62 protein-coding genes, 2 tRNA genes, 1 other RNA gene and 1 pseudogene (2 of these 66 cut by a window edge) are annotated in these 52382 nt (G+C 72.7%); 30 read left to right on the forward strand and 36 right to left on the reverse strand.

All coding sequences use genetic code 11. The annotated features are described in order from the left end of the window. The 3 genes from BM339_RS40310 to BM339_RS40320 all read right to left on the reverse strand — a co-directional run. Nucleotides 1-346: the start of an aspartate kinase gene (locus tag BM339_RS40310; protein WP_024934438.1), read on the reverse strand. It extends 929 nt beyond the left edge of the window; 346 of the gene's 1275 nt are visible here — the first part of the coding sequence; the start codon lies at nucleotides 344-346; its stop codon lies off the left edge, out of view. A gap of 24 nt (nucleotides 347-370) precedes the next feature. Further along, a complete protein-coding gene (locus BM339_RS40315; protein ID WP_218163889.1) occupies nucleotides 371-1342 on the reverse strand; it encodes a TIGR03620 family F420-dependent LLM class oxidoreductase in 972 nt (323 codons plus the stop codon). Between the two features lie 100 nt (nucleotides 1343-1442). Further along, nucleotides 1443-1784 (reverse strand): ArsR/SmtB family transcription factor, encoded by a 342-nt coding sequence (locus tag BM339_RS40320; RefSeq protein WP_021597092.1) that lies wholly within the window; start codon nucleotides 1782-1784, stop codon nucleotides 1443-1445. A 311-nt stretch (nucleotides 1785-2095) separates the two neighbouring features. Between BM339_RS40320 and BM339_RS40325 the strand changes: the two genes are divergently transcribed. The 7 genes from BM339_RS40325 (at nucleotide 2096) to BM339_RS40355 (ending at nucleotide 8552) form a co-directional block, all read left to right on the forward strand. Then, nucleotides 2096-2761 (forward strand): response regulator transcription factor, encoded by a 666-nt coding sequence (locus tag BM339_RS40325; protein WP_021597093.1) that lies wholly within the window; start codon nucleotides 2096-2098, stop codon nucleotides 2759-2761. 225 nt (nucleotides 2762-2986) lie between these two features. Further along, nucleotides 2987-3835, forward strand: a complete 849-nt coding sequence (locus BM339_RS40330; RefSeq protein WP_083598441.1) for an ATP-grasp domain-containing protein — start codon at nucleotides 2987-2989, stop codon at nucleotides 3833-3835. Beyond that, complete coding sequence (locus tag BM339_RS40335; RefSeq protein WP_083598450.1) at nucleotides 3832-4740, forward strand: ATP-grasp domain-containing protein; 909 nt, start codon at nucleotides 3832-3834, stop codon at nucleotides 4738-4740. Before BM339_RS40330 ends, BM339_RS40335 begins: the two co-directional genes overlap by 4 nt. After that, nucleotides 4637-5887 (forward strand): mannitol dehydrogenase family protein, encoded by a 1251-nt coding sequence (locus tag BM339_RS40340; protein ID WP_177287898.1) that lies wholly within the window; start codon nucleotides 4637-4639, stop codon nucleotides 5885-5887. Before BM339_RS40335 ends, BM339_RS40340 begins: the two co-directional genes overlap by 104 nt. Next, the gene (locus BM339_RS49230; RefSeq protein WP_143118790.1) at nucleotides 5884-6687 is read left to right on the forward strand and encodes an ATP-grasp domain-containing protein; all 804 of its coding nucleotides are present in this window, start codon (nucleotides 5884-5886) and stop codon (nucleotides 6685-6687) included. Before BM339_RS40340 ends, BM339_RS49230 begins: the two co-directional genes overlap by 4 nt. Continuing rightward, the gene (locus BM339_RS40350; RefSeq protein ID WP_143118791.1) at nucleotides 6684-7955 is read left to right on the forward strand and encodes an MFS transporter; all 1272 of its coding nucleotides are present in this window, start codon (nucleotides 6684-6686) and stop codon (nucleotides 7953-7955) included. The genes BM339_RS49230 and BM339_RS40350 overlap by 4 nt, the downstream gene beginning before the upstream one ends. A gap of 309 nt (nucleotides 7956-8264) precedes the next feature. Next, entirely contained in the window at nucleotides 8265-8552 is a 288-nt protein-coding gene (locus BM339_RS40355) for a hypothetical protein (protein ID WP_021598840.1), read from the forward strand. 65 nt (nucleotides 8553-8617) lie between these two features. Here BM339_RS40355 and BM339_RS40360 read toward each other — a convergent pair whose 3' ends face one another. The 5 genes from BM339_RS40360 to ffs form a co-directional block, all read right to left on the reverse strand. Next, nucleotides 8618-9163 carry a DUF5063 domain-containing protein gene (locus tag BM339_RS40360; protein ID WP_021598841.1) on the reverse strand — a complete coding sequence of 182 codons (546 nt, stop codon included), beginning with the start codon at nucleotides 9161-9163 and terminating at the stop codon, nucleotides 8618-8620. Further along, nucleotides 9156-9755, reverse strand: coding sequence for a recombination mediator RecR (gene recR, locus BM339_RS40365; RefSeq protein ID WP_021598842.1), 600 nt, complete (start codon nucleotides 9753-9755; stop codon nucleotides 9156-9158). The genes BM339_RS40360 and recR overlap by 8 nt, the downstream gene beginning before the upstream one ends. Before the next feature lie 28 nt (nucleotides 9756-9783). Then, nucleotides 9784-10191 (reverse strand): YbaB/EbfC family nucleoid-associated protein, encoded by a 408-nt coding sequence (locus BM339_RS40370; protein WP_024934432.1) that lies wholly within the window; start codon nucleotides 10189-10191, stop codon nucleotides 9784-9786. A 147-nt stretch (nucleotides 10192-10338) separates the two neighbouring features. Next, nucleotides 10339-12642, reverse strand: coding sequence for a DNA polymerase III subunit gamma and tau (locus BM339_RS40375; RefSeq protein ID WP_075024283.1), 2304 nt, complete (start codon nucleotides 12640-12642; stop codon nucleotides 10339-10341). A 71-nt stretch (nucleotides 12643-12713) separates the two neighbouring features. Then, nucleotides 12714-12809: signal recognition particle sRNA small type (gene ffs, locus BM339_RS40380), an RNA gene on the reverse strand. 59 nt (nucleotides 12810-12868) lie between these two features. On the opposite strand from ffs, the gene BM339_RS40385 reads away from it, so the two are divergent. Then, a complete protein-coding gene (locus tag BM339_RS40385; protein ID WP_024934430.1) occupies nucleotides 12869-13213 on the forward strand; it encodes a DUF952 domain-containing protein in 345 nt (114 codons plus the stop codon). A 10-nt stretch (nucleotides 13214-13223) separates the two neighbouring features. Further along, nucleotides 13224-13311 (forward strand) — tRNA-Ser (locus BM339_RS40390). Nucleotides 13312-13398: 87 nt separating this feature from the next. Here the strand turns inward: BM339_RS40390 and BM339_RS50385 are convergent. Both BM339_RS50385 and BM339_RS40395 read right to left on the reverse strand, forming a co-directional pair. After that, nucleotides 13399-13554, reverse strand: coding sequence for a hypothetical protein (locus BM339_RS50385; protein ID WP_177287899.1), 156 nt, complete (start codon nucleotides 13552-13554; stop codon nucleotides 13399-13401). 176 nt (nucleotides 13555-13730) lie between these two features. Continuing rightward, a complete protein-coding gene (locus BM339_RS40395; protein ID WP_235206317.1) occupies nucleotides 13731-14183 on the reverse strand; it encodes an Lrp/AsnC family transcriptional regulator in 453 nt (150 codons plus the stop codon). 106 nt (nucleotides 14184-14289) lie between these two features. On the opposite strand from BM339_RS40395, the gene BM339_RS40400 reads away from it, so the two are divergent. Both BM339_RS40400 and BM339_RS40405 read left to right on the forward strand, forming a co-directional pair. After that, a complete protein-coding gene (locus BM339_RS40400; RefSeq protein WP_075024284.1) occupies nucleotides 14290-14682 on the forward strand; it encodes a cytidine/deoxycytidylate deaminase family protein in 393 nt (130 codons plus the stop codon). A gap of 158 nt (nucleotides 14683-14840) precedes the next feature. Then, complete coding sequence (locus BM339_RS40405) at nucleotides 14841-15149, forward strand: type II toxin-antitoxin system VapB family antitoxin (RefSeq protein WP_021598851.1); 309 nt, start codon at nucleotides 14841-14843, stop codon at nucleotides 15147-15149. Here the strand turns inward: BM339_RS40405 and BM339_RS40410 are convergent, their stop codons facing one another. From BM339_RS40410 to upp, 7 genes and pseudogenes are all read right to left on the reverse strand, one after another. Further along, the gene (locus tag BM339_RS40410; RefSeq protein ID WP_075024285.1) at nucleotides 15150-16415 is read right to left on the reverse strand and encodes a CynX/NimT family MFS transporter; all 1266 of its coding nucleotides are present in this window, start codon (nucleotides 16413-16415) and stop codon (nucleotides 15150-15152) included. A gap of 221 nt (nucleotides 16416-16636) precedes the next feature. Continuing rightward, nucleotides 16637-17353, reverse strand: a complete 717-nt coding sequence (locus tag BM339_RS40415) for a FadR/GntR family transcriptional regulator (RefSeq protein WP_021594666.1) — start codon at nucleotides 17351-17353, stop codon at nucleotides 16637-16639. Nucleotides 17354-17442: 89 nt separating this feature from the next. Then, nucleotides 17443-18888: a helix-turn-helix domain-containing protein gene (locus BM339_RS40420; RefSeq protein ID WP_024934427.1), complete on the reverse strand. Its 1446-nt coding sequence runs from the start codon at nucleotides 18886-18888 to the stop codon at nucleotides 17443-17445. Nucleotides 18889-19318: 430 nt separating this feature from the next. Then, a pseudogene (locus BM339_RS40425) lies at nucleotides 19319-19828 on the reverse strand (PH domain-containing protein); the annotation flags it as partial. A gap of 7 nt (nucleotides 19829-19835) precedes the next feature. Further along, nucleotides 19836-19994, reverse strand: coding sequence for a hypothetical protein (locus BM339_RS50390; RefSeq protein ID WP_162531663.1), 159 nt, complete (start codon nucleotides 19992-19994; stop codon nucleotides 19836-19838). A gap of 156 nt (nucleotides 19995-20150) precedes the next feature. Continuing rightward, nucleotides 20151-20411, reverse strand: coding sequence for a hypothetical protein (locus BM339_RS40430; protein ID WP_021594661.1), 261 nt, complete (start codon nucleotides 20409-20411; stop codon nucleotides 20151-20153). A 175-nt stretch (nucleotides 20412-20586) separates the two neighbouring features. Continuing rightward, entirely contained in the window at nucleotides 20587-21225 is a 639-nt protein-coding gene (upp, locus tag BM339_RS40435; protein ID WP_021594660.1) for a uracil phosphoribosyltransferase, read from the reverse strand. A 77-nt stretch (nucleotides 21226-21302) separates the two neighbouring features. Between upp and BM339_RS49235 the strand changes: the two genes are divergently transcribed. After that, nucleotides 21303-21695 (forward strand): hypothetical protein, encoded by a 393-nt coding sequence (locus BM339_RS49235; RefSeq protein ID WP_143118792.1) that lies wholly within the window; start codon nucleotides 21303-21305, stop codon nucleotides 21693-21695. Between the two features lie 154 nt (nucleotides 21696-21849). After that, entirely contained in the window at nucleotides 21850-22335 is a 486-nt protein-coding gene (locus tag BM339_RS40445) for a tRNA adenosine deaminase-associated protein (protein WP_021594658.1), read from the forward strand. Nucleotides 22336-22339: 4 nt separating this feature from the next. Here the strand turns inward: BM339_RS40445 and BM339_RS40450 are convergent, their stop codons facing one another. Beyond that, nucleotides 22340-23659, reverse strand: a complete 1320-nt coding sequence (locus BM339_RS40450) for an alkaline phosphatase family protein (RefSeq protein WP_075024286.1) — start codon at nucleotides 23657-23659, stop codon at nucleotides 22340-22342. Between the two features lie 184 nt (nucleotides 23660-23843). Between BM339_RS40450 and BM339_RS40455 the strand changes: the two genes are divergently transcribed. The 3 genes from BM339_RS40455 (at nucleotide 23844) to BM339_RS40465 (ending at nucleotide 24860) form a co-directional block, all read left to right on the forward strand. Then, the gene (locus tag BM339_RS40455; RefSeq protein ID WP_021594656.1) at nucleotides 23844-24281 is read left to right on the forward strand and encodes a tRNA adenosine deaminase-associated protein; all 438 of its coding nucleotides are present in this window, start codon (nucleotides 23844-23846) and stop codon (nucleotides 24279-24281) included. A 43-nt stretch (nucleotides 24282-24324) separates the two neighbouring features. Further along, nucleotides 24325-24762, forward strand: coding sequence for a tRNA adenosine(34) deaminase TadA (tadA, locus tag BM339_RS40460; protein ID WP_177287900.1), 438 nt, complete (start codon nucleotides 24325-24327; stop codon nucleotides 24760-24762). Between the two features lie 10 nt (nucleotides 24763-24772). Then, nucleotides 24773-24860: transfer RNA gene (locus BM339_RS40465), tRNA-Ser, on the forward strand. 59 nt (nucleotides 24861-24919) lie between these two features. On the opposite strand, the gene BM339_RS40470 is transcribed toward BM339_RS40465, so the two are convergent. The 5 genes from BM339_RS40470 to BM339_RS40490 form a co-directional block, all read right to left on the reverse strand. Next, nucleotides 24920-25201 (reverse strand): transcriptional regulator, encoded by a 282-nt coding sequence (locus tag BM339_RS40470; RefSeq protein WP_075024309.1) that lies wholly within the window; start codon nucleotides 25199-25201, stop codon nucleotides 24920-24922. Nucleotides 25202-25221: 20 nt separating this feature from the next. Next, nucleotides 25222-25719, reverse strand: coding sequence for a hypothetical protein (locus tag BM339_RS40475; RefSeq protein ID WP_024934425.1), 498 nt, complete (start codon nucleotides 25717-25719; stop codon nucleotides 25222-25224). A 190-nt stretch (nucleotides 25720-25909) separates the two neighbouring features. Next, complete coding sequence (locus tag BM339_RS40480) at nucleotides 25910-26785, reverse strand: DMT family transporter (RefSeq protein WP_021594652.1); 876 nt, start codon at nucleotides 26783-26785, stop codon at nucleotides 25910-25912. Next, complete coding sequence (locus tag BM339_RS40485) at nucleotides 26785-27450, reverse strand: B3/B4 domain-containing protein (RefSeq protein WP_075024288.1); 666 nt, start codon at nucleotides 27448-27450, stop codon at nucleotides 26785-26787. Before BM339_RS40485 ends, BM339_RS40480 begins: the two co-directional genes overlap by 1 nt. Nucleotides 27451-27493: 43 nt before the next feature. Next, the gene (locus BM339_RS40490) at nucleotides 27494-27934 is read right to left on the reverse strand and encodes an HIT family protein (RefSeq protein ID WP_021594650.1); all 441 of its coding nucleotides are present in this window, start codon (nucleotides 27932-27934) and stop codon (nucleotides 27494-27496) included. A 58-nt stretch (nucleotides 27935-27992) separates the two neighbouring features. Between BM339_RS40490 and BM339_RS40495 the strand changes: the two genes are divergently transcribed. Beyond that, the gene (locus tag BM339_RS40495) at nucleotides 27993-28556 is read left to right on the forward strand and encodes a helix-turn-helix domain-containing protein (RefSeq protein WP_021594649.1); all 564 of its coding nucleotides are present in this window, start codon (nucleotides 27993-27995) and stop codon (nucleotides 28554-28556) included. Here BM339_RS40495 and BM339_RS40500 read toward each other — a convergent pair. The 4 genes from BM339_RS40500 to BM339_RS40515 form a co-directional block, all read right to left on the reverse strand. Beyond that, nucleotides 28499-29641, reverse strand: a complete 1143-nt coding sequence (locus BM339_RS40500) for a hypothetical protein (protein WP_021594648.1) — start codon at nucleotides 29639-29641, stop codon at nucleotides 28499-28501. The genes BM339_RS40495 and BM339_RS40500 overlap by 58 nt on opposite strands. Before the next feature lie 189 nt (nucleotides 29642-29830). Continuing rightward, nucleotides 29831-30976 (reverse strand): DNA polymerase III subunit beta, encoded by a 1146-nt coding sequence (gene dnaN, locus BM339_RS40505; RefSeq protein WP_075024310.1) that lies wholly within the window; start codon nucleotides 30974-30976, stop codon nucleotides 29831-29833. 78 nt (nucleotides 30977-31054) lie between these two features. Continuing rightward, nucleotides 31055-31564 carry a methylated-DNA--[protein]-cysteine S-methyltransferase gene (locus tag BM339_RS40510; protein WP_021594646.1) on the reverse strand — a complete coding sequence of 170 codons (510 nt, stop codon included), beginning with the start codon at nucleotides 31562-31564 and terminating at the stop codon, nucleotides 31055-31057. 10 nt (nucleotides 31565-31574) lie between these two features. Beyond that, complete coding sequence (locus BM339_RS40515; protein WP_075024289.1) at nucleotides 31575-33047, reverse strand: AlkA N-terminal domain-containing protein; 1473 nt, start codon at nucleotides 33045-33047, stop codon at nucleotides 31575-31577. A gap of 93 nt (nucleotides 33048-33140) precedes the next feature. Between BM339_RS40515 and BM339_RS40520 the strand changes: the two genes are divergently transcribed. From BM339_RS40520 to BM339_RS40530, 3 genes are all read left to right on the forward strand, one after another. Continuing rightward, a complete protein-coding gene (locus tag BM339_RS40520; protein ID WP_075024290.1) occupies nucleotides 33141-33380 on the forward strand; it encodes a helix-turn-helix domain-containing protein in 240 nt (79 codons plus the stop codon). Nucleotides 33381-33568: 188 nt separating this feature from the next. Then, a complete protein-coding gene (locus BM339_RS40525) occupies nucleotides 33569-33931 on the forward strand; it encodes a nuclear transport factor 2 family protein (RefSeq protein ID WP_024934423.1) in 363 nt (120 codons plus the stop codon). 184 nt (nucleotides 33932-34115) lie between these two features. Then, on the forward strand, nucleotides 34116-34838 hold the full coding sequence (locus BM339_RS40530; protein ID WP_075024291.1) for a DUF4097 family beta strand repeat-containing protein: 723 nt from the start codon (nucleotides 34116-34118) through the stop codon (nucleotides 34836-34838). 19 nt (nucleotides 34839-34857) lie between these two features. Here the strand turns inward: BM339_RS40530 and BM339_RS40535 are convergent, their stop codons facing one another. Continuing rightward, the gene (locus BM339_RS40535; RefSeq protein ID WP_024934422.1) at nucleotides 34858-35229 is read right to left on the reverse strand and encodes a YrdB family protein; all 372 of its coding nucleotides are present in this window, start codon (nucleotides 35227-35229) and stop codon (nucleotides 34858-34860) included. A 17-nt stretch (nucleotides 35230-35246) separates the two neighbouring features. On the opposite strand from BM339_RS40535, the gene BM339_RS40540 reads away from it, so the two are divergent. After that, nucleotides 35247-36368 (forward strand): class I SAM-dependent methyltransferase, encoded by a 1122-nt coding sequence (locus BM339_RS40540; protein WP_256255757.1) that lies wholly within the window; start codon nucleotides 35247-35249, stop codon nucleotides 36366-36368. A gap of 7 nt (nucleotides 36369-36375) precedes the next feature. Here the strand turns inward: BM339_RS40540 and BM339_RS40545 are convergent, their stop codons facing one another. After that, nucleotides 36376-37230 carry a helix-turn-helix transcriptional regulator gene (locus BM339_RS40545; protein WP_021594639.1) on the reverse strand — a complete coding sequence of 285 codons (855 nt, stop codon included), beginning with the start codon at nucleotides 37228-37230 and terminating at the stop codon, nucleotides 36376-36378. A gap of 170 nt (nucleotides 37231-37400) precedes the next feature. Here BM339_RS40545 and BM339_RS40550 point away from each other — a divergent pair, with 170 nt between their 5' ends. The 4 genes from BM339_RS40550 to BM339_RS40565 are packed head-to-tail and all read left to right on the forward strand — an operon-like array spanning nucleotide 37401 to nucleotide 40056. Beyond that, nucleotides 37401-38177, forward strand: coding sequence for an alpha/beta fold hydrolase (locus BM339_RS40550; protein WP_021594638.1), 777 nt, complete (start codon nucleotides 37401-37403; stop codon nucleotides 38175-38177). Between the two features lie 56 nt (nucleotides 38178-38233). Further along, entirely contained in the window at nucleotides 38234-39022 is a 789-nt protein-coding gene (locus BM339_RS40555) for an SDR family NAD(P)-dependent oxidoreductase (protein ID WP_075024293.1), read from the forward strand. 46 nt (nucleotides 39023-39068) lie between these two features. After that, nucleotides 39069-39524 carry a MarR family winged helix-turn-helix transcriptional regulator gene (locus BM339_RS40560; protein ID WP_083598444.1) on the forward strand — a complete coding sequence of 152 codons (456 nt, stop codon included), beginning with the start codon at nucleotides 39069-39071 and terminating at the stop codon, nucleotides 39522-39524. A gap of 10 nt (nucleotides 39525-39534) precedes the next feature. Then, entirely contained in the window at nucleotides 39535-40056 is a 522-nt protein-coding gene (locus BM339_RS40565; RefSeq protein WP_075024294.1) for a GNAT family N-acetyltransferase, read from the forward strand. Between the two features lie 9 nt (nucleotides 40057-40065). Here the strand turns inward: BM339_RS40565 and BM339_RS40570 are convergent, their stop codons facing one another. Together BM339_RS40570 and BM339_RS40575 are read right to left on the reverse strand one after the other, a co-directional pair. Beyond that, entirely contained in the window at nucleotides 40066-40494 is a 429-nt protein-coding gene (locus tag BM339_RS40570) for an MmcQ/YjbR family DNA-binding protein (protein WP_075024295.1), read from the reverse strand. 47 nt (nucleotides 40495-40541) lie between these two features. Continuing rightward, a complete protein-coding gene (locus BM339_RS40575) occupies nucleotides 40542-41423 on the reverse strand; it encodes a sigma-70 family RNA polymerase sigma factor (RefSeq protein WP_075024296.1) in 882 nt (293 codons plus the stop codon). Nucleotides 41424-41522: 99 nt separating this feature from the next. Here BM339_RS40575 and BM339_RS40580 point away from each other — a divergent pair, with 99 nt between their 5' ends. After that, nucleotides 41523-42290: a DUF6081 family protein gene (locus BM339_RS40580; protein WP_075024312.1), complete on the forward strand. Its 768-nt coding sequence runs from the start codon at nucleotides 41523-41525 to the stop codon at nucleotides 42288-42290. Between the two features lie 40 nt (nucleotides 42291-42330). Then, nucleotides 42331-42849 carry a DinB family protein gene (locus BM339_RS40585; RefSeq protein ID WP_021594631.1) on the forward strand — a complete coding sequence of 173 codons (519 nt, stop codon included), beginning with the start codon at nucleotides 42331-42333 and terminating at the stop codon, nucleotides 42847-42849. Nucleotides 42850-42855: 6 nt separating this feature from the next. On the opposite strand, the gene BM339_RS40590 is transcribed toward BM339_RS40585, so the two are convergent. Next, nucleotides 42856-43266, reverse strand: a complete 411-nt coding sequence (locus BM339_RS40590) for a nuclear transport factor 2 family protein (RefSeq protein ID WP_024934418.1) — start codon at nucleotides 43264-43266, stop codon at nucleotides 42856-42858. A gap of 192 nt (nucleotides 43267-43458) precedes the next feature. Between BM339_RS40590 and BM339_RS40595 the strand changes: the two genes are divergently transcribed. Further along, nucleotides 43459-44031 carry a PadR family transcriptional regulator gene (locus BM339_RS40595; RefSeq protein WP_021594629.1) on the forward strand — a complete coding sequence of 191 codons (573 nt, stop codon included), beginning with the start codon at nucleotides 43459-43461 and terminating at the stop codon, nucleotides 44029-44031. Between the two features lie 3 nt (nucleotides 44032-44034). Here the strand turns inward: BM339_RS40595 and BM339_RS40600 are convergent, their stop codons facing one another. The 3 genes from BM339_RS40600 to dnaB all read right to left on the reverse strand — a co-directional run bounded on the left by BM339_RS40600 (nucleotide 44035) and on the right by dnaB (nucleotide 50042). Next, entirely contained in the window at nucleotides 44035-45474 is a 1440-nt protein-coding gene (locus BM339_RS40600) for a hypothetical protein (protein WP_075024297.1), read from the reverse strand. Then, entirely contained in the window at nucleotides 45471-47180 is a 1710-nt protein-coding gene (locus BM339_RS40605) for an NAD(P)/FAD-dependent oxidoreductase (protein ID WP_083598446.1), read from the reverse strand. The genes BM339_RS40600 and BM339_RS40605 overlap by 4 nt, the downstream gene beginning before the upstream one ends. A gap of 270 nt (nucleotides 47181-47450) precedes the next feature. After that, nucleotides 47451-50042 (reverse strand): replicative DNA helicase, encoded by a 2592-nt coding sequence (gene dnaB / locus BM339_RS40610; RefSeq protein ID WP_075024298.1) that lies wholly within the window; start codon nucleotides 50040-50042, stop codon nucleotides 47451-47453. A 330-nt stretch (nucleotides 50043-50372) separates the two neighbouring features. On the opposite strand from dnaB, the gene BM339_RS40620 reads away from it, so the two are divergent. Next, nucleotides 50373-51698 (forward strand): MATE family efflux transporter, encoded by a 1326-nt coding sequence (locus tag BM339_RS40620; RefSeq protein WP_021595774.1) that lies wholly within the window; start codon nucleotides 50373-50375, stop codon nucleotides 51696-51698. A gap of 50 nt (nucleotides 51699-51748) precedes the next feature. Then, on the forward strand, nucleotides 51749-51937 hold the full coding sequence (locus BM339_RS40625) for a hypothetical protein (RefSeq protein ID WP_052357975.1): 189 nt from the start codon (nucleotides 51749-51751) through the stop codon (nucleotides 51935-51937). A 4-nt stretch (nucleotides 51938-51941) separates the two neighbouring features. On the opposite strand, the gene BM339_RS40630 is transcribed toward BM339_RS40625, so the two are convergent. Further along, nucleotides 51942-52382 carry the 3' portion of a peptidoglycan recognition protein family protein gene (locus BM339_RS40630; RefSeq protein ID WP_337959951.1) on the reverse strand. 372 nt of this gene lie beyond the right edge of the window, so the window shows 441 of its 813 coding nt (coding positions 373-813); the start codon falls outside the window, past its right edge — the gene reads right to left on this strand; its stop codon occupies nucleotides 51942-51944.

Consider the following 52382-nt stretch of genomic DNA (forward strand, 5'->3'; position numbering starts at 1 on the left):
CGTCGATGATCTTGGCTTTGCCGTGCGAGCCGTCGGTGATGACGCCCGCCTGGGAGCCGGTGAACGAGCGGGCCTCGTGGCCCAGGTTCGCGATGGCCATGGCGAGCAGGGCCATCGAGATGCGCTCGCCCGCGGTGAGCAGCATGTCCAGCTCGCGGCCCGGCGGCAGCGGGCTGACCTGCTTGGCCATATCGATGAGATCATCCGTCGTGTCGCCCATGGCGGAGACCACGACGACCACGTCGTTGCCCGCCTTCTTCGTTGCGACGATGCGCTGGGCGACCCGCTTGACGCCATCGGCGTCGGCGACGGAGGAGCCACCGTACTTCTGCACGACAAGAGCCACGAGCGGGCGCTCCTCGGATCGGGGTCAGGCGTTCCGGACGACGAGTCTACAGAGCCCGCACCGATGGATCACGACCAGGTAACTCAGCGTCGCCGGGCCGGGGCCGCTACACGGCCCCGGCCCGGGCACGAGCGCCTCGGCCAGGCGCCGCCACTGGGGCATGGCCGTCCGGCCGGGCTCGACTCCGATGACCTGGACGCCGACGTGGTCGGCGCCGGCGCCGAGGTGATCGTTCAGCCTGCGGACGATCGCGTCGAGGTCGCCCCAGACCACCAGGTCGTCGACGAGCCGGTCACTGCCCTCGCGGACGTCGTCCTCGGTGTACCCGAGGCGGAGGAACTTCGCGACGTTGTACTTCTCCTTCAGGTATCCGCTGAGGTGCTCCCTTGCGATCTCCCGCGCCCTGCCCGGGTCGCTCTCGAAGAGCACCGCCTGCTCGACGCCGAGGAACGGCCTCTTGCCGAGCACCTCGCGCGCCCGCGCCGTGTGCTCCACGGTCACGTGGTACGTGTGGGCGCCCGCGGACCGGTCGCGCGCCATCGCCAGCATCTTCGGCCCGTAGGCCGCCAGCACCCGGCGGACGGGCGCCGCCGGCTCGGGGTTGGCGTTCGCCGTCGCGTCCATCTCGTCCAGGTACGCGCTCATCGCCCGCAGCGGGGTCGTCTCGGCGTGCGGCTCGCCCCCGAACCCGAGGCCGAGCAGGTGCCGTCCGGGGTAGGCGTCGGCCAGGAGCCAGGCCGCTCCCCGCGTCCAGAGGGCTCCGCGCGACCAGATCCGCGCGATGCCGTTGACGACGGCGATGCGCTCGGTGGAGGCGAGCAGGAAGCCGGCGTGCGTCATCGCCTCCCGCCCGTCCCGTTCCGGGATCCAGACCGCCGGCCAGCCGGCCTCCTCCAACTCCTGGACGGACTCCCGGATCAGGCTCGCGGGCTGCTCCTCGAAGTCGAACGTCCAGATCCCGTAGCGCCCCAGGTCCATTCCCTCGATCGCGCCCATGATCACCCTCCTGATCGTCGTCCCGGCTTACGAATCGAAGTATCGCATAATTTCGATATGTATGGTCCGGCGGGGCTTTGATCGCAGGTTCGCCTCGCGGCTAGAGGGAGCGTCCGAGCGCTTCGACGAGACGGGCGATGCGCTCTTCGTCCCGCCTGTAGTGCGTCCACTTGCCGACGCGCGTCGAGATGACCAGCCCCGCCCGCTCCAGCGCCGCCATGTAGGACGAGACGGTCGACTGCGCCAGCCCGGTCTTGGCCTGGATGTGACTCACGCACACGCCCACCTCGTCGGGGTCGGCGATCCCGGTCTCCACCGGGAAGTGCTCCCGCGGGTCCCGCAGCCACTGGAGCATCCGCAGCCGGACGGGGTTGGCCAGCGCCTTGAACGCCTCAAGCAACTCGGCGGAGGCGTCCGTTGACGGTGGTGTGTGCGTGCTCATGGTCCGAAGCACGAGTATAGGCGGTCACCACGACGTTTCGCGGTTCCTCGATCCGACCTGGACGGCCTGGAGCGCGGGCGGACCTGCTCGATGCGGCGCCGCCACCGTCCGCGGATCCGCGAAGTCCCCGAAAAGGGCAACCCCTTTACCCGGCCAGGCCATCCTCGGGCAATATCCGTCCATCAACGGCACAAAAGGCGTAGCCAAATGAAATCGACGGTGCCGAGGGAATTGATTTCGGCGGCCGGGGGTAAACCATGGTCGCTCTCCTTGGCGAGGAGTGACGACCGGACCGAGACGGGGAGACGGCCATGAACAGAATCCTGATCTCTGAGAACGATGAACGCATCGCCCGGTTCATCCACAAGGGACTGCGCACCCATGGCTTTCACCCGACCGTCGTCGCCGACGGCGACACGGCGCTCAGGCACGCCCTGTCCGGCGAATACGACCTTCTCGTGCTCACCATCGGGCTTCCGGGCCGCGACGGCTTCGACGTGCTCCGGCGGATCCGCGCGGCGCGAGCCACCCTCCCCGTGATCATCCTGACGTCGCGCACCACGGTCGGCGACACCGTCGCGGGCCTGGACGGCGGGGCGGACGACTACATGACCAAGCCGTTCCGGTTCGATGAACTGCTGGCGCGGATCCGGCTCCGGCTCCGCACCGCGCACGGCGCGGTGGCGGCGCCCACCGCCCTCAGCGTCGACGGGCTGACGCTCGACCTGCGCACCCGCCGGGCGCGGACGCCCGCCGGGCACACGGTGGATCTCAGTGCGAGGGAGTTCGCCCTGCTCGACCTGCTGCTGCGGCACCCGCGACAGGTGGTCTCCCAGGAACAGATTCTCGACCATGTCTGGGGCCCCGACGTGGGCCCCTGTTCGAACGTCGTGGCGGTCTACATCGGACGGTTGCGGCGCAAACTCGGGCCCGGCGTGATCGAAACGCTCCGCGGCATGGGGTACCGGTGCGGCTGAGCGGCACGTCCCGATCCCCCTTCTCGCTATCTTCCCTCATTTTGGTCAGAGCCCTGATCAGTCGAGCGTGAGAGAACGCTCACGCCCCTTTCACGCTGGCTTCACGTGGGCGGCACAGGCTGACTGTTGGACTTTCCTCTTTGCCTGGCGTTCGGACGGAGGACATGTCCCGGACGGTCCGCCTTCAGCCCGCCTTCACGTGAGCCGCTGAGAGAGGGGTGGTCGATGAAACGCGTGCTCGTGCTCACCGACTCGCGCTATCTGGGTCAGCTCATGCCGCGCGCCCTCGTGGCCGCGCTGCGCGGTCGCGGGGTGCCGGTCGTGGCGGCCCCGGTTGATCGGCTCGTCACCGAGGTGCGGGCCGACGGCGGCGCGGTGCGGGGCGTGCGGCGGGGCCCGCCGGCGCCGCGGCCGGGTGATCTCGTCGTGCCGCGCACCCGGGACCCGTTCGCGCTGTCGCTGCTGCGCCGCGCGCAGCTCGACGGTGTCCGCACGGTCAACCGCTGGGAGGCGATCCAGGCGGTGCGCGACAAGCCGCACGCCGCGCTGCTGCTCGCCCGCGCCGGGGTGCCCGCCCCTCGGACGTTCCTCACCGACCGGCCGGCCTCGCTGGCCGGCCTTCCCGCCGCGGCGTGGCCGCTGCTGCTGAAGCCGCCCTACGGCGACAACGGCGCCGGGATCGTCCGGGTGGACTCCCCGCGCGATCTGGAGCGGCTGCCCTGGCCCGACGGCATGGTCCTCGCCCAGCACTACGTCGACGTGGCAGGGGTCGACGTCAAGCTGTACGGGGCGGGCATGGAGGTGTGGGCGGTGCGGCGGCCCTCGCCGCTGCTCGCGCCGGGGCCGTGGGACGAGCCCGAGCCCGTGCCGGTCACCGAAGAGCTGCGGGGGCTCGCTCTCGCCTGCCGTGACGCCTTCGGGCTGGAGCTGTACGGCGTGGACGTGCTGCCGTCCCCCGGCGGGCCGCTGGTCGTCGACGTCAACGACTTTCCGAACTACACGGGGATCGCGGAGGCTCCCGACGCCGTCGCCGACCTCGTCGAGTCCCGTCTCGCGGAGGTGGTTCCGTCTTGACCACGATCAGAACCGGGGTGCGGGTCGTCCTGGTCCACGGCAAGAAGCCGACGCCCCACTCCATCGTCTGGAAGGTGCTCGCGGAGTTCCGCGCGCTGGGCGCTCACATCGAGACCTGGCAGGACGCGCCGGACCTGCCGGGGGCCGTCTTCGCCCGGGCCGACCTGGTCATCCTGCGGTCGGTCCATCCCGCCACGGCGGCGTCGGCGCGCGCGAGCGCCCCGGCGGAGGCCGCCTGGTGCAACGCGCCGGCGGCCACGGCGACGGTCGCCGACCGGGTGGAGACCTGGCGGCGGCTCGCCGCGGCCGGCCTCCCGGTGCCGCCGGCGCGGGTCGTCGACGATCCGCGGGCGGTGGCGGCCATCGCCGCCGGCCGGCCGGTGGTGGTGAAGACGCCGCTGGGCAGCCGCGGTGAGGGGGTGACGCTCCTCGATCAGGGGGACGCCTTCCCGGCCCGCGGCCCTGGGCCCTGGCTCGTCCAGGACCGGATCCCCGGCGACGGGTGGGACCGCAAGCTGTTCGTGGTCGGGCCGCACGTCCACGGGACCCTGCGCCGCTGGCCGGCCCGGTCTCTCGCCGAGAAGCTGGGCCGCCCGCTGCCTCCGGACGCCGAGATGGCGGACCTGGCGCTCGGCGCCGGGCGCGTGTTCGGGCTGTGCGCCTACGGCGTCGACATGATGGGCGGCACGGACGGGCCGGTGATCGTCGATGTCAACGCCTTCCCGGGGTTCAAGGGCGTCCCCGGCGCCGCCGGCCTCGTCTTCGACCACCTGCTCGGCCACCTTGAAGGGGGGCGCAGCCATGCGCGTAGTGATCGTCGGTTCCGGGAAGCTGGGCTGCGGGTACCTGGTCCCCCTGTTCCTGGAGGCGGGGCACGAGGTGCTGCTCGGCTGCCGGACCCGTGACACCGCCGGCCGCATCCGATCGGCCGGCGGCTGGCGGGTGCGGGTGACCGGGGAGCCGCCGGAGGAAATCCGCGGCGTCGCCGCCGCGGCGGTGGGCACGGCGGAAATGGATCGGGCGGTCACGAGCGCGGACCTGGTCGTGCTCAGCGTGGGCGAGGGGAAGGTCGCGGAGGTGGCGCGGCATCTGGTCCCCGGGCTCGCCGCCCGCCGGGGCCGGCCGCTGGACGTGTGGGTGGTGGGGAACGCCGACTGCGCCCGCCGGGTGCGCGGAGCGCTCGCCGGCACCGCGGAGGCCGGCGGGACGCCGCTGCCCCCGCTCGGGATCGCCGGGGCGGTCGCCCGGGTGGCCGTCAGCCGCGGCAGCTGGCACGAACCGGGGGTGCCGGAGTTCGTCGGGGACGCCGCCCGGCGGCTGGACGTCGACGCCCTCCCGCTGCACCTGGCGCCGCCCGCGCTGCCGGGCGTGCACGTCACCTGCGAGTTCGGCGCGCGGCTGCGCGAGAAGCTGTTCGTCTTCAACACGGGCCACGCGTTCACCGCCTACCTCGGCTGGCTGCGCGGCCACCGCACCATCGACACGGCGATCCGCGACCCGTTCGTCCGGCCGGTCGTGACCGGTGCGCTGCTCGCGGCCCGGCGCGCCGTCCTCGCCGCCCACCCGTGCCTGTGCCCGGGACACGCGCCGGACCTCGTCGCCGACGTGCACGCTCCCGTGGCCGACGTGCTCGCCCGCTACGGCAACGCCGAACTCGCCGACCCCGTCGTCCGGGTGGCCCGCGACCCGATCCGCAAGCTCGCGCCCGGCGACCGGCTGCTCGGGCCGGTCGCCCTCCTCGGCCGGACCGCCCCGCGCGGCCTGGCCCCCTTCGTGCTCGGCGTCGCCGCCGTGCTTTTGTACGGGTACGGCGACGGGGCGGTGCTGGCGGCCGACACGTCGGCGCGCCGGCTGCGCCGGCTGCTGGACGCGCGAGGCGCGCCCGCGGTGCTGACCGGCGTGTGCGGCCTGGACGCCGATGACGGGTTCGCGACCGCGGTCGCCGACTGCTACCGCGGCTTCCGATACGCCGACGGCGGCCCGTGGTTCCCACCGTCCCTGCGCGGCGTGCCCGGCTTGAGCGACCCTCGCCCAGAGACGGTGCCCCGATGAGCGGGGTGCGGGTCTGCGTCCTGGTCGAGGCCGGGTCGGACGCGACCCGCAACCCGCTGCTGCGCCCGCTCGGCGCGGCCCTGACCGCACGCGGCGGGGGCCTCACGTCCTTCGACGCGACCGTCCCGTGGGAGCCCTCGGACCTGCCGGAGGCCGACGTGTACCTCATCAAGGGCGGCGACCCGGCGGTGCTGTGCGCGGCGGGGGCCGTGGCCGACGCGGGCGGCGCCTGCCTCAACGCCCTCCCCGCGACGTTGCGCGCCATCGACAAGATCCGGTCGCTGGCCCTGCTCGAACGGGCGGGGCTGCCGGTCCCCCCGACGACTGTGGCGGCCGACGCCGGCGCGGTGGCGGAACTGCTCCGGACGGCCGGAAGGCCCCGGTTCGTGAAACCGCTGCGCGGCCGCCTGGGCCGGGACGCCGGCACCCTCTACCCGGGAGAGCACCCGGCGGGCGGCGGACCCTGGCTCGTGCAGGACGTCATCGACGGGCCCGGCTTCGACTACAAGGTGTGCGGCGTGGACGACCGGGCAGCCGTCCTGCGGGTCCGCGTCGAGCCCGGATGCCCGGACGTGCCGCGCGTCCCCGTCCCCGACCCGGACCCGTCGCTGGTGCGGCTCGGCCTGCGGACGGCCGAGGCGTGCGGGCTGGTCTGCTGGGGCATCGACGTCGTGACCTGCGCGAACGGCCCCGTCATCGTCGACGTCAACACCTTCCCCGGCTTCCGCGGGGTGCCGGACGCCGCCGGCTGGGTCGCCGACGCCGCCCTCGCCGTCGCGGGCCGGGGACGCGCGCCATGAGCGTGCCGAGGGTCTTCCGGACGGGCGGCTCCCCGCCCGACCACGCGCTGCGGGCCGTCGTCGTGGAGGGTTTCACGACCCGGCTGGCCTTCGGCGTGGTGATCTTCGCGATGCCGCTCTACGCCCGGCAGCTGGGCATGTCGCTGGCCGAGATCGGCGTGCTCGTCGCGATGAAGCCGCTGGTCGAACTGATCGTCAAGCCCTTCATGGGATGGACGGTGGACCGGTGGGGCGCCCGGCGCGGCTACCTGACGGCGGTGACGGTGCGGCTCGTCGCGTCGATGCTGCTGTTCACCGCCGCCACGCCCGCCTCCCTCTACCTGGTGCGCCTGGTCCAGGGGGCGGCGTCGGCGGCGCGGGATCCGGCGTCCATCAGCGTCGTGGCCGGCTCCGGCACGCGGAAACTCGGCCGGGCCTTCTCGATCTCGTTCGGCGCGAAGGACCTGGGCGCCGTGTCGGCGGGCGCGCTCGGCGGGCTCCTCCTGGCCATGAGCGGCAACGACTTCCGGCTGCTGTGGGGCTTCGTCGTGGCCGTCTCCTTCGTCCCGGTCCTCGTGGTGTGGCGCTGGGTTCCGCGCCCGGAACCGCGACCGCCGGACACGGCGGCGGGCAAGGCGGCGGACACGGCGGCGGCCGGGGAGCCGGTCGCCGTCCGGCTGGTGAAGGACCCGGCGCGGGGGCGGGCCGACCCCGGATCCCGCGTGTTCCGCGACAGCCGCCTGCGGCTGCTGTGCGCGCTGGGCCTGCTCGCCGGGATGACCGCCCACATGACCCACGGGCTCTTCCCCCTGCTCGCCGCCGAGATCGCGGGCCTGAGCCCCGGGCAGATCGGGGGGATCTACTCCGCGTCCGTGCTCGTGCTGCTCGTCGTCGGCCCGCTCGCCGGCCTGGCCGCCGACCGGTTCGGCGCGATGCCGCTCACCGGGGCGCGCGCGGTCGCCAACACGCTGTCCTCCCTGCTGTACCTGGTCTTCCCGACCGCCGCCGGCCTGCTGACCGGCCGCCTCGTGGACGTCGCGGGCCGCGCCGCGTTCCGGCCGCCCTGGGGGAGCCTGCTGGCCCAGGCGGCGCGCCGCGCGGGGCCGCGGGCCGGCCGGGTCGTCGCGACCCTCGACACCGCGCTGTCGGTCGGGGAGGCCCTCGGGCCGATCATCGCCGCGCTGCTGTGGGACGTGTGGGGCCTCGCGGCGTTCCTGCTGGTCCGCGCCGGGCTCGGCATCGCCACCGAACTGGTCGTCTCACGACGCCTTCGCCACACCGCGCTCTGAGACCCGTGCACTGCGCGCGCCGGCCAGCGGGCTGCCGCGGGGCCACGGCGGCCCGCGTTCGCGGGCCGGCGCTGCTGATCTTCGTCGGCCGCCCGTCCAGGCGCTCTGCGCGGGGGCGGCTCGACAGGCGGGCGGAGTGGGAGATGTCACCGCGTTTCCGGCCTTCTCGGCGGACCACCCGGAAGTAGGGCAAAGCGTCTACGTATCGACGGGGTGGGCGGTGCCGCGGGTCGTGCCGTCCGCCGGCGATCCGCCGCGCCCGTGCCCGCGGGCACGTGTGCCGGGATGTCCGAGCCGAGGGGAGAGCCGATGGGCGCGTTCGATGAGCTGCCGCGGGTGCGCAGAGGTCCGCTTCATTCGCTGTACGCGGCGTTACGGCGGCGCGCTCCGCAGGTGTCCGCGACGCGGCCGGACGACGGAGCGGTCCTGCACGTGGCGTACCGGGGGCAGGAGGCGACCGTCGCCTGGGACGACGACCTGCGCCTTTACGCGTGGACGTCCGAGCCGGGCGGGCAGATCGGCCCGGACCCTGAGAAGGCGGCCGAGCTCGTCGCCTGGACGCTGGGCGCGTCGGTGAACGCGGACGCGTCCGGCTAGGACGGTCGGCCAGGACGGTCCGGCTATGCGGTCCGGCTGGGGCGGGGTGGCTGGGGCGAGGGTGGCTAGGCCGTCGCGACCTCTGGGGAGACGTCCAGGCGGGAGTTCGCCACGAAGGCGTGCAGGGCCCGCAGCGCGGCACCGGCGTGGTTGCCCCAGTGGTTGAAGTAGGAGTACTGCCACCACCAGAGGGCCTCCAGGGGACGGTCCTGGTTGTAGTGGCGGAGCCCGTGGACGAGGTCGCTGGCGACGTCGACCAGGTCGTCCGACAGGCGGTACGCGGTGGGCTCGGTGTCCTTGTACGGGTCGAAGACCTCGACGTACTCGTCCAGGGCCTGGAGGCGCTCGCGGAGACCCTGCCGGACGGCGTCGAGGTCCGGGTCGTCGCCGACCTCGGGCTCCCAGTTGTCCGGGAGGATCACGTCGGCGCTGGCGCCGAGCTGCGCGCCGGCCAGGATGACCTGCGACACCTCCAGGAGCAGCAGCGGGATGGTGTGCTTCCCGCCGTCGCCGCGGGCGACCGCCTCCAGGCCGTTGAGGTAGTTGTCGACGTGGCACGCCACGCGTTCGGCGAGAGCGTTCCAGTCCTGCGGGCTGTTGGTGTCAGACATCGAGCAGCCTCCGTCCTTCGAATGCGCGGCCCAGCGTCACCTCGTCGGCGTACTCGAGGTCGCCACCCACCGGCAGGCCGCTGGCCAGACGGGTGACGGTGATGCCCATGGGCTTGACGAGCCGGGCGAGGTACGTCGCCGTCGCCTCGCCCTCCAGGTTGGGGTCGGTGGCGAGGATCAACTCGGTCACCGTCCCGTCCGCGAGCCGCTGCATCAGCTCGCGGATGCGCAGGTCGTCGGGGCCGACGCCCTCGATCGGGCTGATCGCGCCGCCGAGCACGTGGTAGGTGCCGCGGAACTCGCGGGTCTTCTCGATCGCGACGACGTCCTTGGACTCCTCAACCACGCAGATGATGTGGGGATCGCGGCGGGCGTCACGGCAGATCCGGCATTCCTCTTCTTCCGCGACGTTTCCGCACGTCTTGCAGAAGCGGACCTTGTCCTTGACCTCCTTGAGCGCCTTGCCGAGGCGCTCGACGTCGGCGGGATCGGCGGCGAGGAGGTGGAAGGCGATCCGCTGCGCGCTCTTGGGGCCGACGCCGGGCAGCCTGCCCAGCTCGTCGATGAGGTTCTGCACCACCCCTTCGTACAACGGACCCCTCCTTTCCTGGTCGCTGCGCTCAGGCGCCCTGGCCGCCGCCGAGGCCCGGGAAACCGCCGGGCAGGCCGCCGCCCCCACCGGGGAGGCCGCCTCCGCCGGGCAGGCCGCCGAGGCCCTGGGCGAGCGGTCCCATCTTCTCCTGCTGGAGTTCCTGCGCCTCGCGGCCGGCGTCGCGGATCGCGGCCAGCACCAGGTCGGCGATGGTCTCCGCCGTGTCGGCCGGGTCGCCCGGGTCGATGGCCTTCGGGTCGATCGACAGGCCCGTGACCTCGCCCTGCCCGTTGACCGTCGCGGTGACGAGCCCGCCGCCGGCGGTCCCCGTCACCTCGGCCTCCGCAAGCTCGCGCTGCGCGTTGAAGAGCTGCTCCTGCATGGCCTGCGCCTGCTGGAGCAGTTCCTGCATGTTCAGCTGACCACCGGGTTCCACGGTGCACTCCCTCTTCCGGCCCCCGAGGGCCTGCTCACTGGCGCTCCGCCAGCCACCGGACGTCCGTCCCACGAGACTACGGGTTCGGCGCACGATGCGATACGCGGGACCGGCGGTCCCCGGTCCTCTTCCTAGGAGTTGTCGATCTCAGGAGTTGTCGATCTCACGGATGATCCGGCCGCCGAGCTCGCGCTCGATGAGCGCCATCCCGTTCATCTCGGCCTCGATCCCGTCGGCGTCGGCGTCCCCCTCCGGGTCGACTTCGTCGCTCTCGTCCAGGGGACCGGGGTCGGGGGGCGGCGGCGGCTCGTCCGGCGGCGGGGGCGGCGGCTCGGGCGCGCGCTCTGCTCTTTCGGGCCTCTCGAACCTTTCGGGCCCCGGCGCGGACGGCTGCGCGGCCGGCCGGGCCGGGGACCGCGGCTGCGGTGCCGGGTTCGGTGTCGCCGCTCCACCGAACCCGCTGCTAGGGCCCGGCCTCCCCGATGGGGGACCGGCCGGTGCCCCGCCGACGACGGTCTCGATCCGCCAGTCGACGCCCATCCGCTCCTTGAAGACCTCGCGGAGGACGGCGTCGCGCCCGCCGTTGACGAATCCCAGCCGGCGCCCCTCCGCGTCGAACCCGAGCGTGAGGACCTTCCCGTCCAGCGACACCGGCTGCACCCCGGACATGATGACCATCCAGGTGGCGCGGCTCTTCTGCTTGACGGCCTCGACGACGTCCGGCCAAAGCCGCTGAACGGCCCCGAAATCCACCCCACCGCCGGACGCGGAAGCCGAGGCCCCCGGCGCCGAAGCAGCCGGCGGGGCCTGGGCCTGTCCCGGACGAGCGGACGTCCCCGCACCGGACGTCCCCGCACCGGACGTCCCCGCACCGGACGTCCCCGCGTGGGCCGTCCCCACATGGGGTGCACCCGCACCGGGCGCACCCGCACCGGGTGCACCGGCGTGGGGCGCGGCACCACGGTTATCCACAGAGTCTTGTTCGGCGGGCGCCGGGGTGGAGCGGGGGTTGACACTGGAAGTGGGGTCGCCCCCCTGGGAGGGCGGGGAGTATTCTCCCCCCGTTTGTCCCGGGCCATCGTCGCGCGTTTGCGCCGAACCGCCTTGCGCCGAACCGCCTTGCCCTGGGCCGTCTTGCCCTGGGCCGCCTTGCCCCGAACCACCCTGTGCGGGGCCACCCTGTGCGGGGCCACCCTGTGCGGGGCCACCCGGCCCCGACCATGCCGCCGCGCTGGGACGAGGGCCGACGCCGGAATCGGGACCGCCCCCCGGCCCGGCACCGAATCCGCCCTGGGAGGCCTGGCGTTCGAGGCGGTCCAGGCGGGCGAGCAGGGACGCCTCGTCCTCGTAGGCCGCCGGCAGCAGGATCCGCGCGCAGATCAGTTCGAGCAACAGGCGCGGGGACGTCGCACCGCGCATCTCCGTGAGGCCGGTGTGCAGCAGGTCGGCCGCGCGCGTCAGCTCCCCCGGCCCCATCGAGGACGCCTGCCGCCGCATCTGCTCCAGTTCGTCCGGCGGGACGTTCAGCAGCCCCGAACCGCCCGCCTCCGGGACGTTCGACAGGATCACCAGGTCGCGGACGCGTTCGAGCAGGTCGGCGGCGAAGCGGCGCGGGTCCTGCCCGCTCTCGATCACACGGTCGATCGCGGCGAACACGGCGGCGCCGTCGCCGGCCGCGAAGGCCGCGATGACCTCGTCCAGCAGCGCCGAGTCGGTGTAGCCGAGCAGCGAGACGGCCCGCGCGTACGTGATGCCCTTCTCGTCGGACCCGGCGAGAAGCTGGTCCAGGATCGACAGCGTGTCGCGCGCGGATCCGGCGCCCGCCCGCACGGCCAGGGGCAGCGCGGAGGGCTCGTACGGGACGTCCTCGCTCCGCAGGATCTCCTCGACGAGCTCCTGCAGCACGCCGGGCGGGATCAGCCGGAACGGATAGTGGTGCGTCCGGGACCGGATCGTCCCGATGACCTTCTCCGGCTCGGTCGTCGCGAACACGAACTTCAGGTGCGGCGGCGGCTCCTCCACGAGCTTCAGCAGCGCGTTGAAGCCCTCGCGGGTGACCATGTGCGCCTCGTCGATGATGTACACCTTGAAGCGCGCCGACACCGGGGCGAAGAAGGCCCGCTCCCGCAGGTCGCGGGCGTCGTCGACGCCGCCGTGGGACGCGGCGTCGATCTCGATCACGTCGATGTGCCCCGTCCCGGACGGCCCGAGCGCGACGCACGAGTCGCACTTGCCGCACGGGTCGGGCGTGGGGCCCTGCTCGCAGTTCAGCGAGCGGGCGAGGATGCGGGCGCTGGACGTCTTGCCGCAGCCGCGCGGACCGCTGAACAGGTACGCGTGGTTGATCCGGCCGTTGCGCAGCGCCTGCCGCAGGGGCTCGGCGACGTGCTCCTGCCCCTTCAGCTCGGCGAACGTCGCTGGCCGGTACTTGCGGTACAGAGCCAGACTCATCGGGGGTCCGCCCTCCCTCGAGAAGCAGAGCGTCGGATGCGCAGGGTCGCCGTGAACCGGTCGCCGTCAAACCAAGGGACCCCCCGCACACCCGCCAGAGCCTGCTTATCCTTGCTGCCTTCCGGCCCTGGGGAGGTTCACAGGGTGACGCCATGCGAGGGGTCCTCCCACAGTCTATGGCATCCCCCACCCTGGATTGCCATGCTTCCCGCGTAGTCTCCGTCCCATGGCCGCCTCACCCCGGGACACGCTCCTGCACATCGCCGAACGAACCCACTGGGAATCCGCCCGCGCCGCCGGTGTGTCGTACTCGATGTCGACACTGGGCCGGACGCTGGACGAGGAGGGCTTCATCCACTGCTCGTCCGACATGGCGCAGGTGAACGGCGTCCTGGGCCGCTTCTACGGCGGCATCCCCCGGGAAGACCTGGTCCTGCTGGCCGTCGACGTGTCCCGCCTGGAGGCCCCTGTACGGTACGAGCCCGCCGGGGACGAACTCTTCCCGCACGTGTACGGCCCGATCCCGGTCTCCGCCGTAATTGAGGTCAGGTCACTACCCGAGAACCGGTAGGCTTTCCCGTGGAGGATTCGCCTAGTGGCCTAGGGCGCACGCTTGGAAAGCGTGTTGCGTGCAAGCGCTCGCGAGTTCGAATCTCGCATCCTCCGCCAAGCCTCACCAGGCAGACCTTCCGAGGGCGGCTCCCAACGGGTGCCGCCCTCAGCGCTTTTAGCGCCAGCCCTGGTCTCGATGGGGTTTCACTCCCAGATCAGGACTCCGTGCTCGTCCGCCCAAGCGTCGAATCCGTCGATCGGGCTGTGGTTCTCGAGTGCGTCGGCGATGTCGGCGAGCATGGCGGTCACGCTGTCCCATCGCGGTTCGCCGTCGGTGGAGACCTTGTCGAACTCCCGCACACACCCGTGCCGGGGGCCAGACCGGAGATCGACGAACAGGTCCTCGCCGCCGCCGCTGCCGGCGATGGGCCGGGGCGTGTTGGGCCAGCCAGTCCAGGATGCGGTCCCACGACTCGTCAACGGTCGGAGTCATCGGCACATGATCGACCGAGGGACCGGGGGCCTCGACCTTCACGTCACGGGCTGTTGGGGGAGACCGGGCGTTCGAAGAAGGTCTCCAGGACGACCGTCGCGTGGGTGCCGTTGACTCCCTGGATGTCGTAGAGGCGCCGTAGGACGTCCTGCAGCCTGCTCGTCGTGGACGTGCGCACCTTGACCAGGACGGACGCCTTTCCCGCGACGACGTGGGCCTCCTGCACCTCCGGTATGGCGGCGAAGTCGGCGGCGCGCTCGCCCATCCAGACCGACGAGTCGATCATGACGAAGGCCAGCACGCCCTGCCCGAGGGCGGCGGGCTCGACATCCACGCTCGTCCTGCGGATGATCCCCCGCTCGCGCATCTTGCGTACCCGTTGGTGGACGGCGCCCGCCGACAGGCCGACGGCCGTGCCGAGGGCGGCGTAGGACCGGGTGGCGTCCTGCTGAAGAAGTTCGAGCAACCGACGATCGATGCCATCCACGTTCTTCACGAGATGACTGTATCTCGTATGGCTGGAGCGGGATATGGCTGAATGGCAACGAAAAAACGACGAATCGACCGGCCGTCCCGGCGGTGACGCGCCGTACGCTGCGGTGATGCCGATGATCGTTGATCATGAACTCGTGGAGGCGGCAGCGCGTGTCGCGGCCGTGCACGCCCGGGGCGACCGGCACACGGTGGCCGCCGCGGCCCGCGCCCGGGACGGGCGGATCGTCACCGCGATGAACGTGTACCACTTCACCGGGGGCCCGTGCGCGGAACTCGCCGTCATCGGCACCGCCGCCGGCCAGGGCGCTCACCACCTCGACACGATCGTCGCGGTGGGCGACGGCGACCGCGGCGTGATGCCGCCCTGCGGGCGCTGCCGGCAGGTCCTCCTCGACTACTTCCCGTCCATCGGGGTCATCATCGCCGCCGGTGACGCGCTGAGCGCCGTTCCGATCGCGGAGCTGCTCCCCGCCGCCTACGTCTGGAGGGACCAGCGCTGACGATTCGCCCCGCAGCCATGACCCGCGGGTCAAGTCCGGTACTTAGTCACCGGCTGGTTGAGCTGCCGCGTAACTGGTTTACCAACTCTGGCAAGCCGAGTGACGCGTGTTGTTGCGTTGCCTTCTCGGGCTGGAGGGCGACGCCGTAGACTCGTAGGGTGATCTTCAAGGCGGTGGGTGATGGAAGGCCCTATCCGGACCACGGTCTCTCGTCCCGGGACTGGGCCAAGATCCCGCCGCGCCAGGTCCGCCTCGACCAGCTCGTCAGCACGAAGCGGGAGATGGACCTCCAGTCGCTGCTCTCCAAGGACTCGACGTTCTACGGCGACCTGTTCCCGCACGTGGTCCAGTGGCAGGGCGAGCTCTACCTGGAGGACGGCCTGCACCGGGCGCTCCGGGCGGCGCTGCACCAGCGCCTGGTCCTGCACGCGCGCGTCCTCGACCTGGACGCCGTCGACCTGACCTGATCAGCGCGCGCGGGCGGGCTCGGCCGCGGTCAGCTCCTTCGGCTCGACCAGCGGAGCACGCGGACCGGACGTGCGGACGAACCCGGGGCGCGCCGCCAGCAGTCCGACGGCCAGCTCCGGCACGACCAGGACCAGCAGCAGGACGAGCGGAACGTTCCACCCTCCCGTGGCCTCGTGCAGGACGCCGACCGCGAGCGGTCCGGTGGCGGCGAGGAGGTAGCCGCCCGTCTGCGCCATCCCGGACAGCCGCGCGGCGGCGGACGGGCTCGGCGACCGGAGGCTGAGCAGCGTGTAGGCCAGCGGGAACGCGCTGCCGGTGCCGACGCCGAGGACGGCCACCCACACCCAGCCGGCGGAGGGGACGAGCAGCAGGCCGCCGAGGCCCGCCACCATGACGGCGACGACCGCGACGACGAGGGGACGCTGGTCGCCCAGGCGCGCGGCGAACACCGGGACCAGGAAGCCGAGCGGAATCCCGACGATCATCATCGTGGAGACCATCATCCCGGCGGCCGCGGGCGGATACCCGGCGTCCCGCATGATCTCCGGCAGCCACGACATCAGCACGTAGAACATCAGCGACACCAGCCCCATGAACGCGGCGACGTACCAGGCCACCGCGGAGCGGAGCAGGGACCCTCCCGCGTGCGGGGCCGTGACCGGGGCGGCCGGGGCGGCCGGGGCGCGGCGCCGCTTGACCGCGAGCGGTCCCCACACCAGGGCCGCGACCAGCGACGGGACGGCCCAGACGGCGAGGGCGAGCCGCCAGCCCCCCGCCTCGTCCAGCGGCACCGCGAGCCCGGCCGCGACCGCGCCGCTGGCCGCCATCAGCATCATCGCGAGCCCGGTCAGCGACCCCACCCGGGACGGGAACGCCCGCTTGATCACGGCGGGCAGGAGGACGTTGCCCAGGGCGATCCCCGCGCCGGCCAGGACCGTTCCCACGAACAGCGACACCGGCGACTCCACCACCCGCAGCACGATGCCCGCGGTGATCATCACGAGGGATCCGGCGATGGCGGTCTCGGTGCCGGCCAGCCGCGCCGCCGCCGGTGCCACGGCCGCGAACACCCCGAGGCACAGCACCGGCAGCGTGGTGAGGATCCCGACCTCGGCGCCGGACAGCCCGAACTGCTCCTGCAGCTCGCCGAGCACCGGGGAGATGCCGGTGATCGCGGCGCGCAGGTTGACCGTGAGCAGTACCAGGCCGACGAGCGACCACACGGCCACGGCGCGGGGAACGGGGGTCGTCTGAGAGCTGTTCATTTCACCTGTTCGTCAACGCTCGGCGGACGGTGAGCCCCTTGAGGGAACCCCGCCCGATCTCTGTCGTCATCGGGTCTTCGTCTCGCGCCGGCCTGAATCGGAGCCGGCTGGGCAGCCCCCGGCCACGCCCCCTCAACCGGCCCGTGGCTCCGCATCGCCCTGGGAGCGGCGAGGGACGTGGCGGTTGGTGCGTGTATGGGGACTGGCGCGTCGTCAGCCCATCAATGCTCCTGCGCGGCCACAGGACGGCTTCCAGGCGCTGAGGCGGCCGAGGCCGTGGAGGCGAGGATCTGGTCCAGGCAGGCGTGGGTGGCCCGGGTCGCGGCGTCGGCGTCGCCTGCTTCGATGGCGGCGGCGATGGGGCCGTGCGGGACGTCGGCGTGCTCCAGGAGGATGCCGGCCGCGCCGATGCTGGCCCGGAGCGCGGCGCTGAAGTCGTGGTAGAGGTCGGTCAGGACGCGGTTGTGGGTGGCTTCGACGACCGCGGTGTGGAAGGCGAGGTCCGCCTCGACGAAGGTCGCGTGCTCGCCCGCCGCCCAGGCCGCGTCGCGGCGCGCGAGGGCGACCGCGATGGCGGCGATGTCGGCGTCCGTGCGGCGGGTGGCGGCGAGCCTGGCGGCCTCCACCTCCAGCCCGCGCCGGACCTCCAGGGTCTCGACGAGTTCCGCCGTTTCCAGGCGTCGCCGGACGGCCCCGGACAGCTCGCTCGTCGCGCGCACGTACGTGCCGTCGCCCTGGCGGCTTTCGAGGAGACCGGCGTGGGTGAGGGCCCGCACCGCCTCGCGGACGGTGTTGCGGCCGACCCCGAGCGTCTCCGACAGCACCGGCTCCGGCGGGATCTTGGCGCCCACCGGCCAGCCGCCCCCGGCGATCTCGTCCCTCAGCTGGTCGATCACCTGGTCGACCAGCGACGACCGGCGTGCCGTGCGCAGCGTCACCCCGAAACCTCCAGTCAGCCAGTCATCCCATGTTTCGATGATAGGACACCTGACGGACCGGTTTTATTCCGCCCGGACGCGCGGGACGGTCAGACGTGCGCCTTCGCGTCGGAGGCCGAGGGGAAGGTCGACAGGCCGGCGGCTTCGAGGGCGTGCCGGTAGGCGGTGGCGGCCTGCTCGGCGTCCTGGACGAGTTCGTGCAGCTCGCCCAGCTCGCGGTAGAGGTGCGCGACGGGACGGCCCGCGGGCATGGCGGCCAGCTGCTCCGAGGCGGCCCGCAGGACGACCCGGGCGGCCGGGCGGTCGCCCTGCGCGACACGCGCGCGAGCCAGGACGAGCCTGGCCAGGACGGTCTTCTGGGACCGCACGGTCAGGTCGGTGCCGGGTTGCGGGGCCGCGGTGTGGCTGCTCGTCGGGGCGGCCAGGGCCAGGCCCGTGTCGAGGAACTGTTCGAGCGTGGCGATGGCGTCGCCCAGGTCGCCGGTCAGGACCAGCGCGCGGGCCTGGGCGATGGTCCGCTCGGTCGCCTCGGCGCCCTCAAGGCTCTCGGTCTCCCGCAGCAGTTCGAGCGCCTCCCGCGCCGCCTCCCGCGTGCCCTCCGTGCGGGGGCGTTCGAAGCCGAACTCACCGGGCGGCACGACGTCGGCGGGCGCGTCGGCGGAGAACGGCATGACGCCCCGCAGCAGCGCCTTGGCCCCGGCCAGGGCGAGGCGCGCGCGGGCCTGCGTGGGGGTGGTGTCGGTGCGTGCCGACAGGGCCTGGTCCGCGAGGTACAGGGAGTCGCCGACCGTCCCCTCGTCCAGGGCGCGCATGCTCGCCCGCTGGTAGTGGACGCTCACCGGCTCCGTGTCGGTGGAGCCGCGCGGGCCGAGGAGGCGCCGTCCCAGCTCGTGGGCGCGCACGGGGTCGGAGCGATCCACGTACGCGAGCAGCAGGATGCGCCCGGCCTCGGTGTATTCGTGTCCCGCGTGGAGGCCGAGCTGGTCCAGCCGTTCGAGGGCGCGCTCACCGAGCGCGATCGCCTGCCCCAGGTCGCCGACGGTGTGGTAGCTCCGGGCGAGCGCGATCACGGGGGGCAGCCAGCTCGCCCGGCCCGGGTCGCGTTCGGCCTGCTCGCGCAGCTCCTCGAAGAGCGCGATGGCCCGGTCGGTCCGGCCCATCTCCTCCAGGGCGCGGGCGCGGCCCCAGCGGGCGCGGGCGGTCAGGTCGGGGTCGTCGCTGCGGGCGATCACCTCGTCGAACCCGGCCTCGGCCGTCGCGGGGTCGCCGCGCAGCAGCGCGAGGTGCGCATGCCGCTCCCGGACCTCCAGGTGGGCGCGCTGCTCCGGCTCGACGCCCTCGGCGAGGTACTCCGGGGTGCAGCCGAGGCGCTCGGCCAGCATCCGCAGGACGGTCGGAGTCGGCGTGCGCTTTCCCGACTCGATCAAGGAGATATAGCTGTCGGAAAGGTCGTGACCGGCGAGCTGCGCCTGCGACAAGCGTCTGGTCAGCCGCAGGTTGCGGACGCGTTCTCCGACGTTGCCTGGACCCGGCATGTGGACTCACTTAGCGGAAGTAAACAGGCGGCTGGGGTGCCGACATGATTGCACATCGCGGGTAAACGCACATCGAGGGCAATGATGCGGCGGAAGTGGGGACCGGCCGGGCGGCCGGCCCAGGTCGCCGCGCGCGCACCGGGGGAAGGCCGGGGTGCGCCGGTTTCGGCCGGCCGATCGTCCCGCCGTCGCGACGACTGTCATTCGCCGACGGTATCCCGACCGGCCGTACGGAACCCCCGGCACCGCCGATATTGACCAGTCCACCGCGTTTTCCGGACATTACCGCCGAGTAAGTTCCGAGTCAGGCCTCGGGACCGGGGCCGTCCTTCGGCAGCGGGGCGGTCGGGACGTCCTCGGGCTCCTTGGGCTCCTTGGGACGGCGCGGCGGCGGGGGCGGGGGCAGCGTCTTCTCCTCCGGCGCCGGGTTCTTGTTCGGGAAGATCATTTCGCAGACTTCGAGGTAGAGCTGCTCGGGGTAGGGCAGGAAGTCGACGTTGGTGAGGGCCTGGTCCTGGCCGGCGGACTCCAGGATGAACTCGCCGTAGCCGAGCATGCGGCCCGCGATCGTCCGCTTGAAGCTCATGTCGGTGACCTTGGCCAGCGGCATCATCGCGACCTTGCGCGTGATCAGGCCGGTGGTGAGCAGCATCCGCTGGTTGGTGATGACGAAGTAGTCGACGGACCACTCCGCCACGCGCCAGACGAACCAGGCGAGCAGGATCAGCCAGCCCCACCAGATCCAGCTGATGGCGGTGCCCGCGTCGCTGGCGACCGTGTTGGTCAGCACGCCCGCGATGATCAGCCCGCCGAGCAGGAGCCCGACCGGGACCATCAGGATGGCCGGGTGCCGCCGGACCGTGATGACCTGGTTCTCGTGGGGGAGCAGGTACTTGTTGACCGATGCCGGCGCGGAGTCGCCGGGAGTGACGAGCCTCATGCCGGCCTCAGGCGAGCGCGTTGACGAAAGTGGCCAGCGAACCAGCGGCGGACGCGAGGCCGTTGGCCGCGTTCTCCACCGACTGGGCCGCGCCGTCCGGCTGCTTGATGACGTAGAAAGCGACGAAGGCCACCGCGGCCCACGTCATGTACTTCTTTGCGGGCACGGCTGCCTCCCGGAGCGTTGACCCACGGACCCCGGTTCAGTTTCGCACAGCGGCCACGACCGGCAAAGCACGCGCCGCAGCGCGTTGGACACGGCGCGCGGCGGGCCGCGCACGGCGCGGAGCACGCCCCCGGCCAGGGCGCGAAGGGCGTCCCGGCTAGGACGTGTTGCCGTGCGACGTGCGGCTCGTCCTGCGCCGCTTCTCGGCCGCGACGGTCGCGAGCACCTCCAGGTGCCGGCGCGCGATCCGTTCCACGAGCTCGGGCGGCGCGGAGCCGATGACCTCCTCGGCGCCGTACCGCGCGGCGTCGACGTACCGGTCCACCGTGTCGGCGCCGTGCACCCCGTCGAACTCCTCGGCGAGCCGCTCGCCGATCGCGGCGTAGCGCGGCAGGTTGCCGTCCTCGTGGTGAGCCATCTCGTGTCCTTGAGGTCGCTCGCACCGCCCGGTCCCCCGTGCCGGGACGGCGGAGGGGAACGCGCGAGGCGTCCCGTAGGAGGTTGCTACCCCCTGCCGTCCGGAACGAACATCGCAGGTCGCGCGGGGTTTGGGCGCGATCGGCCCGGGGACGGGGCGCCCCGGGCGGGGCGGGTCAGACGACGCCGTAGAGCCGGTCCCCCGCGTCGCCGAGGCCCGGCATGATGAAGCCCTGGTCGTTGAGGTGGGAGTCGATCGCGGCGGTCACCACCTTGATCGGCGCCGAGATGTCGGCGAACGCCTGCTCCAGGTACTTCAGGCCCTCGGGGGCGGCGAGCAGGCAGATCGCCGTGACGTCGTCCGCGCCGCGGTCGAAGAGCAGCCGGATGGCGGCGGCGAGCGTCCCGCCGGTCGCGAGCATCGGGTCGAGGACGTAGCACTGCCGCCCGGACAGGTCGTCCGGCAGCCGGGTCGCGTACGTCTGGGCCTGCAGGGTGCCCTCGTCCCGGATCATGCCGAGGAACCCGACCTCGGCGGTCGGCAGCAGCCGCGTCATCCCGTCCAGCATCCCGAGGCCGGCGCGCAGGATCGGCACGACGAGCGGCTTCGGGCTCGCGAGCTGGACGCCGTGGGCCGACACGAGCGGGGTCCGCACGGTGGCGTCGGCGACCCGGACGTCGCGGGTGGCCTCGTAGGCGAGCAGGGTGACCAGCTCGTCGGCGAGGCGGCGGAAGGTGGGGGAGTCCGTGCGGACGTCCCGCAACGTGGTGAGCTTGTGCGCGACGAGCGGGTGGTCGACGGCGAGGGTCTGCATGGGCTCACCGTAGCCCACCCCGCACCGGCGACTCCCGCGGCTGGATAGGACACCGTTGAGCTGGGCAATATGGCGGTATGAACAGCGAGAGGGATCACCAGCCGGACGGCCCGGAGGGTGCCCGGGGGTCCGCTCCCGATCCGCCCGCACCCGCGGTGCCGCCTCCCGAGGCCGCCGACGACACCTCGCAGGCCTCCCCGTCTCCCGAGTCCGCGCCACCTCCCGAACCCGCCTCCCCGTCCCGCCGGTCCCCGGTGACCGATGTCACAGGGGAGGAGAACGCCGCGGAGCGTCCCGGCCCGCAGGGCGACATCTCCCCCGAGCAGGTGCGCGAGCGGCTCCGCCGCAGGGCCGTCTTCCTGCGCGAGCTGGCCGAGGCCCGTGAGCTGCGCCGCCGGGTGACACCGCACCGGTCCCGCCGGGCCCGGATCCACGCGGCGCTGCGCCGCCGTACCTTCCGCCTGCACTGACGCAGTCGAGTAGGTTCGTCCCGCCGGGTACGGGTTTGCAGCGCTGACTTCCGGTTTCACAGCCGGGTGCGGCGGCGAGTTTGGTGGTGGGGCGCGCGAGCGCGCCTCGCATCTGCGACCATGCCCTGGCAGGAGACGCGCCGGTGGGGTGGAAATGACGGATGTGGACGCGACGGACTTCGCCGTCGTGGTGTACCGGGAAGACGAGAGCTGGGAGGCCGACGTCCTCCCGGTGGCGCTGACCGAGGACCTCGCAGGGCTGATCCATGCCCTGCGGCAGCAGCCGAGCCTCGGCGGCACGGTCGGGCTGGTCTCGGTCGGCGACGACTTCTTCGTCGCGATCCGCCTGCTCGGGGACGACGTGATGGTGTTCCTGTCGGACGTCACGGCGTCGGTCGACTGGCCGCTGGCCCGCCAGGTCCTCGACTATCTGGACATCCCGGTCCCCGACGACGAGGAGCTCGACCAGGTCCTCCCGGTCGGCGACATGTCGATCTTCGCCGACCTGGGGCTGGACGAGATGGAGCTCGGCGCGATCTCCGGCGACCTGGAGCTCTACCCCGACGAGATGCTGCTCAGCATCGCCGGGCGCATCGGTTTCGCGCACGCCTTCGAGCGCGCCCTGGACACCGTCTCCTGAAAGGTCAGCCGGGGAACCCGTTGCGCCGGGCGTAGTCGGCCAGATCCGCCCAGTCGTCCCCCGTATGGCCGTGCCCGGGGTCGAGGCAGCCCAGGCTGATCGGCCGCTTGGCGTCGTAGCGGGGCGCGCGCGGGTCGGGCGGGTTCTCGAAGTCCAGCACCTCGGCGATGTTGCGCGCGGCGGCGTCCCGCACCGTCAGCGGTTCCAGGTCCCAGCGCCATTCGATCGCCTTCAGCACGGACGTGTGGTCGTACACCTCGTGCGCGACCGCGCCGCGCCGCGCCCGCGGTGAGATCAGCAGGCAGGGGACGCGGAAGCCGCGCAGCGCGGTGCCGAGGTCGGGCCGCGGGTCGGGCCCGGACGGCGGCGGAACGTGGTCGAAAAACCCGCCCCACTCGTCGTAGTTGATCACCAGCAGCGTGCGGGGCCAGTTCGGCGAGGTGACGAGCGCCGTGTACACCTCGTTCAGGAACGCCTGGCCGAAGCGGATGTCGGCGAGCGGGTGCTCGTCCTCCGACATGCCGGGCAGGAAGATCTCGCCGAGGAAGGCCGGCTCCACGAAGCTGACCGCGGGCAGCCGGCCGCGCCGGGCGTCCTCGCGGAACTCGGCGATGTTCCGGCTGATGTCGAGGTGCCGAAGCCCCCACAGCGCGGTGAACGGGACGTCGCTGAAGTAGTACCGGCACGGGACGTCCTTCGCCTTCAGCCGGTCCCAGATGGTGGCGATCTCCGAGATCGTCAGCGAGTTCGAGATCCGGTCGGTCTGCCCGGCGTGCTGGAAGATCCGGTTGGGGAACGTGGACGACATGATGGCGGGGAAGTAGCGGTCGCAGACCGTCCAGTCGAGGGCGGCGTGGCCGTGGAAGCCGAGGTCGGGGCCCTCGAAGTAGCCGATGGAGAACACGTCGTTGTCGCCGGCGCGCAGCCAGCCGTCGCACGCGCCGCCGTTGTACTCGACGCGTCCGCCCTCGTAAGAATGGTCGGGGTCCTGGAAGCCGCATCCCCACGGCACCTTCAGGTGGTGAGTGCCGTGCTCGTTGCCGTCGGCGTCGGTGTAGGTGAGGCCCGCCTGGCGCCCGTCCGCGCCGGGCACCCAGCCCATGTAGTGGTCGAACGACCTGTTCTCCATCATCACGACGACGATGTGGTCGATGCCGGACTCGTCCGGATCGGGAAGCTCGGCGACGGGCGCCCGCTTCGCCGCCGCCAGGGCCGCCGCGTGGGCCTGCGTGGACGACCCGCCGGCGGCGCCGGTCGCGATGACCGCCGCGGTGCCCGCCGTGCCCGCCAGAAACCCGCGCCTGGTCAGTTCGTCCGCGCCCATGGCATTCCTCCGAGGAAGGTGACCGCTGAGCAGTATGCGAACTCCTGTGGCGCGCGGGAAGGACGCGGACCGTCCGCCACCGGACAAAACCCGAAGTTTATTCACAAGCGCATCCGGGCACCCGATGCCGGATTCCTTGGCACGGGGGTGTGTCGGGGCCAACCCCGTGGGTCACAATGAGCACGTGTCATACTTCGCCGCCGTCTTCGCACAGACACCGCAGGGCTGGGTCGGCACGGAGGCCGTGCTCGCCGAGGCGGAGCACGTCGACGACGTCGCCGACCTGATGCGGGAGGCCGCCGTCGAGTCCTACGGCGACCCGGTTCTGCTGCTCATCGAGCAGGACGACGACTGGTTCGCCGTCGTCCGGCTCGACCGGGAGGACGAGCCCCGCGCCTTCGTCTCCACCGTCCGCGAGGACGGCCTCGGCGCGCTGTTCCAGCAGCTCGTCGGCGAGGTGCCCGACGGCGACGCCGCCGGTGACGCCGCCCTCCTCGAAGACCTCGGCCTCGCCCCGGAGCGCCTCAGCGACCTCGGCGAGCGCGCCCTCCCCGGCGACGCCCTCCTCGCCGTCGCCGAGCAGGCCGGCTTCGGCGAGGAGTTCGACCGCCTCCGTGACTGACCCGGCCGGCGTGGACCCCGTCGTCGAGGCCTACCACCCGGCGATGCGGCGGGCGCTGGACGAGGCCCGTCACGCCGCCGCGGAAGGCGAGATCCCCGTCGGCGCCGTCGTCCTGGACGCCTCCGGCGAGATCATCGGGACGGGACGCAACGAGCGCGAGCGCACCGCCGACCCCACCGGCCACGCCGAGATCGTCGCGATGCGGCGCGCGGCCGCGTCCCTCGGCGGCTGGCGGCTGGCGGGATGCACGCTGGTGGTGACGCTGGAACCGTGCACGATGTGCGCGGGCGCGTCCGTCCAGGCCCGGCTCGACCGCATCGTCTACGGGGCCGTCGACCCGAAGGCGGGCGCGGTGGGCTCCCTGTGGGACGTCGTCCGGGACCGGCGCCTCAACCACCGCCCCGAAGTGATCGCCGAGGTGATGTCCGCCGAGTGCGCCGCCCTGCTGATCGAGTTCTTCACGCACCGCAGAGTCGGGTAGGCTCTCCCGCGGTGGTGTCGCCTAGTGGACGAGGGCGCACGCCTCGAAAGCGTGTGAAGTGCAAGCTTCCGTGGGTTCGAATCCCACCACCACCGCCACCCACATGTATGAGGGCGGGACCGTCGGTCCCGCCCTTCGCGTTTCCGGTTTCGGTTGTTCAGGGGCCGACTATGGCGCGTAGGGCGGCGTGGTGGGCTCGGTAGGCCTCGCGTCCCTCGCGGGTCAGGGACAGCCACACCCGCTGCCGGGTGTCGCGGACCGCTTTGCGCTGCTGGACGTATCCGGCGTCCATGAGCACGGTGACGTGCTTGCTGAGCACGGACGCCGACACTCCGAGCTGTTCCTGCACCACGCCGAACTCCGCTTCGCCCGCGGTGTCCAGCAGGGCGCAGATGCGCAGCCGATTGGGTGCGTGGATGGTCGCGTTGAAGCCGTCCATCGGGTCGGTCGTGCTCGTGCTCACGACGCCTTCCGGTGCAGACGGACGAACCAGAGGTGAAAGCCGATGGACAGGGCGGCGCCCGCGGCGGAGGCGGCGAACAGCCACAGCGGCTGGTCGGTGTACCGGAATGCGTATCCGGAGCCCACGATGAGCAGCGGGGTCCCGACGAGCGCCGGCACGGTGGCGCGCTTGGGCAGGACGTCGAGTCGCAGTGCCACGCCCGTCTTGGCGCGCCAGTTCCTGCCCGCGACGACGAAGAACGCGAGGAACACCGCCTCGGCCCCCAGCATGACGGCCAGCCATGCCCCCTGCGGCATCAGCCAGTCGGGCTCGGCCAGCGCACCGCCGAAGGTGATCGGCAGTACGACGAACATCGCCGTGATCGTCGCGACGAACCAGGTCGGCCACGGAGTGGCGGACAGCGCCTCGACGGACACTCGGACGTCGTCGGTGTCGGCGAGGGCCGCACGGGCCTGCTCCGGCGTCGGCAGGGACGCTTCCCCGTTAGTTTCCATGCCGGAAACTCTAGCCGCTTAGTTTCCAACTTGGCAAGAGTCGAGTTGCCGAGACGGAAAGAGCCGTGCCCGGGGCTCCGCACCGGTCACCGGGCAGTCTCGGTCATGGGCTTCGTGATCGCGCACGGGCGGATCGTCCAGATCTCCTCACTGCTCGACCGGGCACGCGTCGAGCAGCTGGGCAAAAGCCTCAACCTGCTGTGACCAGGGCCACGCCGGCGACCGCGACCGTCATCCCTACGCGCTGGACGGTGCGGAGTCGTTCGCTGTAGGCGATCCGGGCCAGCAGGACGGTGATCGCCGGGTAGAGGGACGTCAGGACGGCCGCGAGGCTCAGCAGGCCCTCGTTGACCGCCAGGAAGTACAGGACGTTCGCCCCGGCGTCCAGGACGCCGGACAGCAGCGCCAGCCCGATCAGCGTCCGCCCGGACACCCGCGGCCCCGCACCGCCGCGGGTCGCCAGGACCAGCAGCGCCACGACGACGATTACCAGGTTGCCCAGCCGCGCTCCGACGATCGGCCAGAGCCCGGTGCCGTCCCCCGCCTCCTTCAGCAGGACGAAGAAGATGCCGAAGCACGTACCGGACACGCCGGCCATGACGGGGCCCGAGTCGAGCAGGCGCCGCCACCCGTCCGCGACCGGCTCGGCGGCCTTCCGTCCGTCGGCCTCCATGCTGACCAGCCCGATCGCGACGAGGCACAGCAGGACCCCGAGCAGGACGGACGCGTCCAGCCGCTCGCCCTTGGCGACGCCCACGGCCACCGGGATGATCGCCGCGGCCAGCGCGGACACCGGCGCCACCACGCTCATCGGGCCCCGGGCGAGCGCCCGGTAGAAGGTCATCAGCCCGGCGCCGCCGCAGAGTCCCGCGGCGAAGCCCCAGGTCATCGGCCCCGGGCTGGGGCTGCCTCCGCTGAGGAGCGCGGACACCAGCACGACCCCCAGCCCGATCGGGACGCACCAGCTGAGGACCCTGATCGCGGCCGCCTTCCGCGTGACCGCGCCGCCGAGGAAGTCGGCCACCCCGTAGGCGAGCGCGGCGCTCAGCGCGAGGACCGTGACCATCACCGCCCGCCGATCAGCCGCGTCTCGATCCGCACGCCGGGGGAGACCGTCCGGAGCAGCTCCGCGAGGCGCGCACCCGCCTCGTCCAGCCGGTCGAGTGGGTACGGCTCAAGGCGTTCGAGGAGGAAGAGCCCGTTCTTGGTGGTCTCCGTCAGCCGGGTCCTGACGCACTGCCGCCAGTTCCAGCGGCGGCACGTGACGCCCGCGTGGTCCCGCCAGACGACCTCGCCCGGGTTCGGGTGCTCGACGGCGGGCTCACCGCCGGCGATGACGTCGAACGGCTCGTCACCGGTGGCGCGGACCAGGCGCGGCGCCCCCTGGTAGGCGTCGAGGTCCTCACCGCCGATGGGCAGCGCGTACTCGACGCTGACCGCGTTGTAGGCGTCCACGACCCGGTTGATGGACGGGAGCGCGTCGGCGCGGCGGAGCAGCGCGTCCACCGAGGGCCGGGTCCGCTGCGGCTTGGCGCCGAACGCCCGGTAGGCCTCGCGCCACGCCTCGACATGCGGGTCCCCAGCGTCCGCCTTCCGCGCGGCGGCGGCCAGCCACTCCTCGCCCACCTGGTCGCCGGGCCCGTTCTCCATCCCCTCGGCGACCATGACGAGCACGGCGAAATCGGGACGGAGTTCCCGCACGGCCTCGTCCACGACGACCCGCTCCAGCATTCCTCACCCTCCGGGCGGTCACTTTAATGACATCGACGTTCCACTATACCGACCGCCCGTGGTCCGGCCCAAGGCCCGCCGCCCGGCTGAGCCGTTGGAGTACCCCGTCCAGGTCGCGCGGCTCGGCCGGTGCCGGATCCCACATCAGGCGCAGGTCGTCGCCATGCCTGCGGGGGACGAGGTGCACATGGAAGTGGAAGACCTCCTGCCAGGCGGCCTCGCCGTTCGCTTGGGCGATGTTCAGACCGTCCGGCTCCAGGGCCGTTCTGAGCAGTGCGGCGACCCTGTGCACCATATGCGCCACCCGGCCGTGGACGGCCTCGCCGATGTCCCAGATGTTCCGGGCGTGCACGCGCGGCACGACCAGGGTGTGCCCCGGATTCGCGGGGGCGATGTCCAGGAAGGCGACGGTGTGCTCGTCCTCGGCGACCCGGTAGGACGGAAGCCGGCCGGCGACGATCTCGCAGAAGACGCAGTCGTCCATGCTCCGATCATCGCGCGGTACGAGAAACTGAGCGCGCGGACCGACGGCTGGAGGGCGTTTGAACGAGCAGGAGGCGATCGGCGAGGCCGTGGCGCGGACGGTGCGGGCGCTGCGGGCCGGGCACGGGTGGAGCCTGGACGAGCTGGCCGGGCGCGCCGGGGTGAGCAAGGGCGTGCTGGTCGGCCTGGAGCAGGGGCGCGGCAACCCGAACCTCGGAACGCTCATCCGGATCTCGGACGCCCTCGGGGTGCCGCTGACACGCCTGGTGCAGGTCGAGGAGGAGCCGCCGGTGCGGCTGTTCCGGCCGGAGCGGCACGTCGTCCTGTGGCAGGGCGAGCACGGCGGGACGGGAACGCTCCTGGCCGGAAGCGACCCGAGGCCGTCGCTGGAGCTGTGGAACTGGGTCCTCCAGCCCGGCGAGACGCGCGAGAGCGACGCGCACGTCCCCGGCACCAAGGAGATCGTGTACGTCCAGGAAGGCACGCTGACCCTCGGCGTGGACGGCCGGACGGACCTCGTCGAAAAGGGAGCCGCCGCCGTCTTCGTAGGCGACCGCCCCCACTCCTACGGCAACGCGACGGACTCCGAGGTCCGCTTCACCCTGGCCGTCCTCGACCTTTGACGCCGCGCGCAGCGGGTGCAGGCGCCGCGGCGACGGTAGTAGTAGGCGAGCGCCGCGGCGGCCAGGAGCGGGCCCCACAGCCCGATCGGTATGAACGCCAGGCTGAAGAGCCACCCTCCCTCGCCTTGAGGGATCTCCGTGACCACGTACACGGTGAACAGGGCCAGCACGGCGGACGCCGCCAGCGCCGCGCTGGTGGGGACGGCCACCGGTATCGGGCGGCCGTGCACCACCGGAACCCATCGCGGCCACACCTCCCCCCAGGGGCGGATGAGCCCTCGGGTCAGGATCGCCCCTCCCTCGGACGCGCAGCCGAGGAGCATGCCGGTGACCCAGACCCCCCAGCCGGCGCCCTCGGGGAACGCGATGGGCCACGGCGTCAGCCACGTCAGCCTGATGAGCCCGTAGGGCAAGGGCATGAGCGCGGCGGCGATCGTCACCTTGCGCCCCCAGCGCGCCGCGGACTCCGGCCGCGTCCAGGCGGCGCCGGGACGGCCGCAGCGAGCGCAGCGGCGCTTGCCGACCCGGAACGCGGTCACGGTGCAGGCCGCCCAGATGACCCCGCCGACCACGGTGAACACGGCCCAGTGGGCGCCCTTGTACGCCACGATGAAAGTGGCGAACCCGAGCCCGGCGGCCGCCGGAACGCCCACCAGCACCGACGTGCCCACCCGGCCGAGCCGCAGGGCGCGCGCCAGCAGCGCCGCCAGCAGGATGACCGGTGCCGAGAACGCGAAGGTGTAGGCGACGACGACCATCGCCATGTAGCCGGGAAGCACGAACCCCAGCACCGCATATCCGGCCGTGAGGACGAGAAGAGGCCGGCGCATCGTTTCGACGCATCGCCGACCGCGCAGAGCGAGAGCGACCACGACGCCGAGCCCGCCGAGCGCGAGCAGCCCGATCGCCCCGGGACGCGCCCCGATGTCGAAGGCCAGCGGGGGAGACTCCGCGTCCCCTCGCCCGAGCAGATACGCCGATGGCCGCAGCACCCACCACAGCCCCAGCCCGGCCGCCACCGCCGACCAGCACAGCGCGGCCACGGTGATCCGACCGCGTCCCTGCCCGGCATCTGTGATCGCCATGAATGCCCCTCCCATGCAAGCGATCACCACGGTCGCGCGAACCGCACGGGCCGGTGATCCCCCAAGGGCACCATCCCGGTCCCCCGGCCGAGGGAAACCGCGCGGAAACCCCGGGCCAGAGGAGGCCTCGCGGCGGCCGGACCCGCGTTGGCCGGCTCCTAGGGGTCGCCCTGCGCCTGGGACACCCGCTCAGGAGGTGAGGCGGACGGGCATGGCGAGGTAGCGGTACCCGGTGTCGGACTCGGCGGGCTCCTGCTCGTCGTCCTTCTTGTCGGGGATGGCGGTGAGGAGGGCGGCCTTGGTGGGGCCGGCGCATTCGAGGCGGGCGTACTCGGTGTCGATGCCGGCGAGGCCGTCCAGGAGGTACTGGGGGGCGAACGCGATGTCGATGTCGTCGCCGGTGAGGTCGGCGGCGAGGCTCTCGTTGGCGCGGGCGGAGTCGCCGGTGGCGGCGCGGAGGCGGACCTCGCCGCCGGTGAACGCCAGGCGGATCGGGGTGCCGCGCTCGGTGACGAGGGCGGCGCGCTTGATGGCCTCGACGAACGGGGCGACGCGGACCTCGGCGACGGACGTCCAGGTGCCGGTGAGGCGGGACCGGTAGTTGATGTACTGGTCGTCGAGGAGGCGGCTGGTCATGCTCCGGCCGCCGCCCGCGATGCCGATGAGGGTGTCGGCGGTGCCGCCGAGGTCGATGGCGACGTCCGCGCCGCGCCGGATCGCCTTGGCGGTGTCGGCGAGGGTGCGGGCGGGGACGACGACGCCGGCGGTGAAGCCGGGGTCGTCGGGGGACCAGGTCAGCTCGCGGGCGGCGATGCGGTACCGGTCGGTGCAGGCGAGCCACATCGTGTCGCCCTCGATGTCGATCCGGACGCCGGTGAGCATGGGGAGGGTGTCGTCGCGCCCGGCGGCCGGGGTGACCTGGCCGACGGCGGTGGCGAACAGGTCGCCGGGGAGGGTGCCGGCGCGGGCGGGCGGGTCGGGGAGGGTGGGGTAGTCCTCGACGGGCAGCGTCTGGAGGCCGAACTCGGCGGGGCCGCAGCGGACGACGACCTCGGTTCCCGTCATGACGACGTCCACCGGCTCCTGCGGGAGGTTCCGGACGATGTCGGCCAGCAGCCGACCGGGGACGAGGGCGCGGCCCGGCTCGGCGACGGCGGCGTCCTCCCGGGCGTGGGCGGACACCTCGTAGTCGAACCCCGCGACGGTCAGCTCGCCCTCGCGGGTGACCTCGATGAGCATGCCCGCGAGGATGGGGAGGGCGGGGCGCGCCGGGAGGGTCCGCGCCGCCCACGCCACCGCGTCGGCGAACGTCTGGCGGTCGACTCGGAACTCCACCTCGATCAACCTCTCCGGGGTTTGACGGTCATGTTCCGCACGGTAACCCGCGGCTCTGACATTCCCTCGCGTCGCGCGTCAGAACAGGGCGTTCTCGGTAGCGCGGTTCTTGCGCTCGAAGTCGAGGAGGTAGCGCTTGCGGTCGAGGCCGCCTCCGTAGCCGGTGAGGGAGCCGGTGGAGCCGACGACTCGGTGGCAGGGGACGATGACGCCGACCGGGTTGCGCCCGTTGGCGAGGCCGACCGCGCGGGACGCCGAGGGACTGCCGATCTCGACGGCGAGTTCGCCGTACGTGGTGGTCTCGCCGTAGGGGATCTCCTGGAGGGCGTCCCAGACGCGCTGCTGGAACGGTGTGCCGTGGAGGCGGAGCGGCATGTCGAACTCGGTCAGTTCACCGGCGAAGTACGCGGCGAGCTGTTCGGCGACGGTCGCGAACGGTTCGCTGTCGGGGTCGCCCGGCGCACCGAAGGTTTCGGCCGGCGGACGGTGCCGCTGCATCTCCATGTAGAGGCCGGACAAGGCGCCGTCGGTCTCGACCAGCGTGAGCGGACCGACAGGGCTGTCGACGACGACATGTGTTCGTTCCACAGAGGTTCCTTCAGCTCGCGGGAAGCAGGTTGATGGCGTGGTCGCCCGTGGCCCACAGGTACTGGACGGCGTAGGCGCGCCACGGGCGCCATCGGGCGGCGCGGCGCGTGAGGGCCGCCGGGGTGGAGGGGAGATCGAGCGTCTTGGCGGCGGCACGGATTCCGAGGTCGCCGGGGATGAACGCGTCCGGGTCGCCGAGTGCGCGCATCGCGATGGTCTCGACGGTCCAGGGACCGAAGCCGGGCAGGGCGGACAAGCGCGCGCGGGCCTCTTCCCAGTCGCTCCCCACCCCGAGGTCGATCTCTCCGCCGGCGAGCGCGTCGACCAGGGTCGTGATGGTGGTGCGGCGCGTTCTCGGGAAGGCGAGGGATTCCGGGTCCAGCCCGGCCAGGGCGGACGGGGTCGGGAAGAGGTGCGTGAGCCTGCCGCCCGGGTCGTCCACGGGGTCGCCGTGGGCGGTGACCAGGCGCGCCGCGTGGGTGCGGGCCGCGGCCGTCGACACCTGCTGCCCGAGGACGGCCCGGACGGCGAACTCCGCGGCGTCGACGGTGCGCGGGACGCGCCGTCCGGGCGCCTTGCCCACCAGCGGCGCCAGGGCGGGGTCGGCGCGGAGCAGGTCGTCCACGGCGACGGGGTCGGCGTCGAGGTCGAGCATCCAGCGGCAGCGGCTGATCGCGATCGTGAGGTCGCGCAGGTCGCCGAGGCGGAGCGTGCAGGCGACGTGGTCGGGGCGGGGGCTGAGGGTGGCGATGCCGTGGCCGTGCGGGAGGCGCATGGTGCGGCGGAACGCGCCGTCCCGCCACTCCTCGACGCCCGGGACGGCGGTGGCCGCGAGGTGCCCGAACAGGTTGTCGGGGCAGAGGGGCGCGCGGAAGGGCAGGCGCAGCGAGAGCGTCCCCGAACCGGCGGGCGGCTGCCCCTTCGCGACACGGTCCCGCAGAGCGGTCGGCGTGAGCGCGAACACCTCGCGGACCGTGTCGTTGAAGGAGCGGATGCTGGAGAACCCCGCCGCGAACGCGACGTCCCCCATCGGGAGGGGCGTCGTCTCGATGAGGAGCCGCGCCGTCTGCGCGCGCTGGGCCCGCGCCAGGGCGAGCGGCCCGGCGCCCAGTTCCGCGTTGAGCTGGCGCTCGATCTGGCGGTCGCTGTAGCCGAGCCGTGCCGCGAGCCCGGGAACGCCTTCGCGGTCGACGACGCCGTCGGCGATGAGGCGCATCGCCCTCGCGACGACGTCCGCGCGGTGGTTCCACTCGGGGGAGCCCGGGGAAGTGTCGGGCCGGCACCGCTTGCAGGCGCGGAACCCGGCCTGCTGGGCGGCGGCCGCGCTCGGGTAGAAGCGCATGTTCTCCCGCTTGGGCGGGACGACGGGGCAGCTGGGCCTGCAGTAGATGCCGGTGGTCACGACCCCGGTGAAGAACCAGCCGTCGAAACGGGCGTCCTTCGACTGGACGGCCCGTACGCACCTTTCCACGTCCTCGTGCATGGCTCCAGCATCACCGATGGTCGCGCCGGTCCACTGGCGAAAATCCGACATCATCGTTGCGGACGTTCTAAGCGTCCACTCAGCCTGCTGCAGATGTGTTCGGCCCACGACCGGACCGCTCTGGCCGCCATACGCGAGGAGGCACTGCGGCTCTTCGCGGCGCACGGTCCCGACGCCGTGACGATCCGGCAGGTCGCCGAGGCGGCGGACGTCTCCCCGGCGCTGGTCATGCACCACTTCAAGTCGAAGGCCGGGCTGCGCGAGAGCGTGATGGTGAACGATCTGGCCGTCCTCCTGCTGCGAGACCCGTCTGACCGACGTGCTGGGCTCTGACCCCTTGTCGGTCGACGGCATGACCCGCTGGGCGAACGAGGCCATGTCCATCTACGGCAGCGGGTTGCAGGGCCCCGGGCCGCCCGCTCGCGCATGACGTCCCAGGTAATCGATCTCCGGCCGTGCCGTTGGCAGCGTGGTGGGCACGGGGACGAACCGTCCCGGACGATCGAGAAACGGGAGTCATGATGAGCGACGTTCAGCAGCGGGTCGAGCGCTACCTGGCCATCTGGAACGAGACCGACCCGGCCGCGCGGCGCGCCGCGATCGACGAGCTGTGGACGGAGAACCCCCTCTACGTCGACCCGCTCGGCGTGGCCGAGGGGCGCGACGCGATCGACGCGTTCGTCGGCGCCGCGCAGCAGCAGTTCCCCGGCCTGGTGTTCCGTCCCGCGGGGGCCGTCGACGCCCACCACAACGTGGCCCGCTTCACCTGGGAGCTCGGCCCCGAGGGCGGCGAGGCGATCGCGGTCGGCTTCGACGTGGCGACCTTCGGCGACGACGGCCGCTTCGACCGCGTGACCGGCTTCCTCGACAAGGTGCCCGCCTGACGCGCGGCGCTCGGACGGCCGGCGGCGCGCATCGCCCGCCGGCCGTCCACTCGTTCGTGCTACTCCCGGGGCCGGGCTCAGACCCTTGGGAGGAGAATGAAGCTGGCTCCCTGGCGTGACGGCCGTCCGGAGTCGACCTTCCTAGGCTCGGCAGCGTTCAACCGCACCGACCAGGAGGTTCCCTGTGCGCCGCCGACTTTCCGCCCTCGCCCTCGCCGGGGCCAGCGTGACCGCGCTGAGCGCATGCGACCTGGCCTTCGCGTCCACCACCTTCGAGGACGGCGCGACGTTGCAGGGCAAGATCACTTCGGTGGAGCTGGACATCGGATCGGGGCGTGTGAACCTTAACGGCGGGTCGTCCAAGGCGTCCCTGCGACGGTCCGTCAAGTACCGGGGCGATCGGCCGGAAGGCGTGACGTACCGGATCGAGAACGGTGTCCTGAAGCTGCGCGGCTGTGGCTCACGCTGCTCGGTGCGATACACGGTGGACCTCCCGGCGGGCCTCCCGGTGTCCGGCAAGACGTCCAGCGGGTCCATCCACCTGTCGCGGGTGGGCGCGGTGAACGTGTCGACCGATTCCGGCTCGATCCATCTGCACGAGGTCGCCGGGCCGATCAAGGCGAGGACGGACAACGGCGAGATCGAGGGTCGCGGGCTCAGAGGCGCCGGCACCGACGTGAAGACCGACAACGGCGACGTCAGCCTGACGCCCGCCAAGGCCCAGAACATCCGCGCGGAGACGGACAACGGCGAGATCAAGGTCACCGTCCCCGCGGGCCGGTACCGCGTGACCTCGCACGTCGGCAACGGCGACCGGACCATCGACGTCCCGAACGACGCGTCCGCCCCCTACCTGCTCGACCTGCGCACCGACAACGGCGACATCACGGCGAAGCCCGCCGCATAGCCCGCCGTATGGCCCCGCCTCACCCGGCCGCGCCGCGGAAATGTGCCTCGCGGTCCGCGGTCGCCAGCGCGGTGTTGAGGAGCGCGATCACGGCGAAGCCGATCGCGGCGCCATGGTGGCCGACGCCGTACAGGGCCAGCGCACCGGCGCCGAACACGACGGCCTTCACAAGGAGGACGAGCGGCAGCGCGACCGTGAACCGGGCGCGGGGCGCCGCGAAGAGCCCCCACAGGATCATCGCCGCCACCGGTGCCCCGACCCCGAGGACGGCGCCGGTCAGAATGCCCCCGCCGGTCGTGAAGCCCCACCACGCGAGGGCGGCGATGGCCGCGATCTCCAGGAGGAAGGCGAGGCCCTCGTTCAGGACGTGCAATGGCCCAGGTAGACGCACGCCGCTACGGTACTGCCGTGGACGTGATCTCCTGGCGGGAGGGCGGCCGGGACCATCGCGTCCGCTGGCGGTCGGAGAGCGGCGCGCCGCCGCCCGGCCGCGTGGTGGTCGCCGGTGACGAGACGCGCGCGGACGACGCGTACCGCCTTGCGTGCGAAGGCACCGCGCTGCTGTGGCGCGGCGACTTCCAGAACGCGCGCCAGCTCCTCGCGGCGATGGCGCGCCGGATCGACCGTCCGCCGCGCAGGCGGCGCAAGAAGCCGGAACCTTCCCAGGTGCAGGCGTTCCACCTTTACCGGCAGTCCCGCGCCCAGCGCGCGCGGACGCTCGGCATGGTGCTCATACCGTTCGATCCTGGCCACGTGATTCCGCTGCGCCGTGCACCGGATGTGCAGGACGCCTGTACGGAGGCCTACGGCCCGGACGACCAGCCCTACGTCACCTCACTGCGTGAGCTGCTCGGTCTGATCGGCGCCCACGAGTGGCGCGAGAAGGGCGTCCCGATCCCCGCGCTGGGCGGCGACCGCATACACCCGCATTACGGCGTCTTCTCCCCGGTCAGGGGCGAATACGTGGACCTGGTCGGTGAGGCGCCACTGCCCGCGACGAGCACGGCGTTCGACGTGGGGACCGGAACGGGCGTCCTGGCGGCCGTCCTGGCGCGCCGCGGTATCGGCCGCGTCGTCGCCACCGACCAGGATCCGCGTGCGCTCGCCTGCGCCCGGGAGAACCGCGACCGCCTGAAGGTGGACGTGCGCGTCGTCCAGGCCGACCTGTTCCCGGGTGGACGCGCCGGGCTCATCGTCTGCAATCCGCCCTGGGTGCCCGCGAAGCCGAGCTCACCCCTCGAACACGCCGTCTACGACCCGGGGAGCCGGATGCTGCGAGGCTTCCTGTCCGGGCTGGCCGAGCATCTCGAACCGGGCGGAGAGGGCTGGCTGATCCTGTCCGACCTGGCCGAGCACCTGGGCCTCCGGACGCGGGAGGATCTCCTCGCGCTGTTCGAGGCGTCCGGCCTGAAGGTCGTCGGCAGGCTCGACACCAGACCGCGCCACCCGCGGGCCACCGACCCCGACGACCCCCTGCACGCCGCCCGCACCGCCGAAACGACGTCCCTCTGGCGGCTGACCTCCCGCTGACGCCCGGTCAGACGTGGCTGCGGTGGGCGGTCTCCGGGCCGACGACGCGGAGGAGTTCCAGGGCGTCGATGCTGCCCGTTCCCGGGGGCGGGGTGTAGACGAAGAGGCGCTGGTCTTCCGAGGGGGCCAGCAGGGCCTCCATGTCGAACACGATCAGGCCGATCTCCGGATGCCGCACTTTCATCCGGCAGCTGCGCTGGACGGCGACCTCGTGCAGGTTCCACAGCCGGGTGAACTCCGTGCTGGCCGCGTGCAGCCGTCCCACCAGGGCGGACGCCACGGGGTCGGGGCCGCGGCGGGCGACGGCGGCGCGCAGGTGGGCGACGAGCCGCCGGGCGTGGGGCTCGTGCTCCTCCTCCGGGTACGCCTCCCGGACGAACGGGTCGGTGAACCACCGCCACACGATGTTCCGGTCGGCGCCCTCGACCGTGCACACGCACCCGAAGAGGGCCTCGGCGAGCGCGTTCTGGGCCAGCAGGTCACCGAGGTCGCCGACGAGCTGCGCGGGCGTCTCCTGGAGCCGGTCCAGCAGGTACAGCAGGCCCGGGCGGACATGGTCGCCCTCGAACGGCCCGCCGGGCGGGCGGTGCCCGGCGAGGACGTACAGGTGGTCGCGCTCGTCCGTGGTCAGCCGCAGCGCGCGGGCCAGGGCGCCCAGCAGCTGGGTGGACGGCTGCGGGCTGCGGGCCTGTTCGAGGCGCATGTAGTAGTCCGCGGACATCCCGGCGAGCTGCGACACCTCCTCCCGGCGGAGCCCCGGGGTGCGGCGCCGCGGGCCCGCCGTCAGCCCGACCTCCTGCGGGCGGAGCCGCTCGCGGGAGCGGCGGAGGAAGTCGGCGAGCTCCGTGCGGTCCATCTCCATGCCCCCATGATTCCCGGTCTGCCCGGTATGTCCGTAGGGCTGAGACTGGGACCGGTTGTCCTAGCCAAAGCGGTCCGCTTCTCCCGGCGGCCGGGCGCTGGCAGCGTCGGAGACATCCGGAACGACGCGAGAGAACGTCGCGAAAGAACGACGCGAAAGGACGACCGGCCATGCCGAAGCTCACCGTTGGAAACGCGCACATCCCCTACCGCGTCGAGGGTCAGGGGCCCGCCCTCGTCCTGGTGCACGGCGCCGGGCCGGGCTCGATCATGTGGGACGCCCTGCTCGACCGCTTCACCGATCACCGCACCGTCGTGCTGCCCGACCTCGCGGGCAGCGACCCTGCCGAGGACGACGGCTCCCCGCTGACCATCGAGGCGCTCGCCGCCCAGGTCAACGCGGTGATCGAGGACTCGGGGACGGGCCCCGCCGACGTCGTCGGCTTCTCGCTCGGCGCGCCGACCGCGGCGGCCGCGGCGGCGCTGCGCCCGGACCTCGTCCGGCGACTGGTGCCGGTCGCCGGCCTGTCCCACGCGGGCGACGAGTACGTCCGCCAGTACATGACCACCTGGGCGGCCCTCGGCGGCGACCCCGAAAGCTTCGGGCGTTTCGCCACGATGACCTCCTACAGCCGCCAGTTCCTCAACCAGATCGGTCACGAGGCGGTCGAGCAGGCGACCGCGTTCATGCGCCCGACGGACGGGGTGCTGCGCCACATCGACCTCGTCCGGCGTCTCGACATCCGGGCACTGCTGCCCAGGATCGAGGCGCCCACCCTGGTCATCGGCGCGACGCGCGACCAGGTGGTCCCGGTCGAGAACCACCGGGAGCTGCACGCGGGCATCCGCGGCAGCGAGTACGCCGAGCTCGACACCGGGCACGTGGCGTTGGCGGAGCGTCCCGACGAGTTCACCAAGCTCGTCCGGGACTTCCTGGACCGCTCCTAGGACACCGGCCGGGCCGCCCCTGTGAGTGAGCGCGCGCGTCGAGCACCATGGGAACCATGCGTCCCATCGAGCAGCAGACCATCCTCATCACGGGCGCGACCGACGGGCTCGGTCGCGCCCTGGCCGCCGAACTGGCCGCCGAAGGCGCCACGGTCCTCGTCCACGGACGGGACGACCAGCGCGGCAAGGCGACCCTCCAGGAGATCGGCGGCCGTGCCTCCTGGTACCGGGCCGACCTGGCGTCGCTCGCCGAGACCCGCGCCCTGGCCGAGGCCGTCCGGGCCGACCATCCGCGCCTGGACGTGCTCGTCAACAACGCCGGCATCGGCAACGACGGCCCGCGCATGGAGAGCGCGGACGGCCACGAGCTGACGTTCCAGGTGAACTACCTGTCCGGCTACCTGCTCACCCGGCTGCTGCTCCCGACCCTCGTGGCGTCCGCGCCGGCGCGGATCGTCAACGTCAGCAGCCTCGGCCAGGAGGCGATCGACTTCGACGACGTCATGATCACCCGCGGGTACGGCGGGATGCGGGCGTACCGCCAGAGCAAGCTCGCCCAGATCCTCTTCACGATCGACCTCGCCGGCGAGCTGGCCGGGACGGGCGTCACCGCGAACGCCCTGCACCCGGCCACCTACATGCCGACCAAGTTGGTCCCCACCCCCATCAGCACCCTGGAGGAGGGGGTGCGGGCGACCCATCGCCTCGTCACGGACCCGGCCCTGGACGGGGTGTCCGGCCGCTTCTTCAACGGCCTCCGGGAAGCGCGCGCCGACGCCCAGGCCTACGACACCGAGGCCCGCGCCCGCCTGAGGGCCCTCTCGGACGAGCTCACCTCGCCCTGACGCGTCCGATCATTGGTCGAGCCAACGAGCCCCTACACTGATCCGCATGATGAGGGCCGAGGCCGAGACGCCCGCGCGGCTCCGGCATGCCGTGAGCTGGCTGATCAACCTGGTGTCCCTGCACAGCCACCGCCTGGTCGGCGACGCCTTCGCCGCCGCCGGCGCCCGCGGGTACCACTACCGGCTGCTCGCCACGCTGGACGAGTACGGCCCGTCCAGCCAGGCCGACCTCGGGCGCCGCACCGGGATCGACCGCAGCGACGTCGTCGCCGCCCTCAACGAGCTGGCCGCCAAGAACCTCATCGACCGCTCTCCCGATCCGTCCGACCGGCGCCGCAACGTCATCACGCTGACCCCGGACGGCGCCCGCCACCTGGAGGAGCTGGAGGCGGTCGTCACCGGCGTCCAGGACGACCTGCTCGCCCCCCTCTCACCGGCCGAACGCCGCCAGCTCGCCGACCTGCTGGCACGTCTCGCCGACCACCACGCCCACCGACGCTGAGGAGCCGCCCATGCCGCCGACGCCGCCCGCCATCCGCCTCGTCGAGCTGCCTCCCGCCGCCATGGAGGCACTGCTGGACGACGACCTGGCGGGCGCGGGAGCGGCGGCCGGGATCCCCCTCACCGGCTACTTCGTGACGGACGAGGCGAAGTTCCTCTGGCGGTTCCGCCTCGCGCAGCTGGCCCGCGACCCGTCCTGCGCCCCCTGGATCGTCCGGGCCGCCGTGGCGGAACCGGGCGGTCCGGTCATCGGGCACGCCGGCTTCCACGGCGCCCCGGACGCGGACGGGACGGTCACGATCGCCTACTCCGTCGACCCGGCCCACCGCCGCAAGGGCTACGCCCGCGCGATGCTCGCCGCCCTGCTGGAGCGTGCCGCGTCCGAACCGTCCGTCACGACGGTCCGCGCCACGATCAGCCCCGACAACGCCGCGTCGCTGGCGACGATCGCGGGCCACGGCTTCACCCACGTGGGCGAGCAGTGGGACGAGGAGGACGGGCGCGAACTCATCTTCGACCGCCCGGCCCGCTGACGCCCCGGGCTAGTCCTGCGGGGCGGGATGCTCGCGCAGCCACGTCTCGGCCCGCCGCCGTGACGCCCGGGACAGCCACGCGTCCTGGACGACCTCGGTCAGCTCCCGCAGGGTGAGTTCACCGATCCGGCTCCCCCGCAGCAGCACCGAGCGGTGGCCGTTGAAATGCGGCGTCGTGAAGAACGGCGACGCCTCGTCCTGGACCAGCGCCTGCTTGTCGGACTCCGACGGCACCCAGAACACGATCACGTCCGGGTAGCGCTCGCCGGTGACGGGGTCGACCGCGTCGGGACGGGGGTTGCGGAAGAACACGAACGACTTGCCCCCGACCTGGTAGACGGGGTTGCCGCCCGACGCGCGCTCAACGGTGACATGGGGCATGCCCGTGGCCAGGTCGTGCACGTCCTCGACCCGGGCCGGACGGTCCTCTCCAGGCATACCCGCAGCGTAGGCGCGGTCGCGGGCCCGGGGCCACACGCGGGCCGTCAGGAGCGCGGACGGAGTCCGGTGAGGTCGAGGCGGGCGAGACGTTCCGGGTCGGTGAGGATGTCCATCGCGGCGATGCGCCCGTCCCGGGTGGTGACGGCGGCGACCGCGAAGGGCTCTCCGCCGAGCATGGAAACCCAGCCGACGCCGCCGTCGACGAGCGCGGGCCACGCGTCGAGGCCGAGCTGCGAGACGCTCCGCGCCCTCCGGGCGACGTTCTCGGCGCCGCGAACCTCGACGAGCATGCCGGTGCCGCTGTCCTCGCGCACCACGACGCCGGGGTCGAGGACGGCGACCAGGGCACCGAAGTCGCCCTCTCGCGCGGCGGTGAGGAAGGCCCTGACGACCTCTTCCTGAGCGGCCGTGCCGGTGCCGGGCGCCGCCTCGGCGTCGCGGATGCGGCGGCGGCCGCGGCTGGCCAGCTGGCGCGCCGCGTCGGGCGACCGGCCGATGATCCCGGCGATCTCGTCGAACGGGACGGAGAACATGTCGTGCAGGACGTAGGAGAGCCGCTCCGCCGGCGTCAGGGTCTCCAGGACGACCAGCAGCGCGACGCCGACGGAGTCGGCGAGCAGGGCCTCGCGCTCCGGGTCGGGGCCGTCCACGCGGTCGACGACCGGGTCGGGCAGGTGGGCGCCGAGCGGCTCCTCCCGGCGCGTCCTGCGCGCCCGGAGCATGTTGAGCGCGACGCGGCCGACCGTGGTGACCAGCCAGGCTTCGAGGCTGCCGATCGCGGCGGCGTCGGAGCGGCTGAGCCGGATCCACGCCTCCTGGACCGCGTCGTCGGCCTCGCTCCCGGAGCCGAGCAGCCGGTAGGCGACGGCCCGCAGCCGGGGCCGGTGCTCCTCGAACCGCGCCGCCAGCCGGTCGCTCTCGTCCATCGATCGGCGGACCCGTTCCGGACGCCGGGCGCGGCGTCACATCTGCGTGCCACTGGGGGTCTATCCGTTGAGAGGGTAACCGAAGGGAGACCGATCATGATGACCGATCGCAGGTCCGCCGAGGTCAGGGACGGATTCGTCGCGTACGGCGGGCTCGGGGGACCGGAGCTCGACCCCGCGTTCTGGGGCCCGGTCCATCTGCCGCGTCCGGAGGGCGGGGTGCACGTCCCGATCGACCCGAACGCGGAGACGGCGGTGGGCGACGGCGAGGTGCGGGTGGCGATCCCGCGCTTCTCGATGGCGGACGACACGTTCCAGCCCGCCGACAGCCCCAAGTACCTCGTCTTCTCGACGCGCACGTTCGACGTGCCCCCGGACCGGCCCGCGACGTTCGCCGTCGACCTCGCCGTCGAGAACGTCGGCGGCGACCCGGGGGACTACCGCCTGGGCATGGCCGCCTTCCACGTCTTCGACTTCGACGTGAGCAAGCGCGTGTTCGCCGTCTGCGGCACGTCCACGCGCGTGCTGGCGCTGCACGAGCGGCTCGGCGCCTGGGGAGCGGACCGGCCGTTCTACCACGTGGCCGAGTCGCCGTACGAGGACTTCGACGACGACTTCACCCGGCTCCGGACCTGCGAGATCACGCTCGACCGGAGCACGTCGACCGCGACCTGGCGCGTCGACGGCCACACCGTGTACGAGACCCCCGGCACGTTCGTCCCCGAGCGCGTCCAGATCGGATTCGGCATCTGGACGATGTTGCCGCCCCGGAACGGCCGCAGCCGCTCCCTGCAGGGCCAGGGCATGAACGCCCGCTGGCGCGATTTCCGCACGCACGGGGCCCGCATGCTCCCGTCCCAGCGTTAATTCTGTTGAGCAGGCGCCCTCGTAGTGGTGAGGATGCTGCATGGTCTGGACTGCTCCCATGGTGGATCGCGGCGGTTTCCCCGCCGCCGCTGACGAATCGACGTCCCTTGAAAGCTTTCTCGACTTTCACCGCCGCACCCTCCTGCTCAAATGCGGCGGGCTGAACGGCGGACAACTCGCGGCCAAGCCGTTGCCGAGCACGAACCTGAGCCTGCTGGGCCTCGTGCGCCACCTCGCCGAGAACGAGCGGTGGTGGTTCCGCAATAGGTTCGGAAAAGACCCGTCGGCAGTAGACCTTTACTGCAGCGAGGAGTATCCGGACGGTGAATTCGACCTCGCCGACCCGGGCGGCGCGGAGGCCGACTTCGCCACCTACGCCCGCGAGGTCGAGCTGGCCCGCGCGACGGCGGCGGGACGGTCGCTGGACGAGGAGTTCCCTGGTAAGGACGGCACGCTGACGCTCCGCTGGGTGTATCTCCACATGATCGAGGAGTACGCGCGCCACAACGGCCACGCGGACCTGCTTCGCGAGGCCATTGACGGCGTCACCGGCGAGTAGCGCGCCCTACTGCGGTTCGGTGACCGGGGTCTGCGCGGCCTCGCGCTGGATCCGGTCGAACTCGGCGCCCATGGCCTGGGCCACCTCGGTCGCCGCCGACAGGGGCCGCACCATGACGGTGAGGTCGTCGATGAGGCCGCTCTCGTCGAGGTGGAGGAAGTCGCAGCCGTGCACCTGGCGGCCGTTGACCGTCGCCTTGAACATGAGCGCGAGGTCGCGGCCGTCCGGGCTGACGATCTCCCGCACGTAGTGGATGTCCTGGAACACCCGCGCCGCGCCGCGGACGATCGCCGCCGTGATCGCCTTGCCGTGGTACGGCTTGAACACCACCGGGCTGGTGAACACCGCCTCGTCGGCGAACAGTCCCTCGACCGCCGATATGTCACCGGCTTCCACGGCCCGCCGGAACGGATGCATGCGCGACACCCCCATATTAAACAAGTTGAATAGGTGCGGATAACAGTATCTTTGAGCAGGGCGGATCGCCAGCGATCTGTATCGTGTGGACGGTCACATACGCATACCGGGGAGTGTGGGGGGTCGCTCCCCCCACAGAGCACACGCGATTAATGGCCGTACTGCCCGCCGGCGGGCAGTACGCTCGGGCACATGTCGTTGCGGAACGCGGTCCTGGCCACGCTCCTGGAGGGCGAGGCCTCCGGATACGACCTTTCGAAGAGCTTCGACGCCGGAGTGGCCAACTTCTGGATGGCGACTCCCCAGCAGCTCTACCGGGAACTGGACAAGATGGCGGCCGAGGGCCTGATCCGCGCACGCGTCGTCCAGCAGGAACGCCGCCCCAACAAGCGCCTCTTCTCCCTCACCGACGCCGGACACCGCGCGCTGCACGAGTTCACCGCGAGACCGCCCCGCCCCGGCGCCATGCGCGAGGAGCTGATGGTGCAGGTCCAGGCGGTGGACGCGGGAGACGTCCACGCCGTCATGGACGCCATCCGCGAACGGCTGACCTGGGCCGAATCGAAGATCGCCCGCTTCGAGCGGATCCGCGCCCGGTTCCTGAACGGCCGCACCGAGGAGGAGCATCTCGCCACCGCCGAACGCATCGGCCCCTACCTCACGCTGATGCGCGGCATGGCGTTCGAGCGCGAGAACCTCCGCTGGTGCGAGGAGACCCTGGCCATCCTCGAACGGCGCGTCGAATCCCGCGTCCGCGCGGAGTAGGCGTCAGGCCACCATCACCGGGACGGCCAGCGCGATCAGGACGGTCAGCGTCCACAACGCGGGAGCCGAACCGAGGATCTGCTCCCTGCGGGCGGTCGCGCGGACCGCCTCGACGTCGCTGCGCGCCACCCACCACGGGTTCTCCCGGTGCTCCAGCCACGCGTACACGGTGCCGAGCCCGGCGCCGTAGGCGAGGTGCCCGATCAGGCTCGCGAACGCCGCCGCGATCGCCGCGGCCTCCCACCTCGGCGGCTGGCCCAGCAGGACGGGGAGCAGCGTCAGCGCCCCGAGCACCCACCAGAAGAACCCGTACGACAGCCCCCAGCCGACCCCGGACACGAGGTCGTAGCTGCGTCCACGGAAGAACAGCGCGTACGACACCCCGATGACCTGCGCGATCACGAGATGGACGGCCCAGCCGGCCCCGGCGCCGCGCGCCCCCACCAGCCGGGCGACGGTCGGCAGCGCCTCCACGCTCCCCCACAGCAGGCCGAACACGACACCGCCGACGAGCCCCGCCAGCGCGCCGTAGCCGACGGCCCGCAGCCCCCGCGTCCCGGCGCCGCGGTGCAGGAGCCGGACGTCGTCCACGAACAGGCTCCGCGCGAGCCCTCCAAGCCAGCCGAAGACGGCCGCGATGCCCGCACCCGCCAGCAGATACGCCGGCAGCCTCGACGCCTCCTCCGCCACCGCCGCCTGGGACCAGCCGAGCGCGCCGTCCTGGACCAGCGGCACGAGCGTCAGGTCGGCCGCGACCCACCACAGGAACCCGTAGGCGGTGCCGCGGACGAGCGCCGGGCCCGTCCCCTCGGGACGTCCGGTGAACACCACCGGGTAGCCGGCGCCCATGGCCACGGCCGCGGCGGGCAGCCAGCCGAGACGCGCGCCGCCGCCCACCCCGAAAGCCAGGACGAGGACGCCCGCCACGATCCCGGCGGCGATCAGCCCGCGCAGCAGCGGCCTCGGCCGCAGATGGTCCTTGACCGCGAACCGGCCGTCCGGGTGCAGCAGCGCGAACCCGACCGCGGTGACCCCGCCGTAGAACAGGTGGCCGAGCAGGCTCGGCATCGCCGACTGCGCGCTCGCCAGGCTCCACGTCATCGGGACGCCGGTCAGCAGAGGCAGCAGCGTCAGCGTCCCGAGGAACCACCAGAACACCCCGTAGGCCAGCCCCCAGAACACCAGCTCGCTCGACCGGATCCGCTGCCGCACCGCCAGCAGCCCGAACCCGGCGCCGACCAGGACCGAGATCACCATGTGCAGCGCGAACCCCACGCCCGGCGACCCCGACCCGGCGAGCACCGCGACGGCCGGCAGCATGCCGAGCGACCGCATCGCCGCCCCGAGCACCAGGCCCCCCGCGAGCCCCGCGGCGCCGCCCGTCCACGCGCCCCGCAGGACGCCCGGCGCGGGGACCGCCCCGATGCCGGCGCGGGCCGTCACCGGACGCCCCGCGCGGGCACCGGCGCCTCGGCGGACGGCCCGGTCACCACGATGTCGCGGGGGAACACCAGGTCGAGCCCCCAGTCGAGAAGGACCCGGACCCGGCGGTCGATGCCGGGCAGCTTGGCCAGGTAGATGCCGCGCCACAGCAGCCAGGCGCTCAGCCCGGAGAACGGCCGCCCGCGGATCTGCCCGGCGGCGGTGCGATGGCCGAGCGCGACGAACACGCCCAGCGTCCGGAAACGGAACGGCGCCGGCCTGCGCCCCTTCAGCACCGCCGCGATGTTGTCGGCCACCGCCCGCCCCTCCCGCGCCGCGTGCTGGGCGGTCGGCGGGTACGGCGGCCCGTCCGGCGCCGGGATCCGCGCGCAGTCGCCGATCGCCCAGACCCCGTCCAGTCCGAACGCCCGCAGCGTCCGGTCCACCGGCACCGGGCCGTCGCCGGCGAGGGCCCGGACCAGCGGGCTCGGCCGGTTGCCCGCCGTCCACACGAACGTCCCCGCCGGGATCACCGCCCCGTCGTTGAGCCGCACGTCCCGGGCGCCCGCGGCCGCCACCCGGACACCGAGGCGGAACTCGATCCCACGCGCCCGCAGCTTTTCCTGCGCGTACTCCCCGAGCCGATCCGACAGCTCCGGCAGGACGCGGGCACCCGAGTGGACGAGCACGAACCGCGGCTCCCCCGGGTCGATGCCGGGATAGAAATGCAGCACGTCGTGGGTCAGGTCGTACAGCTCGGCGACGATCTCCGTCCCGGCGAACCCGCCGCCCGCCACCACGAACGTCAGCAGCCGGGCCCGCTCGGCGGGATCGTCCTCCTGGTCGGCGCGCTCCAGCAGCATCAGCACCCGGTCGCGCAGCCGCACCGCGTCCGACAGCGACTTCAGCGTGCACGCGTTCTCCGCCACACCCGGCAGATCCGGGAAGTGGGGAACCGACCCGACGGCCAGCACCAGATGGTCGTACGGCAGCGCCTCGCCCGCCTCCAGCCGGACGACCCGCCGCGCCGCGTCCACCTCGGTTACCCGCCCATGCCGGAACCGCGTGTGCGCCACGGCGGCGCGCACCGGCGAGGTGATGTGCCGCTCCTCCAGCCCGCCCGACGCGACCTCCGCCAGCATCGGCGTGAACAGCAGATGGTTGGAGTCGCTGACCAGCGTCACGTCGATCCGGTGCCCCCGCAGGTTCAGCCGCTCGAACCGGCGCGCGGCGCCGACGCCGCCGAACCCGCCACCGATGATGACCACCCGCGGCGCGCGCGGCCTCTCCTTGGCGGGACGGTCGCGGAAACGCCGCACGGCGGCGTGGAAGAGCAGCCCGGCCAGCGTCCCCTGGAGCAGGGAGCCGACCAGCTCCGGATACACGGCCGTGGCCGCCGCGATCGACCAGGTCGGCGCCGTCCCCTGGATCAGGGGGGCCACGGTCAGCCACCAGAACGCCCAGCCGAGCAGGCCGAGCAGCAGCCCGCCCGCCGCCGACACCGCCGGACCGGACGGCCGCCGCCCCACGAACCCGCCGAGCAGCTCACCGGTGACCGCCGCGTACAGGGCGAACACCGCCCACCCGTACGTCCCGTGGCCCGCCAGCAGGTCCTGCCACGCCATCAGCGCGCCGACCGCGAGCCCCGACACCGCCCCGCTGCCCATCCCGACCAGCAGCCTCGCACCGTCACCCGGCGCCGTAGGCCCGTGCTCCCGCAGCCACATGCCGCATCACCCGTCCCCCGCCAAGGCAGGGTCGCCCGCTCGCCCCCGCCCGCAAAGGACCACGAGACCCGAAGGCCCGCCACAACCACCCGTGAACATCCGGCGAGCCCGCCCCCGCGACCCTCACCCCGACGTACGTCTTCCCGCCCCACCCCGGTTCACCCCGCGATGACCACCCCCGGCCACCCCCGGAAAGGGTGCCCGTGCCGCGGCGTCGACCCCGTCGACACCGGACGGACCGGGGCGGGGGGATGAGTTGGGTGGGAGGGGCTATTGGGCCATGTCGACGAAGCGGCTGTAGTGGCCCTGGAAGGCGACCGTGACGGTGGCGGTCGGGCCGTTGCGGTGCTTGGCCACGATCAGGTCGGCCTCACCGGCGCGCGGCGACTCCTTCTCGTAGGCGTCCTCGCGATGCAGCAGGATCACCATGTCCGCATCCTGCTCGATGCTGCCCGATTCGCGTAGGTCGGAGACCATGGGCTTCTTGTCGGTTCGCTGCTCGGGGCCTCGGTTGAGCTGCGACAGCGCGATGACCGGGACGCCCAGCTCCTTCGCGAGCAGCTTCAGCGACCGGGAGAACTCCGAGACCTCGACCTGGCGGCTCTCCACCCGCTTGCCGGACGTCATCAGCTGCAGGTAGTCGATGATGACGAGCCGCAGGTCGTGCTGCTGCTTGAGGCGGCGGCACTTCGCGCGGATCTCCATCATCGACATGTTCGGCGAGTCGTCGATGAACAGCGGCGCCTCGGCCACCTCGCTCATGCGGCGGGCGAGGCGCGTCCAGTCCTCGTCCTGCATGGTGCCCGAGCGCATCGCGTGCAGCGCCACCCGCGCCTCGGCGGACAGCAGCCGCATGGTGATCTCGTTGCGTCCCATCTCCAGGCTGAAGAACGCCGAGGTCAGACCGTGCTTGATGGACGCGGCGCGGGCGAAGTCGAGCGCGAGCGTCGAGTTGTGCGTGGGGATGCAGGAACGCCCCGCCAGGTACATGTGGTCGGCGTTGTCGACCTGCACGCACCGGACCGGCACGCTCTCGACCGGCCGGACGTCCACGATGTGCCGCACCGGAGCGCCCGGGTGGACGATGCCGCGCTCCCGGGCGGCCTTGCGCGACAGCCGGAACACCGGCTCGCGCGGCGTGAAGCCGACCTGGTGCATCGGCTCGGACAGGGGCTCCCCGGCCGGGTCGGCGGTCAGCTCGGCGGGGTGGCCGAGGCTGAGGACGAGCTCGCGCACCCCGCCGGCGAGCCGGGCGCTGGAGAAGACCACGTCGACGCGCCCGTCACCGGACAGGTGGCCGGCGACGTCGAGGATCCCGGCGAGCAGCGCCCGGCGCTGGGCCGCGGACGCCCGCAGGTACGGCGCCGGGATGTGCGCGCCGTCCAGCAGGCCGAGGCCGCCGAGCCGCTCGCGCAGGCCGGGCAGGAGGTGGCAGCCGGGGACCGGCTCCGGGACGACGTGTTGACCGGCCGCCTCGATCCGGGCGATGACCTCGCCGTCGAGGCAGGTGATGCGGGCCTCGTCCTCGTCTCCGGCACCTAGCCACACGCCGAGGACGTACGGGGCGACGGGCAGGTCGGCCTCGGGCAGGTCGAAGGCCGCGGCGACCCCGACGGTGTGGGCCGGACGCCCCTCGTGCCGGAGCGTCGCGTGGATCTGCTCGGTCGTCCGGATCCGGGGACCCCCGGTGAGCGGCGGGACGGGCTCGTTCGCGGAGGCGGCCGTGCCGTGGCCGCCCTTGCCCGCCGGAAGGTGGCGCCTGCCGGGCGTCGCCTGGTTCGGTGCGTGCCCACCGGCGCGGGCGGCCTGCCCGTGGAATCGCCGGACGAACTCGTCCCAGCGCGCGGGATCGGCGAGGTGCCGGACGCCGGGTGCCGTCGGGGCGCGGCCGGGAGTGCCGCACCGCCCGGCGAGGGCGCGCGCGGGAGACGCCGTCCGGCCGGAGAAGTCGCCCCAGCGAGGCGAGGCGGCGCCGGACCTCGTGGTGCGCCACTGGTGCTCGGCGTCGGCGACGATGACCTCGCCGTCGGAGAATTCGATCTCATAGCAGGGGCGGTCGTACATGACGTCGCTCACGGCGACGACGCGCGTCGGCTTGCCATCGGCTCCGATCAGATGATCACCAACGGACACGTCGCCCATAGTGGTCCACCCCAACGGTGTTGCAAGGGGAGTGTTCAGACAAACCGCCTTGCCCATGGCAGGTCTCGCTGCCACCACGATCATCTGCCCGGGGTGGAGGCCGTTGGTGAGGGCGTCGAGGTCGGCGAAGCCGGTGGGGCAGCCGACCATCTGGCCGCCGCGGCTGCCGATCGCCTCGATCTCGTCCAGCGCGCCCGGCATGATCTCCGAGAGCGCGACGTAGTCTTCGCCGGCGCGCTTCTCGGCGATGGCGAACACCTCGGCCTGGGCGCGGTCGAGGACCTCGTCGGCGTCTGCGCCGTCGGCCGCGTAGCCCATCTGGACGATGCGGGTGCCGGTCTCGACCAGGCGGCGCAAGATCGCCCGCTCGTGGACGATCTTCGCGTAGTACCCGGCGTTCGCCGCGGTCGGTACGAGGGAGATCAGCGTGTGCAGGTAGGGGGCGCCGCCGATGCGGCCGATCTCGCCGTTCTTGGTGAGCTCGCCGGCGACGGTGACGGCGTCGGCCGGGTCGCCGCGGCCGTAGAGGTCGAGGACGACGTCGTAGATGATCTGGTGCGCGGGACGGTAGAAGTCGGGGGTGCGCAGCAGCTCGACGACCTCGGCGATCGCGTCCTGAGAGAGCAGCATGCCGCCGAGGACGCCCTGCTCCGCCGAGATGTCGTGGGGAGGGGTGCGCTCGAATTCGTGGTCCTGCGGGCCGATATCCGCCACGCTCACCGCCGCACCCCCATCTTCGTGGTCGCCGTCCGCCCCGTCGCCGACCCGTTCACCTCACGTCTACCTGACGCGTCGGACATTCTCGCGACCCCGCGCCGCCGCGGGCAAAGCAGCCTGTGGACGACCCTGTGGACTCCCTGTGCAGACACGCCGATTCGGTTGTGCACGACCTGTGGACAACTTTGTGGATTCGTCGTGGACGACCTCGACGGCATCCCGCTAACCTGCGGGAACGCCGTCCACGGGGTGTGTGAGAAAGAAAGTCGGCCGATCGTCCTGATGTAAGGCTTGAATTTCGTACGAACGTTACAGCCTGGTACCCTCGGCGCGATGACCTCCCCCCGCCGGCTCGCGACCCCGCACGACCGCGAGATCCTGCGCCTGGCCGTGCCGGCCTTCGGCGCGCTCGTCGCCGAACCGCTCTTCCTGCTGTCCGACACGGCGATCGTCGGGCATCTCGGCACCGCCCAGCTCGGCGGACTGGGCGTCGCCGGGCAAGCCCTGACCACCATCGTCTACGTCTGCGTCTTCCTCGCCTACGGCACGACCGCCGGGGTGGCGCGCCAGGTCGGCGCGGGGGACATGCGGGCCGCGATCAGGCAGGGCATCGACGGCCTGTGGCTCGCGCTCGCCATCGGCGCGGCACTGGTCGTGGCCGGCTGGCCGCTGGTCTCCTGGATCGTCGACGCGTTCGGCGCGTCTCCCGGCGTCGCGCCGCACGCCGAGACGTACCTCAAGATCAGCCTGTTGGGCATCCCGGGGATGCTGCTCGTGTTCGCCGGGACCGGCGTACTCCGCGGCCTCCAGGACACGCGCACCCCGCTCGCCGTTTCGGTCGGCGGCTTCTCACTGAACCTGCTGCTCAACGCACTGTTCGTGCTCGTCCTGGACTGGGGGATCGCCGGCTCCGCGTGGGGGACCGTCCTCGCCCAGACGGGCAGCGCGGCCGTCTACGTGGCCGTGGTGCTGCGCGGCGCGCGCGAGCACGGCGCCCCCGTCCGTCCCGACCTGGACGGGTTGTGGACGTCGGCCACCGCGGGCTTCGGCCTTTTCGTCCGGACGGCGGCGCTGCGCATCGTCCTCATCGTCGGGACGTCGATCGCGGCCCGGATGGGGGACCCGGAGATCGCCGCCTTCCAGGTCGGTTTCCAGATCTGGACGCTCATGGCGTTCGCGCTCGACGCCATCGCGATCGCCGGGCAGGCCATCACGGGACGCTACCTGGGCGCGTCCGACCTCGCGGGCACCCGGGCCGTCACCCGCCGGATGGTCGGGTGGGGCATCGGGTGCGGCATCGCGTTCGGGCTGGCGATCCTCGCCGTGCGGCCGTGGCTGCCGGGCCTCTTCACCTCCGACGGCGACGTCCGGAACCTCCTCCTCGCTTCCCTGCTGCTCGTCGCGGTCCTGCAACCGGTCGCCGGCGTGGTGTTCGTCCTGGACGGCATCCTGATCGGCGCCGGTGACGGCCCCTACCTCGCCGTGACGACGCTGCTCGCGACCGCCGTCTTCATGCCGGCGGCCATCGTCCTCTACCGGGCGGACGCGGGCCTCGTCGGACTGTGGACGGCGATCGGCCTGTGGATGCTGACCCGCATGCTCACCCTCGGCCTCCGCGCCCGCGGCGACCGCTGGATGGTCACCGGCGCGGTCCGCTGAAATCCGCGAATCACACCCGCACCGGCCATCACACTCGCTACTATTCGAACATGTGTTCCACACACGGCGAGCGGATGGCCCGGCTGACTCAGGCGATCGACGACCTGGCGGCGGAGGGCCTCGCCGGCCTGCCCCCGGAGACCCTGGTCGAACGGGTCGCGGGCATCTGGTCGCTCGTCGAGGGCATCGACCCGGAGATCGCCCGCCGCCGCACCCGCTACACGACCCCCGAGACGTGACCGCTCAGCCGCCGAGCGGTGGCAGGATCTGCAGGACCGAACCCGAGCCGTCGACCGCCTTCCCCACCCCCGCCGAGCTCCCCAGACGGGCGGCCACCGCCTTGCGGAGCTCGGGCAGCCGCGCGTAGAGGACGTCCCCCGGGCACGAGGTGTTGTTGAGGTCGCGGTGCCCGATGATGGCGCTGGACGGATCAAGGCCGTACTGCCGGCACAGCCAGACGCACACCTCCAGCAGCGAGCTCCACAGGCGGTCCGGCACCGCCTTCGTCACGTAGGTGCCCTCGTTCTCGATGCCGATCGTGTGCTCGTTGTGGTGCAGGACCTGCGCGCCGACGGCGAGGTTCCCCGCCCGGACAGACCGCAGGCTCCGGTTCCGCCCCTCCATCACGATGCCGCCGCGGCTGATGGTGAGCTGCTGGCCGGTGTCGTCCCAGCCGTTGCCGTC

It is taken from the genome of Actinomadura madurae (assembly GCF_900115095.1).
Taxonomy (GTDB): Bacteria; Actinomycetota; Actinomycetes; order Streptosporangiales; family Streptosporangiaceae; genus Spirillospora; species Spirillospora madurae.

What these genes read in the sequence shown, in the direction of transcription:
- BM339_RS40580 (WP_075024312.1), top strand. Translation starts at nt 41,523, where the DNA reads ATGACCGATCGCAGGTCCGCCGAGGTCAGGGACGGATTCGTCGCGTAC.
- BM339_RS40470 (WP_075024309.1), bottom strand. Translation starts at nt 25,201, where the DNA reads ATGGACGGCTTCAACGCGACCATCCACGCACCCAATCGGCTGCGCATC.
- BM339_RS40400 (WP_075024284.1), top strand. Translation starts at nt 14,290, where the DNA reads ATGCCGATGATCGTTGATCATGAACTCGTGGAGGCGGCAGCGCGTGTC.
- BM339_RS40350 (WP_143118791.1), top strand. Translation starts at nt 6,684, where the DNA reads ATGAGCGTGCCGAGGGTCTTCCGGACGGGCGGCTCCCCGCCCGACCAC.
- BM339_RS40430 (WP_021594661.1), bottom strand. Translation starts at nt 20,411, where the DNA reads ATGGCTCACCACGAGGACGGCAACCTGCCGCGCTACGCCGCGATCGGC.
- BM339_RS40625 (WP_052357975.1), top strand. Translation starts at nt 51,749, where the DNA reads ATGTGTTCCACACACGGCGAGCGGATGGCCCGGCTGACTCAGGCGATC.
- BM339_RS40385 (WP_024934430.1), top strand. Translation starts at nt 12,869, where the DNA reads ATGGCCGCCTCACCCCGGGACACGCTCCTGCACATCGCCGAACGAACC.
- BM339_RS40560 (WP_083598444.1), top strand. Translation starts at nt 39,069, where the DNA reads ATGATGAGGGCCGAGGCCGAGACGCCCGCGCGGCTCCGGCATGCCGTG.
- BM339_RS40555 (WP_075024293.1), top strand. Translation starts at nt 38,234, where the DNA reads ATGCGTCCCATCGAGCAGCAGACCATCCTCATCACGGGCGCGACCGAC.
- BM339_RS40575 (WP_075024296.1), bottom strand. Translation starts at nt 41,423, where the DNA reads ATGGACGAGAGCGACCGGCTGGCGGCGCGGTTCGAGGAGCACCGGCCC.
- BM339_RS40490 (WP_021594650.1), bottom strand. Translation starts at nt 27,934, where the DNA reads ATGGACGACTGCGTCTTCTGCGAGATCGTCGCCGGCCGGCTTCCGTCC.
- BM339_RS49230 (WP_143118790.1), top strand. Translation starts at nt 5,884, where the DNA reads ATGAGCGGGGTGCGGGTCTGCGTCCTGGTCGAGGCCGGGTCGGACGCG.
- BM339_RS40480 (WP_021594652.1), bottom strand. Translation starts at nt 26,785, where the DNA reads ATGGTCACGGTCCTCGCGCTGAGCGCCGCGCTCGCCTACGGGGTGGCC.
- BM339_RS40500 (WP_021594648.1), bottom strand. Translation starts at nt 29,641, where the DNA reads ATGGCGATCACAGATGCCGGGCAGGGACGCGGTCGGATCACCGTGGCC.
- BM339_RS40315 (WP_218163889.1), bottom strand. Translation starts at nt 1,342, where the DNA reads ATGGGCGCGATCGAGGGAATGGACCTGGGGCGCTACGGGATCTGGACG.
- upp (WP_021594660.1), bottom strand. Translation starts at nt 21,225, where the DNA reads ATGCAGACCCTCGCCGTCGACCACCCGCTCGTCGCGCACAAGCTCACC.
- BM339_RS40520 (WP_075024290.1), top strand. Translation starts at nt 33,141, where the DNA reads ATGTGTTCGGCCCACGACCGGACCGCTCTGGCCGCCATACGCGAGGAG.
- BM339_RS40320 (WP_021597092.1), bottom strand. Translation starts at nt 1,784, where the DNA reads ATGAGCACGCACACACCACCGTCAACGGACGCCTCCGCCGAGTTGCTT.
- BM339_RS40420 (WP_024934427.1), bottom strand. Translation starts at nt 18,888, where the DNA reads ATGCCGGGTCCAGGCAACGTCGGAGAACGCGTCCGCAACCTGCGGCTG.
- BM339_RS40595 (WP_021594629.1), top strand. Translation starts at nt 43,459, where the DNA reads ATGTCGTTGCGGAACGCGGTCCTGGCCACGCTCCTGGAGGGCGAGGCC.
- BM339_RS40525 (WP_024934423.1), top strand. Translation starts at nt 33,569, where the DNA reads ATGAGCGACGTTCAGCAGCGGGTCGAGCGCTACCTGGCCATCTGGAAC.
- BM339_RS40330 (WP_083598441.1), top strand. Translation starts at nt 2,987, where the DNA reads ATGAAACGCGTGCTCGTGCTCACCGACTCGCGCTATCTGGGTCAGCTC.
- BM339_RS40605 (WP_083598446.1), bottom strand. Translation starts at nt 47,180, where the DNA reads ATGTGGCTGCGGGAGCACGGGCCTACGGCGCCGGGTGACGGTGCGAGG.
- BM339_RS40445 (WP_021594658.1), top strand. Translation starts at nt 21,850, where the DNA reads ATGACGGATGTGGACGCGACGGACTTCGCCGTCGTGGTGTACCGGGAA.
- tadA (WP_177287900.1), top strand. Translation starts at nt 24,325, where the DNA reads ATGCGGCGGGCGCTGGACGAGGCCCGTCACGCCGCCGCGGAAGGCGAG.
- BM339_RS40620 (WP_021595774.1), top strand. Translation starts at nt 50,373, where the DNA reads ATGACCTCCCCCCGCCGGCTCGCGACCCCGCACGACCGCGAGATCCTG.
- BM339_RS40325 (WP_021597093.1), top strand. Translation starts at nt 2,096, where the DNA reads ATGAACAGAATCCTGATCTCTGAGAACGATGAACGCATCGCCCGGTTC.
- BM339_RS40590 (WP_024934418.1), bottom strand. Translation starts at nt 43,266, where the DNA reads ATGCATCCGTTCCGGCGGGCCGTGGAAGCCGGTGACATATCGGCGGTC.
- BM339_RS49235 (WP_143118792.1), top strand. Translation starts at nt 21,303, where the DNA reads ATGAACAGCGAGAGGGATCACCAGCCGGACGGCCCGGAGGGTGCCCGG.
- BM339_RS40515 (WP_075024289.1), bottom strand. Translation starts at nt 33,047, where the DNA reads ATGCACGAGGACGTGGAAAGGTGCGTACGGGCCGTCCAGTCGAAGGAC.
- BM339_RS40550 (WP_021594638.1), top strand. Translation starts at nt 37,401, where the DNA reads ATGCCGAAGCTCACCGTTGGAAACGCGCACATCCCCTACCGCGTCGAG.
- BM339_RS40545 (WP_021594639.1), bottom strand. Translation starts at nt 37,230, where the DNA reads ATGGAGATGGACCGCACGGAGCTCGCCGACTTCCTCCGCCGCTCCCGC.
- BM339_RS40410 (WP_075024285.1), bottom strand. Translation starts at nt 16,415, where the DNA reads ATGAACAGCTCTCAGACGACCCCCGTTCCCCGCGCCGTGGCCGTGTGG.
- BM339_RS40570 (WP_075024295.1), bottom strand. Translation starts at nt 40,494, where the DNA reads ATGCCTGGAGAGGACCGTCCGGCCCGGGTCGAGGACGTGCACGACCTG.
- BM339_RS40485 (WP_075024288.1), bottom strand. Translation starts at nt 27,450, where the DNA reads ATGCTGGAGCGGGTCGTCGTGGACGAGGCCGTGCGGGAACTCCGTCCC.
- BM339_RS40375 (WP_075024283.1), bottom strand. Translation starts at nt 12,642, where the DNA reads ATGAGTCTGGCTCTGTACCGCAAGTACCGGCCAGCGACGTTCGCCGAG.
- BM339_RS40360 (WP_021598841.1), bottom strand. Translation starts at nt 9,163, where the DNA reads ATGTCTGACACCAACAGCCCGCAGGACTGGAACGCTCTCGCCGAACGC.
- BM339_RS40585 (WP_021594631.1), top strand. Translation starts at nt 42,331, where the DNA reads ATGGTCTGGACTGCTCCCATGGTGGATCGCGGCGGTTTCCCCGCCGCC.
- BM339_RS40355 (WP_021598840.1), top strand. Translation starts at nt 8,265, where the DNA reads ATGGGCGCGTTCGATGAGCTGCCGCGGGTGCGCAGAGGTCCGCTTCAT.
- BM339_RS40340 (WP_177287898.1), top strand. Translation starts at nt 4,637, where the DNA reads ATGCGCGTAGTGATCGTCGGTTCCGGGAAGCTGGGCTGCGGGTACCTG.
- BM339_RS40475 (WP_024934425.1), bottom strand. Translation starts at nt 25,719, where the DNA reads ATGGAAACTAACGGGGAAGCGTCCCTGCCGACGCCGGAGCAGGCCCGT.
- BM339_RS40565 (WP_075024294.1), top strand. Translation starts at nt 39,535, where the DNA reads ATGCCGCCGACGCCGCCCGCCATCCGCCTCGTCGAGCTGCCTCCCGCC.
- BM339_RS40450 (WP_075024286.1), bottom strand. Translation starts at nt 23,659, where the DNA reads ATGGGCGCGGACGAACTGACCAGGCGCGGGTTTCTGGCGGGCACGGCG.